This is a genomic window from Armatimonadota bacterium, from assembly GCA_039679645.1.
Lineage (GTDB): Bacteria > Armatimonadota > UBA5829 > UBA5829 > UBA5829 > UBA5829.
Genome location: JBDKUO010000033.1, coordinates 1 through 57,671, shown reverse-complemented (window position 1 = coordinate 57,671; position 57,671 = coordinate 1). Strand labels below are relative to the sequence as shown.

Here is a 57,671-nt window from a genome sequence, read left to right as displayed (position 1 = left end):
ACTGCTAAATGAGATGGGCATGCCCGCCACTGAAGTGGCTGAAGTCATCGCAGCCATCGGCAACCATGAGGAAGAACTTGGCGCTCCGGTGAGCGCAATAAGCGCCGCGCTGATACTGGCTGATAAGTCGGATGTGCACAATTCCCGCGTGCAAAACCAGAACCCGCTCACATTCGATATCCATGACCGCGTCAACTTCTCGGTGCAAAAGTCGAATATGCGCGTCGATCAGGAGAACAAGAGCATCAATCTTGAACTGACGACCGATGACCAGTCAGCTTCGGTGATGGAGTATTTTGAGATATTCCTGAGCCGCATGCTCATGTGTCGCCGTGCAGCCGATTTCTTTGGATATAAATTTAAGCTCATAATCAACGGAGTGGATATGTAAGTAGTTGCGAGTTATGAGTTGTGGGTTATGGGTTGGGGAACTCTATGCGATTACATCTGCTGATAATTTCTCTTTTTTTGTTATTGTCGAATCAGGCATTTGCCGCTCAAGTCGGTGAGACAAGCGTTGTCTTGTATAACCGGCCTCACTTCAGCGTGGAGGTCCCGAGTTCATCCGAAAAGCATGCGCTGATACCCACTGTTGATGAGGAAGTACACGATGTCTATATTGCGGACGGCTGCGCTTATGTGATCAGAGTCATCAAAGTGTCTGATGACCTTCCCGCTTCGACTGCAATCGAGAAGATTATTCAGGAGCAGATTAAGTCAAGCTCAAAGCTCGGTTCCATAAACAGATGGGAGATGGACTCTCGCGACAAAGTCCTCTTCAAAGGCTGCACACGGTCTGTCGATGTAAATGAGGCTTTTCTCAATAGTCTCTTTGGCGGGAGCAGATGCGTTGAATGTGTCGCCATGGCTGCGCTGGGAGATGAGTTTTCGCCAATAGTCTCAGTAGGTGTGATTGGTCGAGCCGATCAATCGGATGATATCGAGAGCCTGGCTAAGTATCTTGCATTCACTGTCAGCATAATACCCGATAAGCCTGCATTATCAGCGTCCCCTGGAAAGCACATACTGCGCCCGGCGCCTAATCTTCGTAGCGCAACCTCCAGACCCGGATATTCTTCTAAATCCAAACCTGTTGCACCCACCGTCCAGAAGCCTCGAAAGCTCAAAAAAGGCGAGATTGAACTGGCTGGAACGGTGGAATCCCTCAGTATGGATAGCAAGAGTCTGGTTATGCAGGTCAGTCAGATAACTATGCCCGGCTCGAAACCGATAAAGCTGGATCCGCAAAGGTCCAAGGCAGTCCTCTACAAAAAACTCCCCTTAGGAATTGCGGCAGGGAGCCGGATCGTGGTGATAGGCAAAAATGAAGGAATCGGAAAGCCGATAAGAGCCGGCATCTTGGCAATACATTAGTCCTCATATGCTCGAATGGAAGGATTCACCGCGCCCTCCGATGAAGTCTTCATCGGCAAAACAACAGGCAGTTGACTGAGCAGCAACAGTTCTGTCTCCGCTCTCAGCTATTTCCTAGGAAAAACAATGAACTTATACATCGGCGCAACACGGCAAAATGACGGCAAGACCATCACCTGTCTAGGGCTTATCTCCGCGCTTAAAAAGCGTTTTGCGAAGGTGGGGTATATCAAACCCGTCGGCCAGAGATATGTCGAAATAAATGGTCATAAAGTAGACGAGGATGCCCTGCTTGTAAAGCAGGTATTTGGGCTTGAAGGCGACATTGAGGATATGTCTCCGATTGCCGTTCCGCGCCATTTTACTGAAGACTACATTGACAATCCCAATCGCACCGATTTGGTAGATAGAGCTAAAACCGCCTTTGCACGTGTTTCCATGAGCAAGGATATCGTAGTCGTGGAGGGTACGGGCCATGCAGGAGTAGGGTCGGTCTTTGATATGTCCAACGGCGATGTGGCGTCTATGTTGGGCTGCAAGGCCGTGATTGTCTCCTCAGGTGGGATCGGGCGTCCTATAGATGAGATCATGCTCAATAAGGCTATGTTTGACGCGTCTGGTGTTGAGATACTTGGTGCGATAGTCAATAAAGTCGAGGAAGAGAAATACGAAAAGGTAAAATCCTACGTCACGCGGGGGCTCGAGAGAAAAGGGCTCGACGTGTTGGGTGTGATGCCTTATCGGCCTATGCTCTCCAACCCCACTGTTGAGCAGCTCCTTGAAGATATTGACGGCGAACTGGTAAGCGGCGAGCAGGGGCTTCACAATATAGTCGGGAAGATGGTGATCGGGGCAATGCCTCCGCATCAGGCCATTGAATATATGTGTGATGACGCCCTTCTGATCACTCCCGGCACGCGCGATGATATAATCCTCGCGGCTATGAGTTCGTGCATGCTCGGAGACTCGCCCGGCGTGGCGGGTATGATTCTTACCGGAGGAAACACACCTCAGCCGTCTATAATGGACCTTGTAGCTAAGACAAATATCCCGGTGATCCTTGTCCGGGACGATACATACTCCGTCGCTTCAAAGATAGCCAAGCTGATAGTGAAGATCAGGCCGGGTGATTTGGAGAAGATATCGGCAGCGGAGGCACTGGTGGATGAGTTCGTGGATGTGGACCGTATTATCGAGAAGCTGCGATAGAGAGGTGTAGATACTTTGGAACCTTACATCCCTGAAAGACTTCCGTTGAAAGAGGGGCTGATTGACTGGGCTGCTCACGTCACGCTGATTGGAAAAGCCAACGCGGCATTGGCGCGTTATGACGGAATACTGCAAGGCATTGTTAACCCACAAGTTCTGCTATCGCCTCTTATGACCCAGGAAGCGGTGGTTTCATCGAAGATCGAGGGAACAATCACATCCATGGAAGAGGTTCTTGAGTTTGAGGCCAGCCCTAACATCAAGGTCAGCCAGGAAAAACGTGACGACCTTCAGGAAGTTCTCAATTACAGGCGCGCTATGGGAACCGCAGTCAATGATATGGGAAAGAGGCCGATTTGCATCAACCTTATACTAGATTTGCATCGCATATTACTCTCTGGTGTCATTCGCAGTGAAGATAAAATACCTGGCAGCGTGCGAACCACTCAAAACTATATCGCTGCTTATGGCACACCGATAGAACGAGCCACATTTGTTCCACCCATGCCGCAAAATGTTATGCCCGCTTTTCAGAACTGGGAAGCATATGTCCATGCCGAGGAGAAAGACCCTCTGGTGCAACTGGCGGTGTTGAAAGCGCAGTTCGAATTGATTCACCCATTCCGTGACGGCAATGGCAGGATTGGGCGTATACTTGTTCCGCTCATCTTGTATGGCAAAGAATTGCTCTCAAGCCCAATGTTTTATATAAGTGGATATCTTGATCGGAACCATGAAATATACTACAATCGACTCAACGCCATATCTAGGAAGGGTGATTGGAATGGCTGGATATCTTTCTTCTTGCAAGCTATTTTGGAACAGGCGGAGGAAAACAACCGCAAGGCCAGAGCGATTATAGACCTCTATAACCAGATGAAGCAGGAAATCCCTGAGGTGACGCATTCGCAGTACTCGCTGCAAATTTTGGATACCATATTCGACAGACCTATTTTCAACAGCAACTATTTCATATCACGTTCCTGTTTACGGCGAAGCACTGCACAGCGTGCTCTAAAGTCGCTAATAGACAACGGCGTACTTCTTACAATACGCAGGCAGTCGGGGCGTTCTCCTGCGTGGTTATGTTTTAGGCAACTACTAAAAATAGCAGAGGATATTTAGTTTGTGCCTCACTATTGAGACACAAACTATTTTGTGACCCACAAAAGACTGCGTAATGAGACACAAATGTTCTAGTGTCTCATTTGTGAGACGCAATTTTTCTTTTGTTTCACAAAACCCAGTTTCATGCAACACTAGGCAAAAATATCGGATGGTTTAATGAGCGAAAACCTTACATACGACCAGGCGCTCGACTACATGAACGGGCTCCTGAAATTTGGAATAAAGTTCGGCCTGGACAGAATCAGAACCCTTTCGGAAGCCTTAGGCAGTCCTCACAAACAGCTCAGGGTTATACATGTCGCCGGGACAAACGGCAAAGGCTCTACCGCCGCGTTCATTCAGGCGATCCTCAGCGAGGCGGGATATCGGACGGCGCTCTATATGTCCCCTTATGTCCGGGATATGCGCGAAAGAATACAGATTGACGGGCGAATGATCGGCAGAGAAGAGTTTGCCGAGATCATCAGCGAGATCAAGCCGGTCGCCGATAAGTTCAGTGAAACTGATCTGGGACCCGTGACAGAGTTTGAGGTCAAAACAATGGCCGCATATCTCTATTTCGCACGGCAGCGAGTCGATTTTGCCGTGCTGGAAGTGGGTATGGGCGGCAGGTTCGACGCCACCAACATAGTAGAGCCTTACGTGGCGGTTATCACGAACGTCAGTCTGGATCATATGGAACGCCTGGGCAATACGGTAGGCAAAATTGCGTTTGAGAAAGCTGGGATTATCAAGACCGGCAGCCTGCTTGTGACTGCGGTTGATGACGAAGAGGCTTGGCGGGTGATACTGGACCGTGCAAGGCAGGAAGGCGCTGAGGTCTGGAGAGTAATAAGTTCGCATGCCAGAAAATCGGGTTCTCCATCCGCTGATGTCCAGTTCAAATATACGAGCAAAGATGACAATTTTTCGATTCGCGGCCCGCAGATGCAGATGATCGGTCTGAAACCCGGACTGATAGGCCAGTTTCAGCATATCAATGCGGCTACGGCGATTGCTACCGTGCTTGCCCTGGAAAAGTACGAAGTCCGAATACCGCAGCAGGCTATTCGCGCGGGAATATCTTATGCTTATATCCCCGGGCGGCTGGAAGTGATGCGAGACAACCCCAAGCTGATAGTGGATGGCGCGCATAACCCCGCTGCAGCCAGGAGTCTGGCCAGAGCCGTACGCGAAAACTTCAAATACGAAAAACTTATACTCGTTATTGGGATGCTGAGCACTCACCCATGCGAAGGCGTGCTTGCGAGGCTTGCGCCCATGGCGTCGGATGTAATCGCTACGCAGTCCAAGTGGAAAAAGGCTCTGCCCGCTGAGAAACTTGCGGTCGAAGCCAGAAAGCACTGTGATAACGTCGAGATTGCCGGAAATGTGCCGGATGCTGTGAGCCGGGCGCTTGAGATTGCAGACAAGAATGATCTGATATTGGTGACGGGGTCATTTTACACAATAGGCGAAGTGAAGATTTAGGGAAGTGCGCACCGATCACGGAAGCATGGGCTCTCCACTCTCAGCTATATAAAAAAGGACGTGTGGTTATGGTGAAAGACACATTGCAGCTCCGGCAGGAGATCATAAAAGCCTGCCTGTATCTATCCGATATTGGACATTTCATAGGCACATGGGGCAATATCTCAGTGAGAGTGGATGAAGGCTTTCTTATTACTCCCTCGGCTGTGGACTATGCTGCGATGAGCCCTGAAGACTTCGTTGTCGTCTCTATGGAGGGCAAGAAAGTCAGCGGCCAAAGAGTCCCTTCGTCTGAGACAGAGCTTCACAGGCGGCTGCTGGCCATGAGACCGGATCTGGATGCATTTGTGCATACACATGCCCCTTATGCGACGTGTATGGCGTGTGCGCATAAATCGCTTCCGGTGATTGTTGAAGATATGGCTCAGATAATAGGCGGTGAGGTGCGATGTACAGGATACGCCTCAGGCGGCAGGAGCAAAGACCTCTCGGAAGAGGCTTGTGCAGCGATTGGAGATGACTCAGCGGCGGTTCTGCTGGCCAATCATGGAGCGGTTGCAGGCGGGCGCACACTTAGTGAGGCTGTTGCAGCCTGCCGTGTGCTGGAGAAAGCGGCCTTTATCTATATCAACGCTGCCGCGATTGGAGGAGCGCACACGATACCTGACGAGTGTATAAGCGAAGAGCGCAACAGGCTGCTTTACCGATACGGTGTAGAGGATGTTACTAATCAATAAAAAAACAGGGAGAGCCGAGACGCTCTCCCTGTTTTTGTTATATTGTTATGCCCCTTAAAGGGCTGCCGCAGGCTCTCTTATCTCAAACTTGTAGCCAACGCCCCAGATAGTTGTAATCCTGCACGGGCTGCCGTTGATCTCGATTTTTCTGCGGAGCCTCTTGATGTGCTGATCTACTGTTCTCTCGTCTCCATAGAACTCCTGGTATGCCCACACCTGCTCCAGGAGCTGCTCGCGGGTAAACACGCGGTTTCGATTCGAGGCAAGGTACCATAGAAGGTCGAACTCTTTCGGGGTCAGATCAATGCGCTGTTCACCTACTATGACTTCTCTTGAAATCCTGCTTACGGAGAGGCCTGGCATATTAAGAACTTGCTGCTCATCCGGGCTGGGCACATAGGCGGCTCTTCGCAGAACTGCTTTTACGCGAGCCAGCAGTTCTCTCGGTGAGAACGGCTTGGTTACATAATCATCCGCGCCTATTTCCAGTCCAAGGACCCGGTCGACCTCGTCCACTCTTGCGCTGAGCATAATGAGAGGAACATTGCTTGTCTTTCGGATTTCCTTGCAGACGTCAAGCCCATCGATTCCAGGAAGCATAAGGTCAAGAATCACGAGATCCGGTTTTTGGGTTCGGACCATGTCCACACCCTCGTTGCCCTCGCCGGTGCAAATGACCTCATAACCCGCTTTTTCGAAATAAAGGGTGATAAGCTCACAAACGTTCTCCTCGTCGTCTATCACCAGCACCCGGGGCTTACCTGCTCCGGTCTCATCCTTCTTGAGCACGTTTTCCATATCCTATACTTACCTCGTTTATGTATTTGCCTTCCGGCAGTAACTCATCTGGGCTTAGTATAATCGCTTCTACCCGTCATGTCAATAGTAAAACAAAAAACAAGCAAAAAAAGTTATTCTCATCACACAATAGCGCCGACTATGGCATCAAAAACACGGCGGCGCAGTTTTCTGAACTCCAATCCATCGTCACCAAGGCAGACTCTATTGGTCAGCAAGATCACAAACAGCTCATAAGCAGGGTCGATTACTATTCCCGTACCCGTGAACCCGGAGTGACCAATGGCAAAATTAGACACAAAGTCCCCGGCAGGGAGCATGTTATTGCCTTTCATGAACCAGCCTATGCTCTGACTGCCGATGCTGTCGGGCAAAGCATTTTGGAACATAAGCTTAAGAACAGCATTATTTAGTGGTATATTTTCGCACGATTGCTCCTGAATTGTGATGCGCCTGCAAAATGCTGCCAGGTCTTGGATATTCGAAAAAAGCCCTGCGTTTCCGGCAGCGCCGCCCAGTGCGAAGGCGTTATCGTCGTGGACCTCACCGTTGAGCATTCGATCTCTTGTCTGCGAATGGTCTGTTGCGGCAAATGCATATTTATGCGGACCTCTGATCATGGCTGGGCTGAACAATGTATTGGGCATGTCCATAGGCTCGAAGAGATGCCTGCGCGCAAACCGGTCAAGACTCTCACCACTCGCCTTTTCTATAACAAGGCCGAGCAGGATGTATCCCAGGCAGCTATATGCATAGACCGTCCCCGGCTCATACTCGGGTTCGATTGTAAACAGTTCATCGATAGCCTGCTCACGTGTATGGCCGTCCGAATATAGAGCGCGCCACGGCGGCAGACCCGACGAATGAGTGAGCAGATGGCGCAGTGTTACGTTTTCAAGATGGGGCAAGTTTCTTTCGGGGAAGAACTCTGTGACGCTTTGGTCGAGGCTGATCGAGCCTTTCTGAGACAGCAGCAGCACAGCCGGAGCAGTTGCTATTGGCTTTGTAAGAGATGCCAGGTCGAAAAGTGTATTCTCGTCAACTCTCTTCTCTCGCATAAAGCTCGTGTGGCCTTCGCATACCTGCATAACCACAACATTTTTTTGCGACACCAGCATAGCTCCGCCGGGATATAACTGCCTATTGATCCCTTCTTCAAAAAGCTGTTGTGCCGCTGCCAGTTTCTCACGGTCGAACGCCATCTCTGTCATAATGCCAAACCCCAGCTATGTTTTCTTTTCTCCATCAGTTATAGAATACAACGCTGCGCTCGCAAATGCATCATGGTCGCGTATGAAATCGACAGTATCGTTTTGTGTTTTCAAATGGAGGGTACAAGCGTATTAAGATACTTTAAGGAGCGGATTGCCATGGCAAACAAAAAGGCCAAGCAGAAGAAACCCAAACAAAACAAAGTGTCCGGACAAAAGGGCGGATCATTCGAGGAATTCGGATCGCCCCAGCCTGCAAAAAAGAAAAAGAACAAAACCCAATAGTCGCAATATTTGAATCGGCAGTACGAAGTCTCTGCTGAGCAAAGCACGTTTTGCCGGGTGGGGGCTTCGTGCTCTATTCTCTGTATCTGTTCGTAATAGGCAGTCTTCTGTCCCTCCCGAATGCCTTGGGTGTGATCTTGATTCCCGGCGCGGCCTGGCGGCGTTTGTATTCGTTTCTGTCGATCATCTTTACCACACGCCGAACGGTGTCTTCGTCAAAGCCGAGGGCTACTATCTCTTTGATGCTGCGGTCTTCCTGCACATATGCTGAAATTATCGGGTCCAGGATTTCGTACGGCGGCAGTGTATCCTGGTCTTTCTGATCGGGTTTGAGCTCGGCTGACGGCGGGCGGGTAATAATCGTCTCGGGGATCACCGGCGAGACTGAGTTTCTATATTCGGCGAGCTTATAAACGAGTGTCTTCGGCACGTCTTTGATAACTGCGAACCCGCCGGCCATATCGCCGTAGAGAGTGGAGTAACCGCAAGCCATCTCGCTCTTATTTCCGGTCGTGAGCACCAGCAGGCCGAACTTGTTGGACAGTGCCATCAGCAAATTGCCTCGAATACGCGCCTGGAGGTTCTCTTCGGCTGTTCCCGGCTCGGTGCCCTCAAACACATTCGCGAGCGCATCTTTGTATGAGCCCATAATCTCGGAGATAGCGATCCAGTCGTATTTGATCTCCAGGTTCTTTGAGATAATCTCGGCGTCGGACTGTGTCTCGTTCGATGAATACATGGAGGGCATTATCAGTGTCCTGACCCTGTCTTTGCCGAGAGCATCCACGGCGATACAGGCCGTCAGGGCCGAGTCTATACCTCCGCTCATGCCCAGCACCACATTTTCAAAGCCGTTCTTGTTTACATAGTCTCGAGTGCCGACAACCAGCGCCTTATAAACTTCTTCGACTTTACCGGGGGGGCATGCAGACTCGGACACACCGCCGTTGCGCTCGACCTTTTGCGCGCTTTCCAGCACGACCTCCGGCACGCATACCTCTGATGATCCTTTGAGCTTTGCCTTGCGCCTGCGCGGGTCGACCAGCCTCTGATGCTCTACCAGTGAGAGGTCCAGATCGACTATAGCGAGCTGCTCCTCAAAGGCCTTACACCTGAACACCACGTCGCCGGTCGGCCCGACTACCAGCGAGTGGCCGTCAAAGACCAGTTCGTCCTGTCCGCCGACCGCATTCAGATATACAAATGCGCAGGTGTTGTCGCTGGCGCGGGTGCACAACATCCTCTCGCGGGAACGCCACTTGCCGTGATGGAACGGCGAGGAGTTGATGTCGATAATGAGCTGCGCTCCGCCGACCAGAGCCTCTATGGTGTGAGGACCTCCGGCATACCATGCGTCCTCGCAGATTTCCACACCGAAGGTCACCTGGTTCAGAGTATAGACCTGTGCCTTTGTGCCCGACTGAAAATAACGGTCCTCGTCAAAGACGCCATAGTTGGGCAAAAAGAATTTGTGCTGGATGCCGACTATCTCGGCGTTATGGATAACTGCGGCGGCGTTGTAGATATCTTTAGCCACATCCACAAACCCGACAATCGCGGTTATATCCTTTGCAGCAGCGGCAATCTCTTTGACGGCAGCGGCGTTGTCTTCCACGAAGCCCTGCTTCAAGAGCAAATCCTCGGGCGGATAACCTGTCACAGCCAGTTCCGGAAAGACAACCAGATCAGCGCCGCGCTCCCTTGCCTGAGCGATATTGTCTATGATTTTGCGCGTATTGCCTTCAATATCTCCCACTGTCTGGTTTATCTGAGCAAGAGCAATACGCAGGCTGTGCGAAAGGCCATCTTTCACTTCATTTCTCCTATAATTCAGCGCAAGTTCTCAAGTCAGGGCGCAATTACGCCGATATATCTCATAGGGCTGACAGCCCAAGTCCTGACAAGGATGGTGTAGCAAAGTGCCACAACTAAAGACAAAAGTCCCGACCACTCGACAAGTCAAATCCGCAGCTTCCGGTTCGTCGTATAAAAAACCGAGCGCTGCGCAGGCTCGTGACCTCATCAACAAGATGATGGAATATGAAGCCGCCGCTACCCAGCGGGGTGTCAATTCCGCGCATGGCAGATTTGAAATGCTTACTGCCTCGGAGCGCCAGTTCTACAGAGCCGAACTTATTGCCGATTACATCAGGCTCAGCGCCGGCAATATGGGCAACACTAAGGGCTATTACGATGCCGCGTTTGGCGTCTTTTGCTCAAAAATCTGCGAGATGAGCATACCTTCGCACGAACTAATCGGCACATATCTTGCCTCTGTCGACATTGTAAACAAGGAAAAAGACCTTGCCGACGTGCCCAGCTTGGCCGATGCCGTCCGCCGGACGATGCTAGACGTGCTTACCGGCTGTGTGGCCAAGCTCAAAGAGCAGGCCGATATCGATATGGCAGCAATGAAAACCGCCAACTGAGCCTTATAGCGCCGGTTCGAGCACAACTATCTGTTGCGAACTGGGCAGGCTGCCTGCCGTCACTTCCAGGACGGAGCCTGCAGGCTTAAGCACGTTCGGCTTGCCGTCTATAAACTCATCTACTCCTGTTATGTTGAACGAGCACTTCGCCGTGCGATAGTGCATCGGTATTATAATCTTTGCCTCGACCTGATTCGCAACCTTCGCGGCCTGCGAAGCATCGATAGTGAAGAACCCGCCGGCCGGGATCAGCGCTACGTCTACAGCTCCGATCTCAGCCGCCTGATCCGACGTCAGAATGTGTCCCAAGTCCCCCATATGCGCGAGCCTGAGTCCGTCCGCGCTCATAACAAACACTGTATTTTTGCCGCGCCTGGTGCCTTTGACGTCATCGTGATATGTTCCGACTCCAAAGAAATCCACCTCCTCGGCGCCAAATTTGCCGCTGCCGCGGATTATCACAGGGCTGCCTTTTACCAGATGCGCGGCGTTGTGGTCTTTATGGTCATGACTGATTGTAACTATATCCACCGGCTCGTTAAAGATATCATAAGCCAATGTCCCCGGATATGCGCCTGGATCATAAGGATCGGTGAGAACCCGCGTGCCGGCAGCAGTCGTTATCAGAAATGATGAATGTCCCAGAAATCGGATTTTCATATTTTTGGCGTCATCCTCTCTGCCGGCAGCATTATAAATCGAAGCCGGGTTGCTGTCAACGAGAATTCATAGCTGAACTATGTCATATAAGAGGTTGATCTTGAAGGCGCGCAGGCAGTTTAGTGATGGCATCCGCAAGAGCCGCAATGACCCGAGGCGCATCCCGCGCAACTGTCGGAATGCGCAGAAGAACCGCCGACATGTGACGCAAACATAGACATGAGCCGCTTAATGTCGGCGGAGCCGCAGGCCGGGCACCTGACCTCATTTACACGGCTCAGGCTGGTCAATATTTCAAAGCTTTCGCCGCAGTGTTTGCATCTAAACTCGTATATCGGCACTTAGGAACTCTCCTCCGGCGTTTCGGGACGGTTGTGATTGGAAGCCTCGCCATTATTGCCTCTTGAAGGGTGATTCCTGTGATTCTTATTCTTGCGTCGCGAGTTATCATGGCCGTTGCCGCCATTGTTGTTGCCGTTGTGTTCATCGGGCGCGTGCTTATTCTCATTATGGCCCGCATCTCGATGCGGCACGCGGAACGTCACTCCGCCGGATTTTGGCGCAGATGAAGTCGCATCATCCAAAAGATCGGCTGCCTCAGTGTTCTGCTCGGTCTCATCCTCGATCTCCTCGTCCAGGTCGTCTTCTATATCGGCAGCGGATTCGACCGAGTCGTCAGCGAGCAGGCACTGGCAGTTTTTTTCGGTCATGTTGCATGCCACGCCATGACGTCTGCACAATCCTTCGAGTTTAAGCTGGCTGGCGTGGATGTGGAGTTGGACTTCCTGCTCGGTCTCGACTGTGATCATGTTGTTTATCACGTTTACATCGATCACCTTCGCCCTGCCGTCGTCCAGTTGCAGGATTGCGCCCACGGCGGGCAGCCGTTTCTGAGCGTATTTATAATGCTCGTGCTCATATCGCAGACAGCACATCAGCTTTCCGCAGACGCCCGAGAACTTGGTGGGGTTGAGAAACAGGCTCTGGTCCTTAGCCATTTTCATGGAGATAGGTTCAAAGTTGCTCAGAAAAGTAGCACAGCACAGTGACCGCCCGCAGCCTCCGTAGCCTCCGATCAGTTTGGCCTCATCACGAACGCCGATCTGATGGAGTTGGACTTTGGTCTTAAGCGCGCCCGCCACATCCTTGACCAGTTCGCGAAAGTCGATCCTGCCGTCTGCAGAGAAGGAGAACGTAACCTGTGAGCCGTCAAAAGCGCACTCGGCTTCAAGGAGCTTCATCGGAAGACCATGCTCAGCGATCTTGCGCTCACAGACTTCAAAAGCGTGCTTTTCTTTTTCTCGGTTTGATGCTTCGCGCTGCAAGTCATCGCCAGTGGCGACGCGCACGACAGCTTTGAGTGGGGCTACTAGTTCCTCTTCGGATACCTCGCGCGGTTCAAGAACGACTTCGCCGAACTCTACTCCGCGTGCGGTCTCGGCTATAACAAAATCACCCTCGTTGAGCGCAAGCTCACCCGGGTCGAAATAGTAGACTTTGCCCACCCTTCTAAAAGAGACACCCACAACAAGTGGCATATATAAATCCTCTTACTTTAAGAAGGGAAGATGAGGTGCAAAATATTGCATTCATCTTTTCGATTATAAGTCAATTCTAACATAACGCTGCCGGAGGCGGCAAATGCTATCCAAGCCACTGCCTCAGAAACAGCACCACATAATAGTACATTGCCGGTCCGGCAAAGAGCATGCTGTCGAAACGGTCGAGAATGCCGCCGTGTCCGGGCATTACATTGCCGAAGTCTTTAATTCCTATCTCACGTTTGATGCCCGATTCCGATAGGTCGCCGAGTTGGCTGAGCACACCAAAGATCATGCCAAGCGCCAGCCCGTGATACCATGGCAAATGAATGATCATTCCAACGCCTACCGACAAAACCACCGCTCCCACAAATCCGCCTATTGAGCCTTCGACAGTCTTGTTGGGGCTTAAGGTCGGCGCGATTTTTGTCTTGCCGAGAAATTTACCTACAAAGTATGCACTTGTGTCGGACGCCCAGGTTGCCAGGAATGTGAACATAACCAGCCATGCCCCTGCTTCCTTGGTATACCCTCCGACCGTGATCGTCCCCTCGATCCCCCTGAGCACGACCAGGTGCATTATCAGCCAGCCTACATATATAGCGCCGAAAACGGTTGCGCCCACATTGGCAAGAGGCGCGTGCTTGTGACGGATTATCTCCACACAGAATGAAAGGATCAGTAAAAGAGTGAGGACTGCGGGGAAGATTGAGCCGATTGTGCTTGGGCCATAGGTGCGCGCCGAGACGACAAAAAGCGCCACAGCCGCAAGCCCCGCCCATTCCACTGGCTGCGTCCCAAGTTTGCGAACGCCGCTGTAGAACTCATGCGCACCGAGGATTGAGACCAGGCCAATCGCGACTGCAAACGGCAGGCCCTTCGGGTAGAATATTAAGATAACGGCGAATGGAATACAAACTAACGCCGAAATAATTCTTTTCAGCACGACTTGTCTTGCACTCCTTTTAATAGCCGAGAGCGGAGAATAGGGGGCTAAGAGCCCGGAACTATTGTCGCACGGTTTTCTAGGGCATTATAGCATTCGGACGATTCTATCGCAACAACGTTTGACAGGTCTTCTTAGTTGTGCTATTATCACTCTCCGTGCCCTATAAAGCCTCACAGGACATATTTTGAGTGTAAATCCCCGGCCGTTTGGCAACAAACCCTGCAGGGAATCATATTGCAAGAAAGACAAAAGGTAAGACAATAGATGTCCAAATCATTGATCATAGTCGAGTCTCCGGCCAAGACCAAGACTCTTAAAAATTTTCTTGGTCCGGACTATACAATCGAAGCGAGTATGGGCCACGTTCGCGATCTGCCCAAAAGTAAGCTCGGCGTGGATGTAGAGAACAAATTCGAGCCTCAATACGTTTCGATTCCCGAGAGGCGAGACGTGCTCAAAAAAATTAAAGCAGCCGCCAGCAAAGCCGACATCGTATATCTCGCTTCGGACCCTGATCGCGAAGGGGAAGCGATTGCCTGGCATCTGCAGGAGTCCTTGAAGCTCAAAGACGCCAAGAGAATCCAGTTCAATGAGATCACCAAGACCGCCGTTACGGAAGCTCTGCAAAGTGCGCATGAGATAAATATCGACCTGGTAAATGCGCAGCAGGCTCGCCGCGTGCTGGACCGTCTGGTTGGCTACAAGCTCAGCCCTCTACTCTGGCGCAAAATTAAGCGAAACCTGAGCGCGGGTAGGGTGCAGTCGGTAGCCGTGCGGCTTATATGTGATCGCGAGCGAGAAATACTTGCTTTCGTGCCGGTGGAGTACTGGTCCATTACAGCCTCGCTTACTCCCAAAGAAAAAGAGCATCTTTTCAACGCGAAACTGGCGCTCAAAGACGGCGAGAAGCTGGAAATTCACAACCAGCGGGAAGCCGACGATCTGCTCAAGGCTCTTGAAGGCGCTGATTATGTAGTAAAAGGCATTAAAAAGAGCGAGCGCAAGCGCAACCCCGCGCCTCCCTTTATCACCAGCACACTGCAGCAGGAGGCTTCTCGTAAACTCGGCTATGGCGCCCGGCGCACAATGATGATCGCTCAGCAGCTCTATGAGGGTATCGAGCTGGGCGAGCATGGAGCCGTAGGGCTTATCACCTACATGAGAACGGACTCCACACGAGTAGCCAAAGAAGCGCAGGAAGAGGCGCGCGATTATATAGCCAAGACATACGGCCAGACGTATATGCCCGAAAAACCCAGGCAGGTCTCTCGAAAAGGCGCGCAGGATGCGCACGAAGCGATCCGCCCTACTTCAGTAATGCGCCACCCTGACGAGATCAGACACTTCTTAAATAACGACCAATACAAGCTCTACCGGCTGATCTGGCAGCGCTTCATGGCCAGCCAGATGTCTCCGGCTGTGTTCGATGTGGTATCCGTGGATATAGAGGCTGCTGGAATGACTTTCCGCGCGACAGGCTCTACAATCAAGTTCCAGGGGTTCATGAAGGTATATACCGAGGGCAAGGACGATGACAAGGTCGTCGCCGACGAGGAGCAGCCACCTCTGCCGCCTATGGTGGAGGGTCAGATACTCGACCTGCGCGAACTGCTGCCGGAGCAGCATTTTACCGAGCCGCCGCCTCGCTATACCGAAGCCACCCTAGTGAAAACTCTCGAAGAGAAGGGCATCGGCAGGCCGAGCACCTACGCAAGCATCATATCTACAATTCAAGACCGCAAATATGTCGAGCTGAAGGAGAAGAAGTTTTTCCCGACAGAGCTGGGCTTCATCGTAACCGATCAGCTCGTGAAGCATTTTCCCGCGATCATGGACGTGGAGTTCACCGCCGGTGTCGAGACCAAACTCGATAATGTCGAGGAAGGCCGGCTTGACTGGGTGCAGCTCTTGAGTGAGTTCTACGGTCCGTTTGAGAAGGACCTGGAAGAGGCTCAAGAAAATATGGAGCGGGTTAAGATTCAGCCTAAAGAAAGCGATCAGGTCTGCCCCAACTGCGGTAAGAAGATGCTGATCCGCGAGGGCCGGTTTGGCGAGTTCCTGGGATGCGCGGGCTATCCCGAATGCAAGACCACCGCGCCGCTTACAAAGCCTGTGGACGTTAAGTGCCCGGCCTGCGGCGAGGGCGAAATTTTAGAGAAGAAGTCTAAAAAGGGCAAGATTTTCTACGGCTGCAATCGTTATCCGGAGTGCTCATGGGTCTCCTGGGACAAACCTACCAACAAGAAATGTCCCCAGTGCGGCAGTCTTTTGGGCGAGCGGCGGTATAGAGGCCGATTGACAGGCTATCGCTGCACAAACCAGGAGTGCGACTATCAAAAGGCGCGCGGCAAAGAAGGCGCTTCAGAAGAAGAGACCAAGGACGGCGAAGGCCAAACGACGGACTAACCCATAATCACCAGTTCTTCTAGTGTTTTACGCTGCTTTTCTCTGGGCGCATCTGCCGGATATCCCAGCGGGGTGAATATGACCGGAACCAGATTATCGGGTATATTCAAGACCTCGCGAGCGGCGTCAGGGTCGAATGCTGCTATCGGGCATGTGCCCAGACCAAGGTCTGTGGCGGCGAGTATCAGATGGTCCATGGCGATTGCAAGATCGATATCGGCATGGTTCTTGTTGTCATATTTGCGGACCCATGCTTGCGATGGAACTGTGCATCCGCAGATAATTAACGGCGCATGAACGAACCAGTCGGCTTTATATATTCTTCGAAGCTCGTTTTCTCTGCCACGCGTTTTGACCACAATCAGCTTGAACGGCTGGATATTGCATGCCGATGGAGCCAGCCGCGCCGCATCAAGCACCTTTTGCAGCTTATCGTCTTCGACAGGCTCAGGCCTATACATGCGCACGCTGTATCGCTTTACAATAAGCTCGCTAAACTCCATAATCCGCCTCCCGCCAAATACACATCAAATACTAAATCTCAAATACTAAATACTGAATTTCACAGTTGTTCTTGGTGCCGGAGGTTGTCTCTGACTTCCTGCGCTTCGGCGCTGTCGGGCGCTATTGCAAGGATTTTGTTCCAGACTTCTTCGGCTTTGGAATGTTCTTCGTGTTCGTTATACATATACCCAAGCGAAAGCAGTGCAGTCAGATCGTTTGGGGCCAGTTCCAGAGTCTTTGAGTATTCGGCAAAAGCAGTATCGTCTTCGTCCTTTTCATCGTAAGCTACTGCCAGGTTGCAGTGATATGAGGCGTTGCCCGGCTCCAGTTCGACTGCCGTTTTGAACTCACGCACTGCCTGCTCCAACTCGCCGTCTTCAAAGAACTTGAGACCGCGTTTGTTGTAATCTTCTGCAACCATTTGTGAGGCTGCCGGTTCGGGTTCCGGCGCAGGTGGTGGTGTGGGTTTTGCCGTTTGTGATTCCGAATCGCGAAGCTCCTGAAGCCTGCGCTGAGCATTCATTGCTGATCGGGGGTCGAGCCTGTCCGAACCGAGAAGCCTGCCGCAGTTTGCGCAGTGTGTCCATCCCGGTCGTATTGCAACTCCGCATGCCACGCACACTTGCTCCAGCATCGAGCCACAGTCGGCGCAATACCTCATCCATCCAAGTATTCGCGCGCCGCATTTTGGGCAGGTCGGGTTGAACGCGATAAGCTTGCGTCCGCAGTGGGAGCAATACTGTGCGCCTGCAGGGGATGAGGCCGAGCACTCGGCGCATATCTGCCTCAACTGCTCCCCACATGAGCCACAAAAGATGGAATATTCCTCAACTGCCGCTCCACACTTGGGGCATTTGTTGCCTGCTGCGCCGGTGAGAGTCGCTGCCGCAGTGGATGACGGTGTTTGCGCGGAGGATGCAGTCTTGTTGATATAATCGGCTGCAGTCTGAAAGATGGCGAGGTCGTAAGACGGAAAATAGACTCGCGCTTCTTCGGGGTCGGCGACCGGTTTGCGCAGCGCCAGTTCAATATATCCGCCTGTTCCCGATGATGCGACATCCACACTGGCGATATCGGGTATCAGATAGCTGAAGACCTTGCATTGGGCATTAAGACCCGTGTCGCAGTCCCTTATAACGAATACGCGCTTATCGGATGCTGCAAGCGCCTCTCCAAAACTTCCCGGCAATGATATGATGATATTCTCACCAGGGACCAACTGCGCGTTTAGCGCATCTTCCAGACCCATTGACAGGCTTTTTTTCAGGTCAGCGTCATTATCCATCCAATCACCTCGAAGTATTGAGTCAAAAAGTCATAATGTCAAAAAGTCAAAAAGTAACGGACAGCCTGCCTCAACTTTTTGACTTTCTAACTTTTTGACTTTCAACCATTACTAATTTGCCGCGGGCGCTTCTTCTCCGATGTTCTTCGGTCGCATTCCGGGCTGGTCACTTTTGGTCCCGCTATTGCCGTCGTTTTCCATCATCTCTTCGACAAACTGCGGCGGGCAAAGCGGCATCTCAAAGATGAACTGCGAGCCTACTCCGACTTCGCTTTCGACCCATATCTTGCCGCCGTGCGCCTCGACGAAGTGCTTGACCAGATAGAGGCCGATTCCAGTGCCGCCGACTTTGCGTGTGTCGCGGTTATCGACTCGGTGGAACCGGTCAAATACCTTGGGCAGGTGTTCCTTGGGAATGCCCATACCCTGGTCCTCAATGGACATACGGATCTTGCCGTCGAGTTTCCTGCCTTTAACGGTGACCGTGCCGCCGTTGGGCGAGTATTTGATAGCGTTATTGGTGAGGTTTGTAAGGATCTGGACGAACTTGTCCTGGTCAGCCACAATGGTCGGCATATCGTCGTCGAGATCCATCTCGATCTGATGCTTAGTGGTGTATGACCTTTGGACCGCGACTACTCTTTCGACCGCATCCGTAACGTTGACCGGCTCGGGGTTGAGGTCCAGAGCGCGTCCTGCTTCAATCCTGGAGACGTTGAGCAGGTCGCTGATAAGTCTTGTCAGACGGTCGCATTCCTGGTCGATAATTGTGTAGAATTCGTGGACCGTATCCTTATCATAGAATCCTTCAGTGTCCTGAAGCAGAGTGGATATGAAACCTTTGATGGAGGTGAGCGGTGTGCGCAGCTCGTGAGAGACTGTTGAGACAAATGCCGTCTTCATCCTCTCGATAGCGCGAATGTCGGTTATATCGTTAAAGATGGCGACTATCCCGATGTTAGACTGGTCCTCACTTTTTACGATGGCTGTCTGGACTTGATAAAAGCGTTCAGCTCCCTCTTCTTCGGAGTTGAAATCAGGAAGTGATATTTCCTCCTGTACCTCGCTGGTTTCTTCAAAGGCTTTGGTTATTACGTCTCGAATGATTTCGTTTTCAATTGCGGTCTTGTAATCGCCTGCGAGTTTTGTATCATCGTCAAGCCCCAGCATTTCTCGCGCCGATGGATTCACCTGCATCAGCCTGCCGCTGTTGTGGACCATTATGATACCGGCATATACGCTCTCGATTACGTGTTCGAGCTCTTCTTTCTCTTTGACGACCTCGCGATACATCTGCGCGCTCGCGATGACCGAAGCCGCGTTGCGCGAGAGCCTGTCGAGGAGGTTTACGTCTTCCTGGATGAAAACGTTGCCGTAGCGCTTGTTGAAGACCCACATGGTGCCGATAATCTTGCGTTCCAGGATCTTGTTGGTGTCTTCGTCGCGCTTTTCGATTACCAGGGGCACACAAACGCCGTTAGTTATTCCAAGCAGAGCTACGCTCTCTTTAACCGTGCGCGGATCGTTGATAGCATCATAGAGGATTATCGGTTTCTGCCCTCTGAACACCTCGCCTGAGACTCCATCCGTTGCGGAGACTTTGAAGAGTTTGATCTGTTCGTCGGAGATGCCGACACCGGGCTTTGCTGCCTGAAGCTCACCTGAATCCTTGTCAAAAAGCATGAAGACGCACTTTTCGGCCTGAAGGATCATGCTGATCCTGGTCACCAGGCGTTTAAGTGTCTCTTCAAGTTCTGTAAGGGGTGTCGGGCCGGATGCGCCCGCTTCATTTTCCTTAAGGCGTTCTTCAAGACGCTTGTTGGCCTGTTCAAGTGCGCCAATGGCTACATCTTTTTCCTTTAGCTGCCTTTCAAGCTCTTCTATTTGCGCTTGGTGGGATTTTGCATCGGCGTTCAAATCTATTACCTCGCTTTAGGGGCCTTCAAAGAAAATGGCGCGACATGCGCCGCTCCGCTGCGCTGAAAACAAGCCCATCGAACTTAACGCGATTATAACACAGCGCTACATTCGGGTCAAACTCATGCAGCTTTCTTTAGCTGAGGTCTATTTTCGCCAGTCAGTTGTCCCAGGGTAAGGCCCATGTTTTTCAATGCTTTTTCGAGCATGTCCTCGGCAGTGAATGCGTCCGCCGGATATTTTGCTATTCCCACGTTAGCAGAGCCGATCACTTTGGAGCCTTTTCGACCGGATTCCATTCCGGTAGATCCGACGATCCCGGAGATTCTGTCCGCCACATGCTGCGCGTGGGTAGCCGTGTGCGGAAGCAGGAATGCGAACGAGGTCTCACCAAAGCGGGCTACAAGATCCATCTTGCGCACTTGTTCACGCATAGCCTGCCCCAAGTTGTACAGGTAGTCATCCATCCGGACCATGCGCACACACCGGTCCAGATCATCAGGCAACTGAACATCCAGCAGCAGGATGGAGAGCTTATGGTTGTCGCGATAAGCCCGGCTGATCTCCTCGTTGAGTCTCTCCAGGAAATATTGGCGATTGTAGAGTCCTGTGGTGGAGTCGATCACGCTCATCGAATCGGCTGTATTTTCACCTGGTTTACGCTTGGATATATGCGTGCGCTGCATTTGCGCGTCTCGGATCTCGTCGGTCGCAAGGATCTTGCGAAGCTTCTTTGTGCCGTTGCGCAGAATGTGCGAGACGTAGTTGCAGCTTATGTCCAGCTTTTTCGCTATTTCGGTCTGATTAAGTCCCTTATAGAAATGATCAGCAATCACTTGCTGCTCGATATCCTTGAGCCGATCGAGTGCGGACTCCAAAACGATCTTATCTTCCAGCGGAAGTTGGAACGTGACCAGCTTCTGGTCCGAGACCTTCTCTTCCTCTTTAGGGCCTGAGCCTTCGTCTTTTTCACCGTCGAGCGAGGTCACCTTAAACACCTCACGCGTGGTCAGCATCTCGCGCACCGTGCTTTCCGGCATCTGCATCATCTCGGCAATCTCTTTTTCATTGGGCTGCCGATTGTGCTGCTGGTTCAACGATTCGATCACGCGAGTCATCTTCTGATTGAGTTCCTGCAGCCATGCGGGTTCTTTGATTATTTTACCCTTATCGCGCAGGTAGTGTTTGATCTGACCGACGATGAAGTGAGTCGCATATGTAGAGAATTTGACGCCCTTATCGCCGTCATATTTATCAACGGATGTGATCAGCCCAACATATCCTTCCTGGACCAAGTCTTCCAGAGGCTCGCAAGCGCCCATGAACCTCCGGCCAATGCTTTCGACCAGGTTGGCATATTGAAGGACTATCTCGTCCCTTATTTTAGAATCCGGATTCTGCGCATATTGGGTCAGGCGATCCTGGATTTCATCTTCGCTTAATTTTCGGCTGCTTCCCATCCGCATGTTTTTCCTCACAAGATGATTTTTTAGATTTAGGATTTAGTATTTGATATTTAGTATTTATTACAATTCTCACATCACGTTTCTTAACTTACCGAGCTGATCAGCTTGAATATAGGCGCCATGATAGAGATAGCGATAAAACCGACCAGGCCGCCCATCATAACGATCAGACAAGGCTCGATCATAGAGGTCAGGCCCTTGACGGCATTATCGACCTCCTGATCGTAAAAGTCGGAAACTTTGGCAAGCATCTCTGAGAGTCTGCCGGTCTCTTCTCCGATGTCGATCATATGCGTGACCATTGCCGGGAAAAGTCCGCTTACCGCCAACGGAGTGCTGATCTTCTGTCCTTCCCTGATCGCGTTTCTGGCGCTTTCTATCGTGTGTGCAATTACACGATTGCCCGATGTCTCTCCCACTATCTCCAGTGAACGCATCATCGGAACACCACTGGCAATCAGTGTAGCGAACGTGCGTGAGAAGCGCGAGATTGCCATTTTCTGCACGAGTTCGCCTATAACCGGAAACTTTAGCTTCAGCATGTCGATCTGCCATGCGCCGCTTTCTGTGCCCTTATACCACTTATAGGCAAATCCTCCGCCCACAATCAGGATCGGCGCCAAATACCAGAACTTCACCGCGATATCACTCAGGGCAAAGAGCATCTTGGTTGCAGCAGGCATCTCTACACCCATCGAGTCGAAGATTTCCTTAAACTTCGGCAGGACGAACAAAAAGAGCGCAATAACCATGATCACGGCGAAACTCAAGACCAATATCGGGTAGACCATAGCCGATTTGATCTTGCCGCGTATCTCCTGTTCGCTTTCAAGAAATCCCGAGAGCCTTTCGAGAATCTTGTCAAGAATACCGCCGGTCTCCGCTGCCTTGACCATGTTCACATACAATCGCGAGAACACGTTCGGGTGCTTGCCGAAGGCGTCTGTAAGGCTCAAGCCGCCCTTGACGTCTTTTTTGCACTGTGCGATTACGGGTTTCAGGACCGGGTCCTTGGTCTGACCCTCCAGGATATCCAGACACCTGACGATGGCTATACCTGCGTCGATCATAGTCGCGAACTGGCGGCTGAATATCACCATGTCATTGAGCTTGACTTTTCCTTTCGGAATCGTAGAGCTCGACACAGTCTTTGTGCGCGACTTCTCTTCATTGATCGAAAGTATATGATATCTCTGTTCATGAAGTTTGGAGAGCACTAACTGTTCGCTCTCTGCATCCACTTTTCCCTTGACGGTTTTACCGCTCGGGTCCAGAGCAGAATAGACAAAGGTTGACATATTTGCTTAACCTCCCTGGATCAATCTTTTCAGGTTTTCTCTGTCGATAGCGCGTGAAAGCGCTTCTTCCTGGGATATATAGCCCATCCGATGCATATCGGAGAGCTGTCTATCCATAGTCTGCATACCGAACTGCGCGCCTGTTTCCAGGGCGCTGTAAATCTGATAGGTCTTGCCTTCACGTATCAGGTTTCTGATAGCGCTGGTGGCAACCATAATCTCGATGGCCGCACATCTGCCTCCGCCGGTCCGCGGCAAAAGCTGCTGCGCCACGACAGATTCGATAGTGTTGGAGAGCTGCACCCTTATCTGGTCCTGCTGGTGCGGCGGAAAGACGTCGACAACACGGTCTATGGTCTGTGGCGCGCACCTTGTGTGCAGTGTGCCGAAAACAAGGTGGCCTGTCTCCGCAAGTGTCAGCGCGGCGGAAATGGTCTCAAGGTCGCGCATTTCTCCTATGAGGATCACGTCTGGGTCTTCGCGCAGCACGGCACGCAGTGCGTTACCGAATGCGTCAGTATCCTGACCGAGTTCGCGCTGGTTGACCATCCCTCTCTTGTGCCGGTGGAGATACTCTATCGGGTCCTCCATGGTCATAATATGCACCGGGTTCTCACTGTTGATGGTGTCGATCATGCATGCGATGGTGGTCGATTTGCCGCTTCCGGTCGGGCCTGTAACCAGAATCAACCCGCTGTGCTTCTTGGTCAGTTCCCTCAAGATCGGCGGAAGTCCGAGCTGCTCGAATGTGGGAATCTGATCCGGGATCGATCTCAACGCTGCCCCAACACTTCCTCGCTGCCTGTAGACATTCACACGAAACCTGCCTATGCCCTTCACACCATAGGAAAAGTCGAGTTCCTTTGTGCGCTCAAACTTCTCTACCTGCTCATTTGTAAGGATGTCATATACGATTCGCTGTGTGTCGCTAGGCCCCAATGGCTGATAGTTGGTGCGTACAAGCGAACCGTCCACGCGGAGTATCGGCGGCAGGCCGACTGTCAAGTGAAGGTCCGATGCTCCCCTTTCAGTTACATTGCGCAGCAGATCGTCGATGTGCATTTCCTCTATAGGAATAAGTGTCGATTCGTTCGGCTGCCCAATAACATCATCAAATGTTGTGTCCGGCTGCATGTTCAATCTCCCATTTCCCACGTCTCGCTTCTATCCCGCATAGATAACCCGCAGGCATTCCTCAAGTGTAGTTTGTCCCAGTAAAATTTTCGCTATTGCGTCATCTCGCAGGCTCTTCATTCCCGTTTCGACCGCTGCCTCACGAATCAAGTGCGCCGATGATTTCTGCAGCACAAGGTCTCGAATGCGGTCGTTGACGTGCATAAGCTCATAAACTCCGAGTCTGCCTTTGTATCCATTGCCGTGGCAGTGATCGCATCCCTTGCCCCGGTAAAAACTCACTCGCGTGTCGCCGTCTACATCTATCCCGAGCCTCTTAATAGCATCGCGCGGCGGCTGATATTGTTCCTTGCATTTAGGGCAGACCACTCGCACGAGCCTTTGAGCCAGCACGCCGATCACGCTCGAAGCGATAAGAAAAGGCTCAATTCCCATATCGACCATTCGAGTAAGCGCGCCCGGCGCATCGTTTGTGTGCAGAGTCGAGAGTACCAGGTGGCCTGTCAATGCCGCCTCTGTCGCGATTGTCGCCGTTTCCGCGTCTCGAATTTCACCGATCATCGCTATATCTGGGTCCTGCCTGAGCATTGTTCTCAGACCCGATGCAAATGTCAGCCCGGCGCGCGTATTTATCTGCACCTGCGTAATACCCGCCACTTCATATTCGACAGGGTCCTCGATTGTCAGAATATTCTTCTCGCCCGAGTTCAATTTTGATAGAACTGAATATAAAGTCGTGGACTTTCCGCTTCCGGTTGGTCCCGTCACCAGTATGATTCCGTAAGTCCTTGAGATAAGGCTCTCGAACCTTTCAAGTGTCTCCGGCAAGAGTCCCAGCTTATGAAGCCCGATAGAGATCGAGCTCTTGTCCAGGATTCTCAGAACTATCTTTTCTCCGAAAACCGAAGGCAATGTTGAAACACGAAAATCGAACTGCTTTCCGTCGATAACCGCCGATATTCTGCCGTCCTGCGGGGTGCGCTTGGTCGCGATGTCCATCTCGGCCATTATCTTTACTCTTGAAGTAAGCGATGCCTGAACTTTCTTCGGCACCTGCATTGCCTCGTGTAATATGCCGTCGACTCTAAGCCGCACTCGAACCGCTTCTTTGCCCGGTTCGATATGAATGTCGCTTGCTCCCTCGCTGACGCCGCGACTTATAATCAGATTGGCCAGCTTAATGACCGGAGCCTCTTCCGAAAGCTCCCGGAGTTGCTCGATGGAGATATCCTCTTCGTCATCTGCGTGCTCGCCGCCTGTGAAATCTATATCGGCGGAGTCAAACTCCTTGATAACATCGCTCACCTGCTCTGAAGCGGTTGCGCCGGACCGATATAGCCGTCCGATGGCGTTTATGATATCCTCTTCAGGAGCAATCGCGGGTTCCACGTCCGCGCCCGTCATCATTCGTATTTCATCAATGGCGAAGATATCCAGCGGGTTCTTCATTGCCAGGGTGAGCTTGCCGTTTTTCTTGGCAATAGGCAGAACTTTGAGCTTTCGCGCCACGTTCTGAGCCACCAGTTTTACGATAGTCGGCTCAACCTCAAGCTCGGAAACATCTACGAAAGGCACGCCCCATTGTTCGCCAAGCGCCCTGACCCGGTCTTTTTCCGAGATCAGGCCCATACTCACAAGAACATCGCCCAGGGAGTCCTGTCGTTTGAGCAGCTTTTGCTTTTCCAGCGCCTGGTCAAGCTGCTGCCTCGAGACGATCCCCAGCTTCAAGAATATCTCGCCAATTGCTTCAGTCTTCTGCATACAATCCTCTACACTCCACGAAGCGTCTCTTGCACGCTTCGAGGATGCATGCCATCAATTCATAGTCAAAAAAATGAGAGCTGCAAAAGAGCCAGCGTCTCAATTAAATTATCGGTCAAAGTGCCGTTATGTTAAGTGTTATCATCGCCGCCCCACCGGATATTTCCGGTGGGGCAGCACCAGGCGGAAGCTATAAGCGCTCGCCCTGGATAGCTAATCCTTGATCGTGGAAGCAGTAATAAACATTACCACTTCGGTGTGATCGTTGGATGTCTCTTTATGCCTGAAGAGCTTGCCAAAGAACGGCAGATCACCCAGCAGCGGCACCTTGCTCATGGAGTATACGTCATCGTCCCTGATCAGTCCGCCGATTACTATGGTCGCTCCGTCCTTGACGCGAACAACATGGTCCGTAAAACGCCTGTTAACCAACGGCAGAGTCACGTCACCTTCGGTTGAAAGCGTTATTGTGCTGACCTCGGGATGCAGGTTAAGCGTAATATATCCATCCGGGCTTACACTTCCCACAACGCGAAGCTGAACACCGGCCTGCTTTGTATCCGTCTGGTAGGTTTTTTCACCGCTTGAGGAAGCGCTGACGGAACTGACATATGTCACTTCGTCGCCGACAAAGAATACGCCGGGTTTTCCATCCATACATACAAGGTTCGGTGAAGCCAAAACCTTGGCATTGCCTTTTTGAATCAGAGCATCAAGTGTCGCGGTAAAATCAAAAGGCTTTCTGAACCAGCGCTTTAGAGGCCTGTTTACACTGACGTTCTCGGATATCGCGACGTCGGTGTCCAGTACCGGGTCATTTACTACCAAAGGCGCGCTGAAGTCTTCAACGAAAGATATGTCGCTCCAGTCCCATTTTAAGCCGAGCTGTTCTTCGCCGTTTTTATTGATGCTGGTGATCTTTGCCTCAATGTTTATCTGAGGAGATTTTACGTCCAGCTCATTAGCCAGGCTCAACGCCTTCTCCACATCCGATTCTCGTCCGGTTATAACAATTGCAAGTGGTCTGGTGCGTGTTTCAATGCTGACCACTTTGGAGCTTGTGCCCGCCTGGCTGCCGATAGTGCCCATTAGGCCGATCTGGTCGCTTGCCGACTGGGACGCATTCTGTTCTTTTTGAACCTTATTAGAATCATCTTGAGATACTGCCGAGCCGGATTCGTCTACTTTTATGCTCTTGGGACCGGCCAAGTCGAAACCCTCGGTAGGAGCGAACGTAATCCCGATGCCGGGGATCAGAGTGGCAATGGTATTGGCCAGTTCCTTGGCGCTGACATGCTTGACTCTATAGATAGCTCTCTTGCTCTCAACCACTTGTATCTTCAGAGTATCTTCGAACCGCCCGATGAGGTCCTTTGCTGCTTCAACTTCACTCTCCGTTCCAGTCAAAACAAGCAGATTGTTGCGCAAAGCTATGGAAGAGTCGCCCGCATTGTTCGATAATCCGACTCTGGCTGTCCGCTCGACACCGATCTTGCTGATCTGCAGATTGGGATATCTGTTTTTCACCAGGTCAATTACATCATCTGCCATTGCATAGCTGAGTTTGATGACTTCGGTCTTCGGGTCGCCGATCTCTCCGCGCGTCAGAGTCTTGAGTGAATCCTTTGAAGCGACAAGATAAGTGTCGCCCTCTCTCGTGTAAGAATAGCCACTGAGCTTTGCAATATAATCGAGAGCGGAATCCACGCTGACGTCCGACAGGCTCACGGTGACATTTCCGGTTACGTCCTTGCTGGCTACGATATTGTGGCCGCTCTGCACTGAAAGCGCCTTGAGCACGTCGTTAATATCGGCTCCCAGGAAATTGAGCGAGACCTTTCTTTCGGAAGCCGAAGCGGACCGACCCATGCCGGTATCGGCGCGGGCTACTTTCTTCGGCTCGTCGCTAAACCTCGGGCGAAAGTCTTCCGGTATTTCCGATACGGGTATCGACACCGATACGCTGGGCGTCGCTGCAACTTCGGTCAGTCCCAGGACTTTTGCAATGGGCAAGGCGGGTCTGGCCGATGGAATGGGCATTGCCTTGGTGCTTGCGCTGGCGTATAGCATGGGCATGTCGGCACGGATTCCAGCCGTGGACTTTACACTGGAGACGCTCACGCAGGATGAAATAGCTGAACAACATGTTGTGCCTTTAGTAATTGCGGCACTTGCCGCTTTAGGCACGCCGTTCTTCCATATTGTAATCTCAACCCGGCTCTTGTCATCAGACCAAGAGGTCGAATACTGCACATGACTGCGTGTATTTGCAACCACGCGTGTCACCGGCGGGTTCGGGGTGAAATTCGAATATCTGATGTTATAGATTCTGCCCGAGCGGATTCCGACGAGTCCTCCCTTTGCAATAAGCTTGCACGGGAACTGGAACCCGACGTATCTGCCGCTGGGCGATACCAGGGGTGTCATTTTCAGGGCTCTGTTGCCCTGGACACTGATGATTACGCGGTCCGGCTTGTTTGTTACGTTTATTCCGGTTATCGCCTTGTCTGCGAAGGCTGCGCTGGAGATCAGACAGACAAGGACCAGCACGAAGGCGATGAGTTTAGCTCGCATTCTTGACTCCTCCTAATTTCACGTGAATACGACGACCTTTGTAGACCAGCGTTGCGCAGTCGTCGGAGACGGATTCAACTTTGTAGCGCCCATCGATGAGCTGGCCTTGCTTAACGATATAACGCCCGCTTTCTCCCGATCGGATTATGGCTACGTTGCGATCACCGCGGATAACGCCGGTAAGCGCAAATTCCGGCTCTTGTTCCTGAACTTGGATCTGTTCGGAATGAATCGGTTTTGTGTTTGATTGCCTGAACGGATTAAACGGATTTGCTTCGATCTTCGGCACTCTTACTGCCGGGTAAGACACTGTGCGAACCCTGGGTGTCGAAGGCCTGGTTGTTTCGACAGGTTTAGCTGCTGTGACTTTTTCAATGTTCAGCGATGCAATCGGAGCAAACGGGTCTCTTCTTGGTGGAGTGACCATCAGGTTCGGAAATGTCCCTTCCGGGAGAGCCGATACCTGGGCATCAGCGCTTTCACCCGTCGCAGAATTTTTATCGGCGTCATGATTGACTTTGCTTACCGGTGCGGGCGGCGGCTTCGTGCCCGGCGACATCACCTTAAATGACACATAGCCTATGCAAATCAAAACAAGGACTCCCAGCACAATAAGTTGAGGAACTTGCTGCTTATCCAGCTTCATTGCCGCCCCTCCCTTCACTGCTCGGATTTTTACCGGTGACTGCGCCTGCCGGAATATTTGGCGCCACAACCGGAGCGTCATCTTTTAGGACATACGCCGTAATGCTCATTTTTATGTTCAATATCGGTGAACTGATATCTTGCTCATTGCCGGCCGGATCCATCTGCACGCTCTTGACAGCGATGATCTTCGGGAAGCTGGTGAGTTTATACAAGAAGTCGAGCGCGTTCATATATTTGCCCTCGACCTCAATGTCGACATTGAGTTCATCATAAGGAGCAGACTGTTTTGCCGCTACCGGGCTGCCGGGCTGCGTCTTTTGTTCGGATGCAGCTTCAACATTTCCGTTAGCAGCTTGAGCGCCGCTCGAGAGCTTTCTTGCTCCCGGTTGTTCCTTGGGCATCTGAGGGCGGACCCCGATCACATTGAGATTGACCGACTTGCCGAGATATTCAAGCTGCTTGAGAAGTGTAGGGACATAGGCGGAAGTCGTAACCGACGACTCCAAAAAGCGAATTTGGCTTCTGGCGTCCAGGTAGTCGAGTTTCGATTCCTCAAGCTTCTGTGCAATCTCCTTGCTCTGAGCCACTTTCTTTCCCTTTGCCTGCATCTCTGCCGCCGTGCTTCTAAGCTTTCCCGCAACTGCAAGATATGCCAGGGCGCAGCCGAAGAAGATTACAACCGCGATGATTATGAGCGCCGTAACCCCTTTTGAACTGGGTCTAAGACTTACTTGCGCCATCGCTGCTCACTCCTTTCGACGACTTACCGTCTTTCATAATCGCCCCGATCTCAAACTCAAATCCGTTCTGAGAGTTGCTTGTCATCTTTCTTGTGAAGTGGAGGTCAACTTTCTCAAAGTCGGGTATGGTTTGCAGTCGGAGTATCGTTTCGCCGACACGTTCTTGGCTGCCGGAAATTCCAGCCAGGCTGACAGTTGACTGAGTGTCCTTGCTCGAAGAATCTGTCGCAGTCGATATGCGTGTCAGATAGGTCGACGACGCGAGACTCTGAGTTAGTTTATCGAGCGAGTTATACCAGCGCATGGTGCCCTCTTTCGCGTTTGCGAGCAGGTCCATCCTGGGGGTCAATTCTTTGGTTGCACTTTCGTATTGCTCGATCTCCTTGACCACCGGTTGAAGCTTGGCAATTTGCGCGTCCAGGCGGTTGATGCTCATGCGCATGGTATATGCCTTTGTGCAGGCCCATCCGCCCAGACCCACGGCAATGATCAGCTCCGCCAAAATCACAAGAACCAGTCTGCGCATGTCTCTTTCCAAACGCTGCTTTTCCGCGCGTCTGGGAGCAATCATATTTATGGAAGGCATCAGGTACTCCTTTCCAATTTAGTATTTAGTATTTGAGATTTGATATTTATTATTTGGCTGCCGGCTTTAGGCTGCGGCCTTTTTGGCGTCGGGAATCAGGTCCTTCAAAGCGAGTCCTGTGCCTACCGCAAGAATCGGGCCATGCTCGCTTATGAAACTCTCAGGAACTCGATTGGTGCTTATGGCTGTCTGCTTAAACACCTCTGAGATAACCGTGGGTATGCTCAGTTTTGCGGACATATAAGCGTCCATGCCCGGCATACGGGCAGTTCCGCCGGTGAGGACGATCTTGCCGACCATCGTGTCGGCGCTGCCTTCCGGGAACTGTGACTGATAAAAGTGGATTGATCGCCGAATCTCTCGAATCAGCTCATCAAGCAGCGGCTGTACTACCTTCCAGTTCCGATTTTCATCATCCATTGCGCTTATCTGGTCCAGCGGATATCCCTTTGCCATCTCTATCTTCATGCACTCCGCGTCATCAAAAGATGCGCCGGTAAGTGACTTGATGGCATTGGTGAAGCTGTTGCCGGCTATCGGAATATTGCGGGTAAGGGCGAAATCGCCTTTGCTGACTATGTTGACATCTGTGTGGCTTGCGCCCATATCGATTAGTGCAACCGATTTGTGGAGGTATTCGTCCGATGCGCTGAACTCGACGAGCGATCTGATGAGAGCAAACGCTTCAATATCAACCATCCGCGGTTCGAGTCCCGCGGACTCCATAACCTTGACGCGAGAATCAACCATCTCGCTCGGCGCAGCCACCAGCATTACATTCATCTCATTAGAATCGGGCACGTCCGAGAGTATTTCGAACTCGACTACACTGTCTTCCATTGATGACGATATATGCTTGCTGGCCTCATATTTGATCGACTTCCGAAGAATTGCTTCGGGCATCTTCGGAAATTGCACCTGGCGCACTATTACTTGGGAACCGGAGATAGCGCAGATGGCTCCAGTGGCGTGTATGCCGGCTTCTTTGAGCAGGCTGCGCACTTCCTGAGCAACATCCAAAATGTTGACGACAACACCTTCCTTGACTGCATCAGCCGGTGTAGGCGTGACCGCTGCGTTAGCCAGTTCCCATCCGCGTGCGGTCGGCTCGATTTCCACTGCTTTAATGCAGCTCGAGCCAATGTCGATTCCAACGGTAGTCTCTTTAGAAAAGAGTGAGTTTAGCACTATTTGCCGCGACCTCCAATTTCCTTGCACGCCTGTCCTTATCGGACAAGACAGACTCACATAGGCAGCGCACTGCCGCCGACGTGACTATAGGGAGTGCTACGGGTACGCTCCCTACATGTTGGATTATCGTCATTTTTTGGCTCAACTGTAGATGTGTATCAAAGAACAGGGAATCTTGACAGGTGATGGGTGTCAGGGATCGTAGCTTCTTCCGGGGTGAGAATGGTTGGGTGAGGACGTAAGCCTATCACTTTTATAAAGTTGCAGTAAAAGCTGCCATGAGGGTCAAAAATGGTCTCCATGGGGGTCATATTTGACCCGGATCATGTAATAAGGAATTTAAAGAATTCTTTCTCAAAATACATGAAAGAATTTATAAGAATTCTTCCTTCACTTCGTTCGATCAGAAGAACTCTCAAATCTGCGTTCGGAAGGATTCTAAGGTCCTGCTGTCGGAGTATGGATTGGCAGCAGTGGTTTCGGGCTCTTCGCTCTCCACTCTCAGCCCTCAGCTATTTTGAAGGAGCAGGAATTGAAAAAGACCCCAAGTCCAGGAAACAGCATATCCATAAGGTTAAGATATCCCAACAGCATCGGCAAGCTATCCGAATTGACGTCGGCTATTGCGCAGGCAGGCGGCAGCGTTGGGTCGATCAGCGTCGTGTCGTCAGACCGCACCCATATAGTTCGCGACATAGTAATCGATACTATCGGCGACGAGCACGCCGAAAGTATAGTTAATGCCGTCAAATCAGTCCCTGATGTGGAGGTGCAGGATGTTTATGACTGCACTTTCAAGCTCCATGAGGGCGGCAAGCTCGATGTTGTCTCCAAGTCGCCTCTCAAAGACTATGTAGACCTCTCGATGGCATATACGCCCGGGGTCGCGCGTGTCTGCCAGGCGATAGCAAAAAATCGCTCAGCCGCTCGTGACTATACTATAAGGCGCAATACGGTAGCCGTAATAACCGACGGCTCCGCTGTGCTCGGCCTGGGCAATATCGGCGCTCTGGCTTCACTGCCGGTTATGGAGGGCAAAGCAGTGCTCTTCAAAGAGTTCGGAGGTGTAAACTCGTTCCCTGTGTGTGTCGACACCACAGATACCGAGGTCCTCGTGCAAACCGCAATCGCCGTGTCAGCGACCTTCGGCGGCATCAATCTCGAGGACATAGCCGCCCCCAGATGCTTTGAAGTGGAGCGGCGTGTGACCGAGGCTGTAGACATCCCCGTCTTTCACGACGACCAGCACGGCACAGCCGTAGTTGTCGGCGCTGCGTTCATAAATGCAGTGAAGGTGACTGGAAAGAACCCTGCCGATATGCACGCTGTTGTGGTCGGCGCTGGCGCTGCAGGGTGCGCGTGCAGCCGGGCGCTTATGGACCTGGGGATAGGCGATATTATAGTCTGCGATAGAAAAGGCGCTATCTACGAGGGCAGGGGCGAGGAAGTCCCGTCCAAGGCTTGGCTTGCCCGTGTTACAAATAAAGATAATAAGCGCGGATCACTAAAGGACGTGCTCGCCGGTGCAGATTTGTTCCTGGGTCTTTCGGGCCCTAATTTGCTCAGCGGTGATGACATGCGCGTAATGGCCAAAGATCCGATAATATTCGCCCTCTCCAACCCGGTCCCTGAGGTTCCTCCGGAGGAAGTGGCAGATTTCGCGGCGGTAGTGGCGACTGGCCGCTCGGACTATCCCAACCAGATCAACAATGTCCTGTGCTTCCCGGGCCTTTTTAAGGGCCTGCTCGATTCCGGTGTAAAGCGAGTCACACGCGAGATGCTCACAGCCGCGTCAAAGGCGATTGCGTCGGTTATAGAGCCGACTGAACTTCGGTCCGACTATGTGATCCCAAGCGCGTTTAACGATAAAGTATCCGCACGGGTTACTAAGGCTGTCATGGATGTAGCATCCGATCCGAAGACGTCTCAAACACCGGTCTACTTTGAGTTTTAACGTATGTTACGTATATGCCAGCCATATCCTATAATGCTCATCTGAATGGGTATAACACCATATCCTGACAGATAGTGATCTCTTATTACCATATCCCTCCAGGTATCCTACCTGGAGGGCAAAGGAAATCTTCTAATCTATGAAAAACACTCTGTCCCTAAACGGCTCCTGGCAGCTTTGCCAAAGTGACAAGAGCTCAGATACTATAATCGCTCAGCTTCCCGGTGAGGTAGAGGAAGACTTAGTGCAAGCAGGGAAGATTCCCGAACCGCATTTCGGGATGAACGCCGAGCAGACCCGATGGGTCGGCGAGAAGCTTTGGTTATACAGGCGCAAATTCATTGCGGATGAAGATTTTCTTCAAAGGCAAACATATCTGGAGTTTGACGGCCTGAGCGCGCCCGCCGCAGTCACCCTCAACGGCCATGAAGTCGGGCAGGCCCAGGGCGGGTTAATCCCGCGCAAACTGGATGTCACAGACGCCATAAAAGTCGGTAATAACACTATAGAAATCCTCTTTGAGCCCGGCACGGGAATATGCCGTGATATAAGGCTTGTCTCCTGCGATCTTGTCTCTATTGATAACATCCACATCGAGACAGAGATCGAAGGCTGCCGGGCAAATGCCTGGATTTATATTGAAGTAGCAAACCACACTCAGGAGGATGTTCATGTTGCGGCCTCAGTTGTAGTCTCCAAAGGGGAAAACCGCGAGAATATAGAGGTCGATGACTACATATCGCCCTTTGGCGGGGTTATCGAGGCTGTGATTCGTATAGAAGAGCCGGAGCCTTGGTGGCCTAACGGAATGGGTGAGGCATCCCTTTATAATTGTATGGTTGGCATTGCCTGTGATGGTGAGGTGCAGGATGTTACCCAGACCACATTTGGTGTGCGCGATATTAGCTTTGTCGGGCCTGGCGGTGGGCAGTTCCCGACCCTGCTGGCAAACGGCGAAAAGGTGTTTGCCAAGGGGGCGGATTGGACAAACGTGACGCATTCATCGGGCGAGTGCTATCGTGAGCTTGCCTTGCTTGCAAAAGACGCGAATATCAACCTGCTTATGATTGGCGATAATGAAATGGAGGGTTCGGCGTTTTATCAGGCATGCGATGAGACGGGCATTATGATCTGCCAGAGCCTGCCTTCGGCTGATAAAGGCGAAGATATAAAAGTCGTTCTGAAATCTCTGCGCAACCATCCGTCAGTTGTGGCATGGGTTTGCGATGAAAATGCCGCCAATCAAAAAGTTCTCAGCAAATTCGACCATGCCCGGCCAGTCATATCAAACTTAACCTTTGTCGATAATATCCAGGTTTCCGGCCCGCCGGAAATGGATTCCCTGCGCAAGTTCATCCCGGAAGACCAGCTTTTCCCGCCGGACAGCGAGACTATGATATATCACGGCTCCTCGACAGACATGATCGAGCTTACAAGGCAAAAGATGGGTGAGTTCAAGAGTCCCGAGCAGTTTACTGCGTACGCGGGCATTCTTCAGGGCGAAATGTTAAAGGCAGATATTGAGTGCCGCAGGCGCGAGAAATCGGAAAGCACTTCCGCTCTCCTGGGTGTTTTTAATGATTCTCGTCCGGAGATCAGTAATAGCCTTGTCGATAGCTATCTGCGCCCCAAACCGGCGTATTATTACGTCAAGCGGGCATTTGAGAGTGTGATCATATCGTTTAGGCAAGTAGATGATCGAGTCCAAATATACGTGACCACTGATGACAGATTGCACGGGATAGACGGCAACTTGAAACTTGGCGTAATGACATTTGATGCATGCGGGCTGGATACATGGGAAGTGCCGGTGAAGATTGAGGCCAACTCGTCGGCTGTAGTCTGGCAGAGTGACCTGCTTGATAAGATTTTCACTGATGCCGCTAAGCAATGCCTAGTTGCCATGCTCGAAGTCAGCGAAGACATAATTGCGCGCGACGTGTATTTTGCGCGTCCATGGTCTCAAATTAACTTTCCGCTGCCGAAGCTCCTGGTCCACAGGGAGCAGCTCTCAGAGACAACTCATGAGCTGGTTATATCCGTTGATTCCTTTGCGCGCAATATTGCCGTCTCTAATCTGCCGCCTCAGGCTCGTCCCTCGGACAATTACTTCGACGTTCTTCCGGGTGAGCAAAAGACTGTCATAATCAGAAATATAGCAGTCGAGCAGGCAAATGATATTAAGCTCAATGTCTGGGGCAGATAGAAGAATTGCGCAAAATCCGATGTTCATAACAGAGGGTCAAACGAGAATATATGGAAGTAGTACATAGAGGTTAATCGCCGCTTGTATCGAAAGGCAGGGGAGTAAGATGCCGAAATACATCGAAGAACTGGTAAGTCAGCAAGTCAGCAGATCAGAGCTTGCTCGCCGCAGAATGCAGGAGTCTGGCGCGCAATGCCATCATCCGGTAATCACAATCTCTCGGGGCATGGGCAGCGGAGCCAGAATAATAGCGGGCAAACTTGCGCATGATCTCGGCTGGAGCCTTTGGGACAAAGAACTGCTTGATGCAATGGCTCAAGACGCCTCAGTTTCGCGTAGGGTGGTCGAAGAGTTTGATGAGCACACCATGTCTGAGATCGAGCTTCTGACCCGCGCAGCTCTGGGCGATGGTGAGGCGGGCGGATTTATATACGTCAAGCACCTCGCTCATGCAGTGCTGGCAATCGCCAAACTTGGAAATGCCGTTATCCTTGGCCGGGGCGCGAATTTTTTGCTGCCGAAAGCGCTCAATATTCGAATCGACGCCTCATATGACCGCCGGATCGCGAACATGATGACCTATGAGGACCTTACCCGCGAGCAGGCCGAAGCTAAGATAAGGCAGTCCGACAAGGACCGCGAGCATTTTCTGATAAAAGCGTTCGGTAGAGAGAAAGTCGAATCTGTGCACTACGATCTAACGATATTTATGGACGAGTTCACAAACGATGATGCAGTGGAAATTATCAAGGCCGCAATCAAAGCCAGATGCCCAAAGCCTTAACTATCCTGGGTCAGGATTTCCGAATCCTGACCCTTTAGCCCTTTACCCCTGATATAACAACACCCTGAATAAAGTATTTCTGCCCCACAAAGAAGAGTATCAATAGAGGCAGCATAACTACAGCCGAGGCAGCCATCAGATAGTTCCAGTCAGTCGAATATTGTCCCTGGAAAGCGTAAAGACCAAGTGCAAGGGTTCGCTTGGCGGGGCTGGAGAGATAAATAAGCGGCCCGAGAAAATCATTCCAGTGACTCATAAATGAGAAAATCGCCACTGTGGCAAGCGCCGGCTTCACTTGTGGCAGAAGCACTTTGAAGTATACCTGCCATGTGTTTGCGCCGTCCATACGAGCAGCCTCGTCCATCTCATGCGGCACGGTCATATAATACTGCCTAAGCAGAAATATAAAGAACGCCGAGCCGAAAAAGGACGGCACCGTAAGCGGCAAGATCGTGTCATACCAGCCGAGTGTGGCGAATATCTTAAAGACAGGTATCATAGTGACCTGCGCAGGCAGCATCATTGTCGCCAGCAGCACCACAAACAGCACGTTTCGCCCAGGAAATCGCATTCTCGCAAAACCAAACGCTACCAGTGAGCATGAGAGCATCTGGCCGATCATACATATTGCCGTTATCCTGACTGTATTAAATGTATATAGAGCAAACGGCATCTTTGAGAATGCTTTGCTGTAATTGCTCCAAAGCCATGGTTTCGGCCATATCTGCGGCGGGTCCAAAAATACGTTGGCCGGGTCCTTAAACGATGTTCCCAGCATCCAAAGGAATGGCACGAGAGAGACAATCGAGCCTAATATAAGGGCCGCGTAAGCTATGGACATCCACATTTTTTTATTAGCCGTGCCCGGCCTAGCAGTCTTGCTCATCTTTTCAATTCCGCCTCATAATAAACCCACCTGCGTGAGGTGCTCATAACAAACAGAGTCAGCGCCAATATTACCGCAAATAATATCCATGCCAGCGCGCAAGCGTAGCCCATTTGCAAATATTTGAACGCCTTTAGGTAGAGATATAAAACATAAAACAGCGACGCGTTAGCCGGGCCGCCTCCGGTCATAATAAATGAACTGGTGAATACCTGAAAACTGCCGATTATTCCCATGATCAGGTTAAAAAATAAAGTGGGTGAGATCATAGGCAGTGTCACATTGCGAAACTTTTGCCAACTACCTGCTCCGTCGATCTCGGCAGCCTCATAAAGCTGAGTAGGCACACTCTGCAGCCCGGCGAGGTAGATGATCATACCTCCACCCACGCTCCAAAGGCTCATTATTACAAATGATCTGAGAACCCAGTCCGGGCTGGTGAGCCATGGGATCGGGACAAAAGACATATGCAGCAGGTGAGCGACGCTGCCGATGATTGCGTTAAAGATGCCGTCGGACTGCGGCCTCAGAACCATCTGCCAGACCATAGCGACCGCCGCTCCAGGCAGAATAGCAGGAATGTAGAATATCGATCTGAAAAACTGCATCCCCTTGACCTTGAGATTGAGCAGCATTGCCAAAGCCAGCGAACATGCCACGCCAAGGGGCACAGCGCAGATCGCGTAGATTATGGTCACCTTTAGTGATTGCCGGAACCGGTCATCGTCTGCAAATATGGTGGCATAGTTTGCCAGGCCGATCATCTTTGGCGGATTGATCATGTCCCACCTGCATAGACTCATTATAAGTGAAAAGATCACCGGCCCGAGGGTGAGGCAGATAAAGCCAATGATCCACGGGGAAATACAGAGATATCCTTCTAGTGCCTCTCTTCGCTGGAGCCTTGTTTTTTTTCTTTTTTGCATATTCACTCGCTTATCAATCACTGTGCCTGAGCAACTGGTCTATTGTTGGCTTTATCTTAGCGCAGGCATCTCTAGCCGACTTTCTGCCGAGTCGAACAAGGTCCAGCTCGTTTTGGATAATTTGATCCATTTCCGGCCCGCAAGACACCCTTGGTATGGTTTGACCATAACTGATCATCTCGATAAATGCTCTTTTGTTCTTGGGTTCGCTCTTCTGATACAAATATGCGCCCGATTCCGCTACCGATTGCCTGCTCGGGATGATCTGCGACTGCAGAGCTTGAGCTTTCTGATATTCTTTGCCGGTCATCCACTTAACCAGTTCCCAGGCTTCATTTTTGTGCTTGGATCGGGCGAGCATTCCATAGGCCGCGCCGCAGACGGATGCCACTCTCACCTGCGGACCCTTCGGCAGCACAGCAACATCGTATTTGAATGTTTTGATCTCTTTCTTGAATACGAGCGCAGGCGTGCATGGCCCGGCAATATACGTAGCAATTTTCCCGGTGGTGAAAAGCTTGCTTGTCCCGAGATTAGCGGCTTCCTCGGCATTGGGCGCTACATGATACTTATGTATAAGGTCGGCCATAAACTGAAGACCTTCGTATGCCGCCTTCTGATCCAGAATACACGTCTTGCGGTCGGGGCTGAGTATTCTTCCTCCGTTGGCATATACGTAGTTCTGCCAGCGATAATCGGTCGTGGTGCCCCACTGGTCCAATTGGCCGTCTCCGTTGAAGTCCTTGCAGAATTTCTTTGAGACCTCAACATATTTTTTCCAGTCCCATGACGCGTCGGGATAAGGGACATGATACTTGTCAAACATATCCTTATTATAATAAAGGCAGAATACTTCTATATCCGTGGGGATTTCGTATAAGATTCCCTTGTATCTTCCCCAGCCTTCGATCGTCTTCGGGTAAAAGTCGTTCAAATCGTAGTGGTCGCGCTTCACGTATGGCTCAAGCGGCTCCAGGAGCCCCTTTGCTTGCAGCGGCGCGGACCACTCGGAGCTGACGCGTGTCACGTCCGGCGGCCTTCCCCCGGCGCTGGATATCATAAGCTTATCGAACACGCGCGCCCAGGGCATAACCTCCAGATCGACCTTGATGTTGGGGTGTCTTTTTTCGAATTCGGCGACCAGGGTCCTGATGTTTACTTCCTCTACATCGTTCCCCCAGCAGCTAAAACGAATAGTCGTGACATTAGCGGGCTGCTTTTTTTCGCATCCGGTGATGACGGCGCTCATAAGCGCAATTAAAACAAGCGCCGCCACAAGACGAGCAAGTAGTTTAGAGTTCATTCAGCTAATCCTGATCATAATGCTTTTGCCTACAAGTTATATATACGCCCCTCATTATCCTTCCGTTTCCACGCATACTTGCATGCGCAATCGCGTAATGCAAGCAGACATTAATCGTCAAGGTGTCCATGATGAAGGTAATACAAAAAAGTCCAAAATACCCGTTGACAGCTCAGCAATCTGGTGATACATTACATTTGTAAGTGTTGGTTGTTTCCAATCCTCTTTTGGGTTGGGTCAAGTGCAATTAGGTATAATTACCTGATTTATCTAACAAGGGTTGACAACCCGGCATTCCGATGATAAACTGCCAACACAGCACTATGTTAACACTGTTTAGTATAGAGCTTCTCGTTAAGAAGAGGCCGCAGCAGTGCTTATGTGAAAGGAAGGATGGATTCCCCGCCCGCATCTACACGGCGCGGACCCCAAGCCTTACGACAGACGCCTGGGAGGCATTTTAACCTATCGCGACTCGTCAAAATACTGGTTTTAAGGCTTGTGCTCTAATTCCCCTTGTGGTGCACCGCTGAGTTAGCCGAATTGGCACGAAATTTGCAACATATGCAAGTGAGTGAGAATTCCGCAGAGTTCAGATGAGCTAGAAAGGGGGAAACAGTTGTTGAGCACAGGGATACGCGACAATCGCATAATATCAGTCGCATCTTCTAATTGGAGAGGAGGAGGTGAAACAATGAAAAAAATTATGGTTTTGGCAATCGTTGCAATGATGGTGATGGTGTTTGCTGCAAGCGCTAATGCTTACCTTATTAGGGCGCAGGGCGCAAATGCAACTGGCGGTGCTTCTAGCGTTGCCGGCTCACTTGGAGGATCTGAGGCAACGGCAGCTTTTACTCCACTTGGAGCAGCAGTCAGTGCAGAGGCCACCTACGCAGTGTTCTCGAACAATGATCCAGTCAATGGAACTCTTGGTCATACACTGAAGTTCACCACATCACCGGTGGCTTGGTACGGCACAGTTGTCGGTCGTGGTGGCTATACAGGCGACATTTATCTGAGGTTCTTCTCGACCACTACAGCAAGCAAGCTTGCTGGTGGAACATGGTATCTCTATAAGGGTATCCAGACGGTAGTTGATGGTAAAGTCAAGGCAGAAGCGCTTGATTCAGGCAAGTTCGCAACTACGGAGTCTAGCTGGGCTACTTCGACATTTGGTTCAAAATTCCAGAGTGGCGACAATTGGACATTGACTCAGGGTATACCTGATGTTCCTGAGCCGGGCAGCATGCTCGCTATGATGAGTGGACTTGTAGGTCTCGTTGGTTTCGGCATTCGCCGCAGAAAGTAAACACTAGCCAAGTAAATTCTTGGTGCACCAATTATGCCGCCGGTCAAACGGCCGGCGGCAGTCTTCCCCTTCAAAAGGGATATTAATGAGCAACAAGAGCCGCTGCTAACTAAATAGCAGGGCCACTATCAAGAATTATCTTCGGTGGTTTTCATCGAAACCCATCTGGGAAAACATGTTTTGAGACTCGCACTTATCCAGTAATATTACCAGGTTGACAGGCCTTAGAGCGCATGCTATATTGCAGGCGGGGAGGTCTGGAAAGATTGACTCAGTTTAATCAATCTGAAAGGGGGAGGTGGATAGTTATGTTTACTCTTAATTCAAAACTCAACATATTGAAAGGAGGTGAAAAGATGAGAACATTAGGTTTAGTGCTTGCAGGTGTATTGATCTTCGGAGGTGCAGCATTCGCCACAGACGTTACGTTCGATATGTATTCCGGCGGATACGAGACAGTTTCATGTCCAGTAGTTGCTATTAATCCTGAGCCGAGTGCCGTATTTAATGGCCTTGACTTCGAGAATGGTAGTCCTTCTCTGTCTAGGTTTGATGCTGTTACAAAGGGTATGGTAACGTACGATTACTGGTCACAGCCTGATGCCGCTTTCGGTGGAATTCTGCTTGGTGATGGTTATCAGGTATGGAATGACGGTGCTGGCAGTGGTACAAACACTATCTCGGACTATATCGCTGATGGTGTTCCCAGTGCTGGGCTGAAGACAGATATGTGGATATCATTGCCTAAAGCTGGTTGGTCTCTGATTGGCGTGCCGTATAACACACCGGTTGTTATTGAGCAGGAGACAGGCGAACCGATCTATTTCACAGACGGTAAGCAGATGCTCCGCTGGGATGCTGCTGTAGGAGCAGGTTGGCTTGGTGACAATATTCAGCGCTTTAATGGTGCTGGTTGGACATTGTCTGGCTTCCAGTATGTTGATGAAGACCAGCTCACTCCTGGCAAGGGATATTACATTTACACGAATATCGATAACCTTGCAATGGTCATCAAGGCTCAGAACTAATTTAGCTTAGGTGATTAGTAAAGTAGTTTTCAACTAGTAATTTAATCCGGCCACTATGAATTTAAGGGGGTTTCCCCCATAGGGGTGGCTGCATGGAGTTTCTCCAGGCAGCCACCCTCTTTTATTGCTTACATGAGTTTAGTGCTGAAACATGATGGGAAAACAAACTCTGTAATTTCGCCAGTCATTCTGAACGAACAAAACAACCGTTCAATTAGCGTCTTAAAACTTGCCTGCCGCACTTGTCAAATGGCAGTTTTTGAGGTATAAACAAATAGGTGTAAAAAATCGAGGTGACCTGATGAAGCTGTTTACATTGATTGTAGCTGTTTGCCTGGTCTTTCTACTTTCTGCCGCGCTATGCGCTGATGAAGTGCAGCCTATTGCAATGAATAATCGGGCCATTGGCGGCGGAGCGCTCAATGCGTACACTCCCGGCGTCCAAAATGGCGCAGGCGCCAACAACATCGGCCTCTTGATCAAGACCTGGGGCAAAGTGACCTGGGTAGACACCTCAAACGAATATTTCTACATTGATGACGGTTCCGCCCTCAAGGATGGGTCAACACACATAGACAACGGCGTCGAAAAAGACAATGTGGGTGTTCGCGTCAGTTACAGCAACCTGGCAACAGGCAATACGATTAGTGTTTTGCCCGGCATTGGAGACAATGTGACGGTAATCTGTATTTCCAGCACTGTTATGATCGACACAAAAGTGCAGCCTAATCTCAGACTAAGGCGGCAGTCCGATATCTCATAGCTTCAGACAATATTTTTGGCAGGAGTTTTTCTAATCTCAAACTTTTATACGGGGGACCGGTGGCGAGCAATGTCAATGACTAAGGTTTTCATTATTAGCCTTGCGTTGACGTTCGTCATCCTGAGTCCTGCTTTTTGCGTGGACAATCCTGTCACAAACCCCAGCTTCGAATCCGGCTTGACCGGATGGACGGCATACGCGGCGAGCACGAACGGCGCGTTGCCGGTTGTGGGATGCATCGGCAGCTCACCATGTGTTTTCGATATCTTCTCATCGACGAGCGCGCCCGACGGCAGTAATGTCTGCGGCTTGCAATCGTTATATCCCGCAGGTCCTCCAAAAAATGGCGGTGTGTATCAAGTTTTCACTTGGAGTTACGGCGGCGCCGAGGTCACAATAAGCGGCAGAGCATATTCGGAAGGCTATGGCGCCTATTCAACTTGGGGACCCCTTATCGACGGCTGCAGTGTCAGCGTAGGTCTTGCGGATTTGTCCACATCAGATAGAAACGATGCTTCACAGTGGTCGTCCATTTCTTGGGGTAATCCTGACCCATGGAGCACCGCGACGGTTTTTATAAACGGCCCCGGCACATATACGCTGTTCATCGAGAACAATCAGCTTGTGGATGCGGCTACTATATCGACTTTATGGGACAAAGTTAGCGTAAAGGCCTACATTGGGATTACCGGCGGACCCACGGCAAACGTGGGTGATGACCCCAACCGGCCCGACACGACTGCTCGCATCGAATGGACGACAGACACTCCATCTACATCCCGTGTGGACTATGGGCTGACAACCGACTATGGTCAGCATGTTCAGGACGCGGCCCTGACAACCAGTCATTCCATTTTGTTGGAAAATATTAGCCCGTCTAGTCATTATCATTTCAAGGTGACAAGCGATGCCCCTAATGCATACGGTCTGGATTCCGGTGACAATACATTTGATGTTCCTATACGATTTTCCAACATATCCGTCTCTACTGAAGGGCTTGATACTATCATAACCTGGAATACCGACATCGCAACGACATCCCAAGTCGAATACGGCAAGACGCCCGCTTATGGCAGTATGAGCGTTTTGAATACCGAACTCACCACTAGTCATGAAGTGCGGCTGACCGGCCTCGACGAGGATTCGGACTATCATTTTCGCGTTTGGGCGAGCAAACTGTTATATACAACCGTTCATTCCGATGACCAGACCTTCCATACATATCCTGCCCCCAGATCGTCTCTTGAAAATGCAAGCTTTGAGAGCGGTATTTTTCCATGGGTGCTGTATCAATCTTCGATTACCGGCAATACCCCAATCGACGGTCGGGTGGGACCATATCCGGTTTCCGGTACACAGACGTGGTCCGCGGCGAATATAAAGGCATACGATGGCTCATACTTTATCGGTGCGGAAACGACATCGCAGTATAAAAACGGCGGTGTTTTCCAAAGGCTATATTGGCCCGCCGGCCAGATGTGCACGCTGTGCGCTCGTTTTGCCACACAGAACAACAGCACAAGCTTCTACGACACTGAGTTTAAGTTGGGCATAGACCCCAACGGCGGCGTCGATCCGACAGACAACGGCATTTACTGGTGGAAGGGGTTTTCACCGACAAATGACAACAAATGGTGTACTGGAGGAGTCACGGCTACTGCAGGTTCCGGCGGAATGGTGACTGTGTTTCTGGAGATTGTGCAGAAATATTCGGAGGACCATGTCGTGGCTATTGATGACGTCACCTTTGGCGCCCCGGTTGCCATGACTATCGGCAATCTAAAGCAGATGGAGGCGTGCACTGGCGCTGAGTTTCAAAATGCGCTGGTTACTGCCGCAGCAGCATCGGTTACGTATACAAGCACTTCATATCCGCGAAGATATATACAGTGTGATGATCATCTGTCAAGTATAGCTCCGACAGGTATGGCAGTATTATTCGATCCGTCCAGAGGCACGCCGCCTGATGTTGGAGACAGAGTAACGGTCAAAGGTGCGCTTGTGGTTGTGTGGAAAGAGGCGTCCTTGCTTGCCTACGATTGGACTACAACAAAAGGACCGCTTACGCTGCCTGATCCGCTCGGAATGTCTCAGAAGTGGATTGGCGGAAGCACTTGTAATCAAATTCCGCTCTATGCATCAAAGTATACTTGCAATGTCGGTTCGCGCGTGAGATTATGGGGAAAAGTCACGGATTCCTATTATGATTACAACGAGAACGCCTGGTTGTGCCAGATAGACGACGGGACAGGACTCATCGATCCTTCCGGCAATTCTATAAAGGGAGTCAGAGTCAATCTCGTTGGCGACGAGGAAGCGTCTGTTGCTACCGGCGACTATATAATGGCTACGGGTGTGCTTACCATTGAGCATATCGATCCATCTGCTCCTCTGGGCAGTTCCACCGGTGAATACGATGTGTACAAGCTGATTACCAATTCAACAGATGACTGGACCCATATTCCTGCTGTCGAGTAGGCTCACTACCCGCTAAATGCAATACAGCCCCGGTGATATTTCACCGGGGCTGTATTTACTGGAATAAAGTGTATTACTTGTTTAACTTGGCCGTTGTATTCATCATCTTGTCGAGAGTGCTTTTCGGCAGAAGCCCAAGCTTGACCTTGAGAACATCGACGGCTTTGGAAAGCTGCACATCATATTTTGGATCGCTTGGATCGTAGTTTTCTCTTTCCGCTTCGGGCAGTTTCTCCATTACCGCATCAATGTCCGGTTGTTCAACCACAATATCCGGTTTAATTCCCTTTTTATGGATATCTGTCCCATTTGGTGTAAGATATTTTGCGGTAGTTATCGCAACTGCGCTGCCATCCTGCAAAGGCATTATAGTTTGCACACGTCCCTTGCCGAACGTAGTGACACCTACCAGCGTGCCGGCTTTATCGTCCTTTATCGCTCCCGATACGATCTCGGATGCACTTGCGCTGCTCTTATCTACCAGCACAACCAGCGGGTAGCGCTTATGATTATGTTTGTCCTCTTCTACATACAGCGGATTTCTCTGCCCGCCGCGTTCCTGAATAATTACTACCGGCCCACTCTCGATAAACCTGCTCCCGATGTCTACTGCGACCTGCAGCAGGCCGCCAGGATTTCCTCTCAAATCGAATATCAGCCCCTTGAGATGCTTCTTCTCCAGATCGTATAGTGCCTTATCGAACTGCTCGTCACTCTTTTCGTTGAACTGATAGAGCCGAATATAGCCTATGCCGTTCTTCTGATCGACCATTCTCGACCTTACCTTCTGAAATTGGACCACTTGCCGCATAATCACGAAATCAAGCGTTTTTGCGCGTCCCGGCCTGCGAATAGTAAGTTTGACCTTCGTGCCTTCCTTGCCCCGGATCAACTTAACAACATCCTCGATATCCATACCCTTGATCGATTTGCCGTCAACATGTGTGATCACGTCATTGCTTTTGATACCGGCTCTTTCGGCAGGGGTGTCTGGAAGGGGTTCTTTAATATAGACTTCGCTCTTTTTATTGGTGTCCAACTGCGCGCCTATGCCGGTAAATGTGCCTTCATTATCTTCGCGCATGCTCTTGTATTCGTCAGGGTCCATAAACCGCGTGAAGGGATCACCCAGGGCGACCAGTGTTCCCCTGATTGCGCTGTATGTCAGTTCTCTTTCATCGACCTTTCCGCCGTAATAGTCGGCTTTGAGCCGGTCCATTACAGACGAATATGTGTCGATGAGGGGCAGCGCTTTTGAATCGGAAAGTGTACTGCCGCCGTCTCTTGCATTTTCCAGCCTCTGCGGCAGTAGTTCGAGTGATGCCACCAGCTTGGATATGTTTAATCCGCTTGCTCTTACATCCTGCGCCACAAAACCCAGTCCGAAAGCAATAAACAGCAGGAATATGATCAGCACAATCTGCGCGATCTGTATTTTTTTCATCAAGCTAACTCCTGTCTCCACTGCCGGCAAGCAGCTTGACGGCTTCATTTAACTGCGCATCTTGACTGCCGGATGCGACGTCTACTGATATCCCTTTGCCTGTAAAGTCTATGCCCTTGCTTGTTAGTAGCTTACCCGTCGTCATAAGGACGGCGGAGCCATCCTTCTGTTCAATAAGCGTCACATATGCGCTGTCGCCGTAAGTTTTCTCACCCACCAGTTTCGCCACACCATTTTCTTTGAGTGAGGCTGCCAACATCTCCGAAGTCCGAGCCGTGCCTGCGTTTACCAATACCACAACAGGCTTGCTCCACAGTGCATTATGCATCTCCGGTATATCGATTGCAGACTTCCTGCCTCTGGACTTCTCAAGCACCCCCAGTTTTTTTCCTGGCTCAAGAAGCCTTCCGATCGCTTCAGCCGAGGCAACCTCACCGCTTGCTGTATCCCGCAGGTCCAGCACCAGTCCGCCTACCTCTTTTGACTTGAAATCAGTTATTGCGGAGGCAAACTCATTACTTGTGGTCTTACAAAGGCAATTTACCTTTACATAACCCAGGTGACCGTTGTCGATTATCGAGCTATCTACCGGCGCGACAGTGAATTTGCGTTCTTTGAGCTTAATTGTCATCTCTTTTGGCGAGCCCTGGCGCATAACGACCAGCTCGACAGGCTTGTCGTCCTCCGATTGCAACATATCCCGGGCTTCCATTATCGCTATGCCGTTATCGATTCGTTTCTGTTCGGATTCAAGCTGCTTGCGCAGTTCAATACGGTCGGTTTTGCCGTTTCTATTATCTTTAATAAATTTGTTTGCCCTCAAATATGGGTCAAACGGCAGCACGATCTTTCCGTTTACCTTAATAATGTCGTCTCCTGCCTGCAATCCCGCTTGCGCAGCAGGACCCGATGCAATCGGAGCAACTATAATGAGGTGTTCTTCGGTCAGATCGCCGGACTTGATCCGTTTTATGCCAAGCATAGCGCCGATTCCATGAAACTTGCCTTCTTCTGCATCCGAGATCAACTTTCGCTGTGTCGGGTCCACAAACCTTGTGTTGGGGTCTTCAAGTGATGAGAGCATAGCACGCATTGCATCATACGTCATCAGCCCCTCTTCTTTTGATGTAAGCTGCTCGACATAGTGCTCGCGCAGGTTTTGCACCACTACATACAGAGTCTGTATTGGCTGGAAGTTAATGTCTGCGCCTTGTAAATTAGCTGCGGCGATACGCGTTCCGGGTATCAGCGCAGGCGCCTTTTGTTCGAGAAGTGCAACATTTTCTCTAGCGGTGATGCCCAGTCTTGCTGTGTATCCGGCTATGAAAAACAGCCCTACGAGCAAGCCTATCCCTATCCTGTGAATCGTTCGCATAGCTCCCTCATTTACAAAAAATACCGGGATTGACGCCCCGGCGCAATCAATCTAATACTATTTCGTGCCTTGATTATACCACGCCGGGTTAAGGTGTCAATTCTCCTTGCCTGTCATAAGCATGACGAAGAACACTGTGTAAAAGTTCTCCATACCGGTTCATACCCGGCAAATCAGGTTGCAAAAGGTTCAAATTTGCCGGCAAAGTCATTTTTCGATACACAATGATTGTTTTTAGGTAGTGTGCATTTGGTTTCTGAGCTAATATACAAATAATTACTGCGAAATGGCCTTCTTGCCCTTGACAAACAGTAGAAACCAACACATAATGTGTGTATAGGTAATTCTGGGCAGCAATAAAAACATAGTCAAACATTATTGCTTCCTGCAATCGGTTCTAGTAGCTGGCAGGCTAAACAGGGACGGGCACATTTCGATGATCTGAGGGGGTTTTCAATTATGAGAAGAGGGTTTACGTTAATAGAGTTGTTGGTTGTAATTGCTATTATAGCAATTCTGGCTGCTATTCTGTTTCCTGTTTTTACAACCGCCAAGAAGCAGGCGAGCTATACTGCCTGCAGTTCAAATCTCAAGCAGATAGGCAATGCCTATACCATGTATGTGGATGAGTATAATGGATGGTATCCTGCAGCTGAACGAAATTTGCAATCAGGTGAGAAAAAGATATATCCACAGCAGCAGCAAAATGGAACATGCACATGGGATATTGCAATTTTAAAGTATCTCAAAACTCCGGCTGTTTTTAAGTGCCCCGCAGATTATGTTCGCTCTCCCTGGAACGGCATCTCAAATCCTCTTGCTAGAAGTTATGCTGTAAATGACCAGAAAGCGGTTGAATTCGGCGCCTACCTCCCCTGGAGTGTTAGCGAGATGAAACCCATGTTCTCTCGTTATATCCTTCTACTCGAAGTGCATGGTATCAAAGGCAGCCTCGAGAATAATTTTGGTTCATGGACATATTGTTCTCAGGCAAGCGGCGCTTTATCCCAAAAAGGCGCGCACATGAACGATATAAACAATTACCTCTTCTTCGATGGTCATGTCAAGGGTATGAACTACAAAACTGCTAACGCTGATTCGAAGAGGCTATGGGGTTACCTTCCCCGCATAGGTGATGACAAATACTAGCCTTGGATGCATAATATTCAACTGCTATAATATAAGTGATGGCCGTAAGTACTTCGGCCATCACTTAGTGTAATTCCCCGAAAAATGGCATTCGGAGGTCTTTGATGCACAAGATTTTTACCTGCCTCGTATTGCTGTGTCTCTTTTGCTTATTATCCCCAAGCGCATTTGCTCTAACTATTACGTCGGGTTCACCGGGAAACATATTTGCGGCGGCAAGTCCGGTCAAGTTTACTATCCATGATCCTCAAGGCACACTCAGCTATGCGATCACCGACTATTTCGGCAAACTAGTTGCAAGCGGCACCGCGACGGCGAATATAGATCTGCCGGGCATGGCGCCGGGCTGGTATGAGCTGAAGTGCAAGGATTCGGCATCAGAAGTAACGACCTCAATAGGTATTGTGATCAGCCATAAAAAATCGGTTCTGCCCGAGGACGGGCGAATCTGCACGGATGTAGCAGCCGCCTGGCTGGTAGATGCCGACAAATATAAAGATGTGGCGCGTATAATGCGCCTTGCGGGTATCCCCTGGGCGCGCGAGAGGTTTAGTTGGGGAGCCACCGAGCCGGAGAAAGGCAAGCTCGACTGGAACAAGTATCAGGCCGTTGCCGATGCTTATGCCTCCGAAGGTGTTCACCTATATGAGTTGTGGCACGATTCACCCCAGTGGAGTCATCCGGCCACCAATGCCAGCGTGTGCCCGGATGATCTGCGCGATGTCTATAACTATGCCCGCACTGCCTCCAAGCACTTTACAGGCAAGGTCAAAGCCTGGGAGGTATGGAACGAGCCGGATATCGAGTTTTGGCCCCAGCTCAGTGATCGCTACTCGGGCTATCTCAAAGCAACCTATTTTGGGCTAAAAGACGGCAACCCTAAGGCCTTCGTGCTGCAAGGCTCTTTATTGGAGGGCGTAAGCAGCTTCGCCTGCGGGCTGTATGACTGCGGCACACCCGGCTACTTCGATATATTCAATTGGCACATCTACGATAAGCCGTCTACTTATATAGGCGCGTTGAAGTCTCATCTGGAACTGCTGGGTCAGTATTGCTCCACCGACATGCCCATCTGGCTGACGGAATCAGGCATTCGTCTAGAGGGCACCGAGGGTCCTAAAAAGGAGCTGCTGAGCAGCCCGAACCAGCATCTTCAGTGCCGGTTTATTCCTCGCAACGCAGTTATGTCATTTGCGGCGGGCACGGATAAAGACTTTTTCTTTGTAATGCCCTCATATCTTGAGCGAGGAAAGCAGTACGGCTCTCTGCATCCGGACCTCACTCCCTATCCGTCATTTGTGGCGCTCTCCGCCGCTGCCAATATCATCGGCCGGTCGACCTATAAAGGCGAATATAAGACGGGCAACGATTCAATAGTTGCCCAGCTCTTCTCGACCCCCAGGGGCAATGTGCTGGTTGCATGGTCGGATAAACAGGCACGGATGCAGGTCCCGACCGACAAAAAGAGAGTCCGATTGGCGGATATCTTCGGCCGGGAGAGCAGCATGGCGGCGGAAAAAGGCGAATTGAATGTGCAGGTCGGCCCGGATGCCATATATCTCATCGACCTCGGCAAACCTATTGAGAAGGATCTGACCGGCACTCCACGTCCGCGAGGCAAGATGCCCAAGCTCAGCCCATCGCGCGTGATTGTTATGGGCCACGCCAACCTGCCTGTAGTCAAGCACGAGGATTTCTATAAGCTCACCAGCCGTGATGCTTTCGATTACAGCGTCGAGGTCTACAACTTTAGCGATAAGAATGAGGCCAAAGGCGCGGTTGAGTTGATTGCACCTGATGGTTGGGATATAGACAATCCCAAACGCGAAGTGACGCTCGAACCTATGGGCCGACAGATACTTACATTCCAGGTGAAGCCTGGTGTGCTGTCTGAAAATAGGTTCAAGCTTATCAGCCGGGCGAAATTCGCCGATGAAAAGGTAGTCGATTGTGTAAGCTCATTAAAATTCGATCTGGCGGCTATTACTCCGGTGGAGCGTAAACCTCTGGGTTGGGCAAAAAACGCAAGTCAATGGCTCCCTCTGGCGTCGAATAACTGCGCGCTGGTAGTCGATAATCCCGAGTCGGGCGTGCTCCGTATAAACACGAAGTTTGTTGACGACGGAGCCGATGAGTGGGCCTATCCGACTCTTGATTTTGCAAAGCCCCTTGATATGTCCGGCTTTGACGGAATAGCCTTCGACCTCAATATTCCAGACGACAGCTATTCTTCAATGATCCGGCTGGTCATTCTGGAGCCGGGCGGCGCGGGTTATATGGGCGCTACAAAGTCTCTGGGCACCAAGCATCGTGTTGTGCTGCTGTTTCGCGATATGAAGCCGTTTGACGCCAAATCGCCAGACCCGGATGGGCATCTCGATCTGAATACAATATCTAAAGTGAAATTCGGCTGCACATGTGGGCGTGACCGCCTGGTCTTTGAAGCATCCGACTTCGAGCTGGTGAAGTTCGATTAGTATGCCGTCATTGATCGGGCGCGATATCCGATCGCGCCCGAAACAGAAGAACGCAATGCACTGTCCCGTAATAACGTAGGAGTGAGATTAAATGCATAAGACGATATCGTCTCTGGCCATGCTGTTTGCGCTTTGCGGCCCTGTCTCGGCTCTGAGCATAACATCCAATGCCCCTTGCAATATATTCAAAGCCGGAAGCAGTGTAAGGCTTGAAATCAAGGACTCTCAGGGAGCCGTCAGCTATCAGCTTTCCGATTACTTCGGCAACAAGATAGCCGCCGGGTCAACAGATGTAATTGATCTAGCCGGTCTGAATCCAGGCTGGTACGAAGTCAAGTGCAAAGACTTGGTTGCGGAGACTTCCACGTCTATCGGTGTAGTAATTGACAGGGGCAATGCTCCGCTTCCCAAAGACGGCCGAGTATGCACCGATGTAGCCGGAGCATGGCTTGTGAAGGGCGAATCGTTCAAATCGCTGGCTCAGATGATCCGCCTGGCGGGCATTCCCTGGGTTCGCGAGAGACTGAGCTGGGGCGGCACCGAATCTGAGCGCGGCAAGATAGATTGGAACAGGTATCAGACTCTTGCCGATTTGTACAAGTCCGAGGGTGTCCATATATGCCAGCATTGGGCCGAATTTCCTGAGTGGACTGAGCTTGGTATCAAAGATAATACATACCACGGTGATCTGCGTGATTATTACCGCTACGCCCGAGCAGCGGCGAGCAACTTTTCCGGTCAGATAGAGGCCTGGGAGATATGGAATGAACCTGATGGCGGCTTTCCCTATGATTATTACGCGGCAATGGTCAAAGTGGCGTATCTCGGGCTAAAGGACGGCAACCCAAAAGCAAATGTCCTGCTGGGCTCTATCTGCAGGGGGATGTCCAACTTTACAAGCGGAATATACGATTCCGGCGTCACCGACTACTTCGACACGTTCAATTGGCATATTTACAGCAAGCCCGATATATATCCGGGCGCTCTTGCTTCTCACCTGGACCAGTTAAAGAAGTATGGCGCGTCCACTCGTCCGGTGTGGGTCACGGAGTCGGGAGTCGTAGTAAAAGGCACCGAGGGGCCAAGCAAAAAAGAACTGAACTCCGAAAGCCGGCGCACACAATGCCGGTTCATGCCACGCAGCGCCGCCATGTCACTAGCGGCGGGAAACGATAAGAACTTCTTCTTCGTTCTTCCTAGTTACATGGAAGAAGATACTCAGTGGGGCGCTCTATATCCTGATCTGACTCCCTATCCCTCTTTTGTGGCTCTTTCGGCTGCGGCCAATATTATAGGTGAGTCTACCTACAAGGGTGAATACAAATCCGGCAATGACGATGTGACTGCTCAGGTGTTTTCTACTTCCAGAGGCAATGTAGTGGTCGCCTGGTCTGATAAAGAATCCGAGATTATCGTTCCTACCGAGAAGCAGACGCTTCACCAGGCCAATATATTCGGTTCTGAGAGCACTCTAACATGCTCAAGCGGTTATGCCAGGCTTAAAGTGGGCCCGGATGCAGTATACCTGCTCGATGTCGGCAAGTCCATCGAGGGTAAACTGACGGGCAAGCCGCGCCCATTGGGCAAGCTGCCAAAGCTACATCCGTCGCGAGTCGTTCTTGTCGGCCGCTCAAACTTTCCTTTTATGAAAGAGGCAGGGGCTTATAAACTTGCCGATCAAGGCGAATTTGACTATACTGTCGACGTCTACAATTTTAGCGACAAGACTCCCGCTGGTGGCACAGTGAATTTGACCGCGCCTAGTGGATGGATCGTCAAAGATGCACAGCGCCATGTCGAGCTTGAATCTATGGGCCGGCAACAGCTTACATTCAAAGTGAAGCCCGGCTCGCCCAGAGTTGAGTCGCTCAGGCTTATAGCGAACGGCGTATTCAATAATAAAAAGGCGGCGCCATGCGTCAGCTCATTTTTCTTTGATCCAACTATAGTCGAGCCTTCCGAGCGCAAACCGCTGGACTGGACCAACTCGACACAATGGGTGACTGAGGCTTCACCCAACGGGACCGTTGTCCTGAGTAATCCAAAAGATGATACTCTGCATTTCGACCTTAGCTTTAGCGGCAAAGGCGATAGATGGGCCTACCCGATATTGCACTTCCAGAAGCCGATTGATATATCCGGCTATGACGGCCTAGCTTTTGACCTGAGTGTCCCGGAGGATATCGGCGCGACGACAATGCGCATGATGTTTGTGGAGAGCAGCGGCGCTCATTATATTTTCTCGGCTACCCCAACGGTCGGCAAGCGTCGTATAGTCTTTCTTTTCCAGAATATCGAACGCCTGGATTTCATGGGCAAAGACCCGAATGGACACTTCGATCCGAATTCGATATCATCAATAAAGCTCGGATGCAATGCAGGGTTGGAGCATATCTCATTCGATGTGTCCGGCTTCAAACTGGTGAAATTCAACAATCTTTAGGAGCAATATTCAATGATCAGAACCTTATCACTTGCGGTGTTGTTATGTATTATGAACATGCCTAACGCGTCTGCTCTCACTATCACATCCGACGCGCCCGGCAATACAATCAAAGCTGGCAGCGCTATAACACTTCAAATAAAGGACGCTCAGGGTGATGTCAGTTGTGAACTGACCGACTACTTCGGCAAAAACGTCGCAAGCGGTAAGGGGTCGACAATCAAGCTTTCCGGCTTGAACCCGGGGTGGTATCTTCTCAAGTGCAAGGATGCGTCGACGGAAGGATCAACCTCAATAGGTGTCGTAATTGACCGCAGCAATGCTCCACTTCCCAAGGATGGCCGAGTCTGCACGGATGTGGCGGGAGCGTGGCTGGTCAAACAGGAGGATCATGCGGCAATGGCGCGTATGATCAGGCTTGCTGGGATCAGTTGGGTGCGAGAACGACTCGGGTGGAATGAGACCGAGAAAGAGCGCGGAGTTTTCGACTGGGGTAAATACCAAACATTAGCGGACATATACGCCAAAGAGGGAGTTAATATCTGCCAGATGTGGCATGACAGCCCCAAGTGGTCGCACCCGGCCAGTGATAATAATATCTGTCCTGATGATCTTCGTGACATCTATAACTTCGCCCGCGCGGCGGCAAGCCACTTCTCGAATAGAATCAATGTCTGGGAAATATGGAATGAGCCTGATACCGGTCTCTTGCTGGATGCGGCTGATCGCTACTCCGGGATGGTCAAGGCTATCTATTTGGGCTACAAAGACGGCAATCCGCACGCGATAGTGCTGCAGGGGGCGCTGCTCAAAGGTGTCACCCCGATGGCGAGATGCATGTATGAGTCAGGCACAACCGATTACTTCGACATGTTCAACTGGCATATTTATAACAAGCCGTCCGTATATCCCGACGCTTTGGCGGCTCACATAGAGCTGTTGAGCAAGTATGGCGCAGCCGATCGTCCTATCTGGCTTACGGAGGCGGGTATTGCCCTCAAAGGCTCGGAAGGCCCGGACAAAAAGATACTGAGCTTTGAAAACCAGCGCCTACAATGCCGGTTCATACCTCGTTTTGAAGCTATGTCGATGGCGGCGGGTTCGGACAAGAGCTTCTTCTTTGTCTTGCCCAATTATACGGAGGGTCCGGTCCAGTGGGCAGCCCTGCAGCCTGATTTAACGCCGTATCCGTCTTTCCTGGCTCTTTCGGCAGCGGCAAATATTATCGGTGAGTCTGCCTATAAGGGTGAGTACAAGTCCGGCAATGATGCCGTCACGGCCCAGATGTTTTCTACCGCCAAGGGCAACGTGCTCGTCGCCTGGTCCGAGAAAGACTCTGAGATAATTGTCCCGACAGATAAAAAGACTTTGCGCCTGGCCAATATTTTCGGCAATGAGAGCGCGGTCGCTTGCGAAAACGGCTATGTAAGGCTGAAGACGGGTCCCGAGGCCGTATATCTGCTTGATATCGGCAAGCCCATCGAAAGCAAGCTGACCGGCACGCCGCGCAAGTCCGGCAAACTGTCCAAGCTTAAGCCGTCGCGAATCGTAGTCATAGGGCATGCGAATATGAATGTCTCAAAGGTCGAAAACGCATATAAGATGGCTGACCGAAGCGCGTTCGACTACACTGTGGAAGCATACAACTTCAACAAGAAGACCGGAGCCAAAGGCGCTGTTGAAGTGAGCGTGCCGGATGGCTGGAGCGTTGAAAACCCGAAACGCGATGTCACACTGGAACCGATGGGCCGCCGGGTGTTTACATTTCGAGTTCAGCCTGCCGGAAAGGTGGGCGATAACCAGTTCAGGGTCGTAGTGCACAGCAAATTTGACAATGAGAAGCCTGCTCAATGTGTAAGCCTGTTCAGCTACGATCTGCTTGTTATAGCACCCTATGAGCGCAAAGCGCTGGGTTGGACAAAGAGCGCCGATCAGTGGGCTTCTGATGCTTCGGACAATTGCACACTAAAGGTCAATAATCCTGAGCCTAACGTGCTGCGTATAGATACTAAATTCGAGGGCGCGGGTGATCAGTGGGCGTATCCGGTACTGCGCTTCGAAAAGCCTATAGATATGTCCGGCTATGACGGCGTGGCGTTCGATCTGGATGTCCCGGAAGAAAGCTACAGCTCTAAGATAAACATTGTCTTTGTGCAGCCGGATGGTAGCGCATATGCAGCTACGATCGTGCCTATCGATCCAGGCAAGCATCATATGCTTTATAGATTCTCAGATCTGCAGCCATACGGCAAAGACGCCGCGAACGCCGGAGGGCATTTGGATCCGAGCGCGATAGCCGAAATAAAACTAGGCTGCGATGTAGGCAGGGGATATTTTGTATTCGATACCACAAACTTTGAACTGATAAAATTCGACAAGCCGTAATATCCGCTTGAAAATGGTAGAATATACCAGACTATGGATGCAAGCGCGATATATGCAATAGCCGGAGGAGCCGCTGCGGCAGGCCTCGGCATATACATGACATTTGAGCAGTTTAACCTGCAGGTGCGGGAGTTGGAGTTGGCGTTTTCAGACCTGCCTCCCGCATTTGACGGCTACAGGATACTGCACATTTCAGACCTGCACCTTACCAAGCTTGGGCTGCTGGAAAAACGCACGATGGAGATCATCGGTAAGACCGAGGTCGATACGTGCATGGTTACCGGCGACATCACATCCGAGCCGCGCGCTTCCGATATATTCCGGCGAGTGTGCTCGACAATAAAACATCGTGATCCTCTCTTTGCCGTGCTGGGCAACTCAGAGCACAAGCCATGGGTCAGTACTCAGATCATCAGGGAAGCGTTGACATTTGACGGCCTCGATATGCTGGTCAACTCTTCGAGCAGGGTCACCAGGGATGGTCAAAGCGTCACGATAGTCGGTGTCGATGACCCGTATTCATGCAGCGCGGACATAGATGCCGCTTTTTCCGGGGTCGATCCGAAAGATTTTATAATATTTCTCACGCACTGCCCGTCAGCAGCTCCGGATGGAATTGCCAGGGGCGCAGATATGATTCTATCGGGCCACACGCATGGTGGCCAGGTGCGCGTTCCGGGCATTAGTTGGTTCTGGACGCATATGCGCGCCAACTGCAAGCTCAACGATGGACTCTACACACCCGATATGCTCATGCGTCTGCTGAAAGACGATGTCGGCGAGAGCGCTCTCTTCGTCAATCGAGGGATCGGTACCAGTCGCCTGCACATTCGTTTATTCTGTTCTCCTGAGATTGTGTACGTTACACTACGTAGAAAATAGTATTAAGGCAAATCGTTATTTGGCCGATATGTTGTTCAGAAGAATGCAAGAAGTTGTTTTCTCGGGAATCATGCTGATGTTCACTCACGTATAAGAGTTTGTCAGGCGGATAGGCAATCGGCAAGCGGGTGTATGTCAAATTTGCGGAAAAGAGTTGTTTCGGGAGACCCTTCTCCCGAAACGCCCCTGGTGCAGCAAGGTATCGGGACAGGGGTGTCCCGATACAACGGGGTTTATTCCGTAGATATGACACGCACCCGACAAGGGAGGCAATTGCGATAGACGAATATTGCGTTCATTTTAGGCGCAGAATCGCTGCAAATAACTGATATCTCGCTTGTAGCAGTATGCCTCTACTGTAAACAGTCCTCAAAAATCCGATTCTCAGCTTTCTGCTTACCAATCAGACGCAATAATCCCTGAGAATCAGGCACTTTTCAATAAACCAGGACTTTAAGCAGCAAGCGCGACTACTCGCCTCAAATTGACCAACTTCCTATTTCTGGCCATCGCAAGCGCTCCGCCTACCATCACCAAGAGGCTCAAACCACCATTTGCCGTCGTTTTTGCCAGCCCTC

General features: G+C 50.9%; 46 protein-coding genes (1 of these 46 running past the window's edge). 21 read left to right on the top strand and 25 right to left on the bottom strand.

The genetic code is table 11. The features are described from left to right. The 6 genes from ABFD83_06920 to ABFD83_06895 all read left to right on the top strand — a co-directional run. On the top strand, nucleotides 1-391 hold the 3' portion of the coding sequence (locus tag ABFD83_06920; GenBank protein ID MEN6356801.1) for an HD domain-containing protein. Its footprint begins 278 nt before the window's first position; only the last 391 of its 669 coding nucleotides appear in the window; the start codon falls outside the window, past its left edge; it ends in the stop codon at nucleotides 389-391. 44 nt (nucleotides 392-435) lie between these two features. Further along, nucleotides 436-1,374: a hypothetical protein gene (locus ABFD83_06915; protein ID MEN6356800.1), complete on the top strand. Its 939-nt coding sequence runs from the start codon at nucleotides 436-438 to the stop codon at nucleotides 1,372-1,374. Nucleotides 1,375-1,500: 126 nt separating this feature from the next. Continuing rightward, entirely contained in the window at nucleotides 1,501-2,583 is a 1,083-nt protein-coding gene (locus tag ABFD83_06910) for an AAA family ATPase (protein ID MEN6356799.1), read from the top strand. 15 nt (nucleotides 2,584-2,598) lie between these two features. Further along, a complete protein-coding gene (locus tag ABFD83_06905; protein ID MEN6356798.1) occupies nucleotides 2,599-3,708 on the top strand; it encodes a Fic/DOC family N-terminal domain-containing protein in 1,110 nt (369 codons plus the stop codon). 159 nt (nucleotides 3,709-3,867) lie between these two features. After that, the gene (locus ABFD83_06900) at nucleotides 3,868-5,181 is read left to right on the top strand and encodes a folylpolyglutamate synthase/dihydrofolate synthase family protein (GenBank protein MEN6356797.1); all 1,314 of its coding nucleotides are present in this window, start codon (nucleotides 3,868-3,870) and stop codon (nucleotides 5,179-5,181) included. Nucleotides 5,182-5,249: 68 nt separating this feature from the next. Further along, a complete protein-coding gene (locus ABFD83_06895; GenBank protein ID MEN6356796.1) occupies nucleotides 5,250-5,918 on the top strand; it encodes a class II aldolase/adducin family protein in 669 nt (222 codons plus the stop codon). Nucleotides 5,919-5,972: 54 nt separating this feature from the next. Here the strand turns inward: ABFD83_06895 and ABFD83_06890 are convergent, their stop codons facing one another. Both ABFD83_06890 and ABFD83_06885 read right to left on the bottom strand, forming a co-directional pair. After that, nucleotides 5,973-6,716 carry a response regulator transcription factor gene (locus ABFD83_06890; GenBank protein ID MEN6356795.1) on the bottom strand — a complete coding sequence of 248 codons (744 nt, stop codon included), beginning with the start codon at nucleotides 6,714-6,716 and terminating at the stop codon, nucleotides 5,973-5,975. 122 nt (nucleotides 6,717-6,838) lie between these two features. Further along, a complete protein-coding gene (locus ABFD83_06885; GenBank protein ID MEN6356794.1) occupies nucleotides 6,839-7,927 on the bottom strand; it encodes a serine hydrolase domain-containing protein in 1,089 nt (362 codons plus the stop codon). 159 nt (nucleotides 7,928-8,086) lie between these two features. Here ABFD83_06885 and ABFD83_06880 point away from each other — a divergent pair, with 159 nt between their 5' ends. After that, entirely contained in the window at nucleotides 8,087-8,212 is a 126-nt protein-coding gene (locus tag ABFD83_06880; protein ID MEN6356793.1) for a hypothetical protein, read from the top strand. Nucleotides 8,213-8,285: 73 nt separating this feature from the next. On the opposite strand, the gene ABFD83_06875 is transcribed toward ABFD83_06880, so the two are convergent. Beyond that, complete coding sequence (locus ABFD83_06875; GenBank protein MEN6356792.1) at nucleotides 8,286-10,025, bottom strand: NAD+ synthase; 1,740 nt, start codon at nucleotides 10,023-10,025, stop codon at nucleotides 8,286-8,288. A gap of 106 nt (nucleotides 10,026-10,131) precedes the next feature. On the opposite strand from ABFD83_06875, the gene ABFD83_06870 reads away from it, so the two are divergent. Beyond that, a complete protein-coding gene (locus tag ABFD83_06870; protein MEN6356791.1) occupies nucleotides 10,132-10,641 on the top strand; it encodes a hypothetical protein in 510 nt (169 codons plus the stop codon). Between the two features lie 3 nt (nucleotides 10,642-10,644). Here the strand turns inward: ABFD83_06870 and ABFD83_06865 are convergent, their stop codons facing one another. The 4 genes from ABFD83_06865 to ABFD83_06850 form a co-directional block, all read right to left on the bottom strand. Next, complete coding sequence (locus ABFD83_06865; protein ID MEN6356790.1) at nucleotides 10,645-11,301, bottom strand: MBL fold metallo-hydrolase; 657 nt, start codon at nucleotides 11,299-11,301, stop codon at nucleotides 10,645-10,647. A 119-nt stretch (nucleotides 11,302-11,420) separates the two neighbouring features. Further along, nucleotides 11,421-11,642 carry a zinc ribbon domain-containing protein gene (locus tag ABFD83_06860; GenBank protein MEN6356789.1) on the bottom strand — a complete coding sequence of 74 codons (222 nt, stop codon included), beginning with the start codon at nucleotides 11,640-11,642 and terminating at the stop codon, nucleotides 11,421-11,423. Further along, nucleotides 11,643-12,839 carry a stage 0 sporulation family protein gene (locus tag ABFD83_06855; GenBank protein ID MEN6356788.1) on the bottom strand — a complete coding sequence of 399 codons (1,197 nt, stop codon included), beginning with the start codon at nucleotides 12,837-12,839 and terminating at the stop codon, nucleotides 11,643-11,645. Nucleotides 12,840-12,945: 106 nt separating this feature from the next. Then, a complete protein-coding gene (locus tag ABFD83_06850) occupies nucleotides 12,946-13,788 on the bottom strand; it encodes a phosphatidate cytidylyltransferase (protein MEN6356787.1) in 843 nt (280 codons plus the stop codon). Nucleotides 13,789-14,055: 267 nt separating this feature from the next. On the opposite strand from ABFD83_06850, the gene topA reads away from it, so the two are divergent. Beyond that, entirely contained in the window at nucleotides 14,056-16,197 is a 2,142-nt protein-coding gene (topA, locus tag ABFD83_06845; GenBank protein ID MEN6356786.1) for a type I DNA topoisomerase, read from the top strand. Here the strand turns inward: topA and ABFD83_06840 are convergent. The 12 genes from ABFD83_06840 to pilM form a co-directional block, all read right to left on the bottom strand. After that, a complete protein-coding gene (locus ABFD83_06840; protein ID MEN6356785.1) occupies nucleotides 16,194-16,700 on the bottom strand; it encodes a nitroreductase family protein in 507 nt (168 codons plus the stop codon). The two genes, topA and ABFD83_06840, sit on opposite strands and share 4 nt — an antisense overlap. Before the next feature lie 59 nt (nucleotides 16,701-16,759). Beyond that, entirely contained in the window at nucleotides 16,760-17,986 is a 1,227-nt protein-coding gene (locus ABFD83_06835; protein MEN6356784.1) for a zinc ribbon domain-containing protein, read from the bottom strand. A 111-nt stretch (nucleotides 17,987-18,097) separates the two neighbouring features. Beyond that, a complete protein-coding gene (locus ABFD83_06830; GenBank protein ID MEN6356783.1) occupies nucleotides 18,098-19,903 on the bottom strand; it encodes an ATP-binding protein in 1,806 nt (601 codons plus the stop codon). A 122-nt stretch (nucleotides 19,904-20,025) separates the two neighbouring features. Further along, the gene (locus tag ABFD83_06825) at nucleotides 20,026-21,369 is read right to left on the bottom strand and encodes a sigma-70 family RNA polymerase sigma factor (protein MEN6356782.1); all 1,344 of its coding nucleotides are present in this window, start codon (nucleotides 21,367-21,369) and stop codon (nucleotides 20,026-20,028) included. A gap of 83 nt (nucleotides 21,370-21,452) precedes the next feature. Continuing rightward, entirely contained in the window at nucleotides 21,453-22,667 is a 1,215-nt protein-coding gene (locus ABFD83_06820; protein MEN6356781.1) for a type II secretion system F family protein, read from the bottom strand. Between the two features lie 6 nt (nucleotides 22,668-22,673). Next, nucleotides 22,674-23,729: a type IV pilus twitching motility protein PilT gene (locus ABFD83_06815; GenBank protein ID MEN6356780.1), complete on the bottom strand. Its 1,056-nt coding sequence runs from the start codon at nucleotides 23,727-23,729 to the stop codon at nucleotides 22,674-22,676. Between the two features lie 102 nt (nucleotides 23,730-23,831). After that, nucleotides 23,832-25,562, bottom strand: coding sequence for a type II secretion system ATPase GspE (gene gspE / locus ABFD83_06810; protein MEN6356779.1), 1,731 nt, complete (start codon nucleotides 25,560-25,562; stop codon nucleotides 23,832-23,834). Nucleotides 25,563-25,775: 213 nt separating this feature from the next. Next, nucleotides 25,776-28,136, bottom strand: a complete 2,361-nt coding sequence (locus ABFD83_06805; protein ID MEN6356778.1) for a secretin and TonB N-terminal domain-containing protein — start codon at nucleotides 28,134-28,136, stop codon at nucleotides 25,776-25,778. Beyond that, entirely contained in the window at nucleotides 28,126-28,782 is a 657-nt protein-coding gene (locus ABFD83_06800; protein MEN6356777.1) for a hypothetical protein, read from the bottom strand. Before ABFD83_06800 ends, ABFD83_06805 begins: the two co-directional genes overlap by 11 nt. After that, entirely contained in the window at nucleotides 28,769-29,524 is a 756-nt protein-coding gene (pilO, locus tag ABFD83_06795; protein ID MEN6356776.1) for a type 4a pilus biogenesis protein PilO, read from the bottom strand. Before pilO ends, ABFD83_06800 begins: the two co-directional genes overlap by 14 nt. Further along, nucleotides 29,505-30,110, bottom strand: coding sequence for a PilN domain-containing protein (locus ABFD83_06790; protein ID MEN6356775.1), 606 nt, complete (start codon nucleotides 30,108-30,110; stop codon nucleotides 29,505-29,507). The genes pilO and ABFD83_06790 overlap by 20 nt, the downstream gene beginning before the upstream one ends. Before the next feature lie 66 nt (nucleotides 30,111-30,176). Then, complete coding sequence (gene pilM, locus ABFD83_06785; protein MEN6356774.1) at nucleotides 30,177-31,298, bottom strand: type IV pilus assembly protein PilM; 1,122 nt, start codon at nucleotides 31,296-31,298, stop codon at nucleotides 30,177-30,179. 535 nt (nucleotides 31,299-31,833) lie between these two features. Here pilM and ABFD83_06780 point away from each other — a divergent pair. The 3 genes from ABFD83_06780 to ABFD83_06770 all read left to right on the top strand — a co-directional run bounded on the left by ABFD83_06780 (nucleotide 31,834) and on the right by ABFD83_06770 (nucleotide 36,245). Beyond that, complete coding sequence (locus tag ABFD83_06780) at nucleotides 31,834-33,255, top strand: NAD-dependent malic enzyme (protein ID MEN6356773.1); 1,422 nt, start codon at nucleotides 31,834-31,836, stop codon at nucleotides 33,253-33,255. 139 nt (nucleotides 33,256-33,394) lie between these two features. After that, complete coding sequence (locus ABFD83_06775; protein ID MEN6356772.1) at nucleotides 33,395-35,461, top strand: sugar-binding domain-containing protein; 2,067 nt, start codon at nucleotides 33,395-33,397, stop codon at nucleotides 35,459-35,461. A gap of 106 nt (nucleotides 35,462-35,567) precedes the next feature. After that, nucleotides 35,568-36,245: a cytidylate kinase-like family protein gene (locus ABFD83_06770; GenBank protein MEN6356771.1), complete on the top strand. Its 678-nt coding sequence runs from the start codon at nucleotides 35,568-35,570 to the stop codon at nucleotides 36,243-36,245. Between the two features lie 34 nt (nucleotides 36,246-36,279). Here ABFD83_06770 and ABFD83_06765 read toward each other — a convergent pair whose 3' ends face one another. The 3 genes from ABFD83_06765 to ABFD83_06755 form a co-directional block, all read right to left on the bottom strand. Continuing rightward, nucleotides 36,280-37,131, bottom strand: a complete 852-nt coding sequence (locus ABFD83_06765; protein ID MEN6356770.1) for a carbohydrate ABC transporter permease — start codon at nucleotides 37,129-37,131, stop codon at nucleotides 36,280-36,282. After that, nucleotides 37,128-37,913: a sugar ABC transporter permease gene (locus ABFD83_06760; protein MEN6356769.1), complete on the bottom strand. Its 786-nt coding sequence runs from the start codon at nucleotides 37,911-37,913 to the stop codon at nucleotides 37,128-37,130. Before ABFD83_06760 ends, ABFD83_06765 begins: the two co-directional genes overlap by 4 nt. 157 nt (nucleotides 37,914-38,070) lie before the next feature. Then, complete coding sequence (locus ABFD83_06755) at nucleotides 38,071-39,360, bottom strand: sugar ABC transporter substrate-binding protein (protein MEN6356768.1); 1,290 nt, start codon at nucleotides 39,358-39,360, stop codon at nucleotides 38,071-38,073. A 694-nt stretch (nucleotides 39,361-40,054) separates the two neighbouring features. Here ABFD83_06755 and ABFD83_06750 point away from each other — a divergent pair. The 4 genes from ABFD83_06750 (at nucleotide 40,055) to ABFD83_06735 (ending at nucleotide 44,938) form a co-directional block, all read left to right on the top strand. After that, nucleotides 40,055-40,669 (top strand): PEP-CTERM sorting domain-containing protein, encoded by a 615-nt coding sequence (locus tag ABFD83_06750; GenBank protein ID MEN6356767.1) that lies wholly within the window; start codon nucleotides 40,055-40,057, stop codon nucleotides 40,667-40,669. 356 nt (nucleotides 40,670-41,025) lie between these two features. Further along, complete coding sequence (locus ABFD83_06745; protein MEN6356766.1) at nucleotides 41,026-41,697, top strand: hypothetical protein; 672 nt, start codon at nucleotides 41,026-41,028, stop codon at nucleotides 41,695-41,697. Nucleotides 41,698-41,998: 301 nt separating this feature from the next. Beyond that, a complete protein-coding gene (locus tag ABFD83_06740) occupies nucleotides 41,999-42,460 on the top strand; it encodes a hypothetical protein (GenBank protein MEN6356765.1) in 462 nt (153 codons plus the stop codon). A gap of 69 nt (nucleotides 42,461-42,529) precedes the next feature. Beyond that, nucleotides 42,530-44,938: a fibronectin type III domain-containing protein gene (locus tag ABFD83_06735; protein MEN6356764.1), complete on the top strand. Its 2,409-nt coding sequence runs from the start codon at nucleotides 42,530-42,532 to the stop codon at nucleotides 44,936-44,938. 73 nt (nucleotides 44,939-45,011) lie between these two features. Here ABFD83_06735 and ABFD83_06730 read toward each other — a convergent pair whose 3' ends face one another. From ABFD83_06730 to ABFD83_06720, 3 genes are all read right to left on the bottom strand, one after another. After that, complete coding sequence (locus ABFD83_06730) at nucleotides 45,012-46,382, bottom strand: S41 family peptidase (protein MEN6356763.1); 1,371 nt, start codon at nucleotides 46,380-46,382, stop codon at nucleotides 45,012-45,014. A 4-nt stretch (nucleotides 46,383-46,386) separates the two neighbouring features. After that, entirely contained in the window at nucleotides 46,387-47,757 is a 1,371-nt protein-coding gene (locus tag ABFD83_06725; GenBank protein MEN6356762.1) for a S41 family peptidase, read from the bottom strand. A gap of 88 nt (nucleotides 47,758-47,845) precedes the next feature. After that, entirely contained in the window at nucleotides 47,846-48,133 is a 288-nt protein-coding gene (locus ABFD83_06720) for a hypothetical protein (protein MEN6356761.1), read from the bottom strand. Between the two features lie 83 nt (nucleotides 48,134-48,216). On the opposite strand from ABFD83_06720, the gene ABFD83_06715 reads away from it, so the two are divergent. From ABFD83_06715 to ABFD83_06695, 5 genes are all read left to right on the top strand, one after another. Then, on the top strand, nucleotides 48,217-48,906 hold the full coding sequence (locus ABFD83_06715; protein MEN6356760.1) for a prepilin-type N-terminal cleavage/methylation domain-containing protein: 690 nt from the start codon (nucleotides 48,217-48,219) through the stop codon (nucleotides 48,904-48,906). 104 nt (nucleotides 48,907-49,010) lie between these two features. Further along, nucleotides 49,011-51,383 (top strand): endo-1,4-beta-xylanase, encoded by a 2,373-nt coding sequence (locus ABFD83_06710; GenBank protein MEN6356759.1) that lies wholly within the window; start codon nucleotides 49,011-49,013, stop codon nucleotides 51,381-51,383. 91 nt (nucleotides 51,384-51,474) lie between these two features. Next, a complete protein-coding gene (locus ABFD83_06705) occupies nucleotides 51,475-53,826 on the top strand; it encodes a hypothetical protein (GenBank protein ID MEN6356758.1) in 2,352 nt (783 codons plus the stop codon). 12 nt (nucleotides 53,827-53,838) lie between these two features. Next, complete coding sequence (locus ABFD83_06700) at nucleotides 53,839-56,211, top strand: hypothetical protein (protein MEN6356757.1); 2,373 nt, start codon at nucleotides 53,839-53,841, stop codon at nucleotides 56,209-56,211. Nucleotides 56,212-56,244: 33 nt separating this feature from the next. Next, nucleotides 56,245-57,093 carry a metallophosphoesterase gene (locus tag ABFD83_06695; protein ID MEN6356756.1) on the top strand — a complete coding sequence of 283 codons (849 nt, stop codon included), beginning with the start codon at nucleotides 56,245-56,247 and terminating at the stop codon, nucleotides 57,091-57,093. The last annotated feature ends 578 nt before the right edge of the window (nucleotides 57,094-57,671 follow it).

What these genes read in the sequence shown, in the direction of transcription:
- ABFD83_06915 (MEN6356800.1), top strand. Translation starts at nt 436, where the DNA reads ATGCGATTACATCTGCTGATAATTTCTCTTTTTTTGTTATTGTCGAAT.
- ABFD83_06910 (MEN6356799.1), top strand. Translation starts at nt 1,501, where the DNA reads ATGAACTTATACATCGGCGCAACACGGCAAAATGACGGCAAGACCATC.
- ABFD83_06900 (MEN6356797.1), top strand. Translation starts at nt 3,868, where the DNA reads ATGAGCGAAAACCTTACATACGACCAGGCGCTCGACTACATGAACGGG.
- ABFD83_06895 (MEN6356796.1), top strand. Translation starts at nt 5,250, where the DNA reads ATGGTGAAAGACACATTGCAGCTCCGGCAGGAGATCATAAAAGCCTGC.
- ABFD83_06890 (MEN6356795.1), bottom strand. Translation starts at nt 6,716, where the DNA reads ATGGAAAACGTGCTCAAGAAGGATGAGACCGGAGCAGGTAAGCCCCGG.
- ABFD83_06885 (MEN6356794.1), bottom strand. Translation starts at nt 7,927, where the DNA reads ATGACAGAGATGGCGTTCGACCGTGAGAAACTGGCAGCGGCACAACAG.
- ABFD83_06880 (MEN6356793.1), top strand. Translation starts at nt 8,087, where the DNA reads ATGGCAAACAAAAAGGCCAAGCAGAAGAAACCCAAACAAAACAAAGTG.
- ABFD83_06865 (MEN6356790.1), bottom strand. Translation starts at nt 11,301, where the DNA reads ATGAAAATCCGATTTCTGGGACATTCATCATTTCTGATAACGACTGCT.
- ABFD83_06855 (MEN6356788.1), bottom strand. Translation starts at nt 12,839, where the DNA reads ATGCCACTTGTTGTGGGTGTCTCTTTTAGAAGGGTGGGCAAAGTCTAC.
- topA (MEN6356786.1), top strand. Translation starts at nt 14,056, where the DNA reads ATGTCCAAATCATTGATCATAGTCGAGTCTCCGGCCAAGACCAAGACT.
- ABFD83_06840 (MEN6356785.1), bottom strand. Translation starts at nt 16,700, where the DNA reads ATGGAGTTTAGCGAGCTTATTGTAAAGCGATACAGCGTGCGCATGTAT.
- ABFD83_06835 (MEN6356784.1), bottom strand. Translation starts at nt 17,986, where the DNA reads ATGGATAATGACGCTGACCTGAAAAAAAGCCTGTCAATGGGTCTGGAA.
- ABFD83_06825 (MEN6356782.1), bottom strand. Translation starts at nt 21,369, where the DNA reads ATGCGGATGGGAAGCAGCCGAAAATTAAGCGAAGATGAAATCCAGGAT.
- ABFD83_06820 (MEN6356781.1), bottom strand. Translation starts at nt 22,667, where the DNA reads ATGTCAACCTTTGTCTATTCTGCTCTGGACCCGAGCGGTAAAACCGTC.
- ABFD83_06815 (MEN6356780.1), bottom strand. Translation starts at nt 23,729, where the DNA reads ATGCACATCGACGATCTGCTGCGCAATGTAACTGAAAGGGGAGCATCG.
- gspE (MEN6356779.1), bottom strand. Translation starts at nt 25,562, where the DNA reads ATGCAGAAGACTGAAGCAATTGGCGAGATATTCTTGAAGCTGGGGATC.
- ABFD83_06805 (MEN6356778.1), bottom strand. Translation starts at nt 28,136, where the DNA reads ATGCGAGCTAAACTCATCGCCTTCGTGCTGGTCCTTGTCTGTCTGATC.
- ABFD83_06800 (MEN6356777.1), bottom strand. Translation starts at nt 28,782, where the DNA reads ATGAAGCTGGATAAGCAGCAAGTTCCTCAACTTATTGTGCTGGGAGTC.
- pilO (MEN6356776.1), bottom strand. Translation starts at nt 29,524, where the DNA reads ATGGCGCAAGTAAGTCTTAGACCCAGTTCAAAAGGGGTTACGGCGCTC.
- ABFD83_06790 (MEN6356775.1), bottom strand. Translation starts at nt 30,110, where the DNA reads ATGCCTTCCATAAATATGATTGCTCCCAGACGCGCGGAAAAGCAGCGT.
- ABFD83_06775 (MEN6356772.1), top strand. Translation starts at nt 33,395, where the DNA reads ATGAAAAACACTCTGTCCCTAAACGGCTCCTGGCAGCTTTGCCAAAGT.
- ABFD83_06770 (MEN6356771.1), top strand. Translation starts at nt 35,568, where the DNA reads ATGCCGAAATACATCGAAGAACTGGTAAGTCAGCAAGTCAGCAGATCA.
- ABFD83_06765 (MEN6356770.1), bottom strand. Translation starts at nt 37,131, where the DNA reads ATGAGCAAGACTGCTAGGCCGGGCACGGCTAATAAAAAAATGTGGATG.
- ABFD83_06760 (MEN6356769.1), bottom strand. Translation starts at nt 37,913, where the DNA reads ATGATCAATCCGCCAAAGATGATCGGCCTGGCAAACTATGCCACCATA.
- ABFD83_06755 (MEN6356768.1), bottom strand. Translation starts at nt 39,360, where the DNA reads ATGAACTCTAAACTACTTGCTCGTCTTGTGGCGGCGCTTGTTTTAATT.
- ABFD83_06750 (MEN6356767.1), top strand. Translation starts at nt 40,055, where the DNA reads ATGAAAAAAATTATGGTTTTGGCAATCGTTGCAATGATGGTGATGGTG.
- ABFD83_06745 (MEN6356766.1), top strand. Translation starts at nt 41,026, where the DNA reads ATGAGAACATTAGGTTTAGTGCTTGCAGGTGTATTGATCTTCGGAGGT.
- ABFD83_06740 (MEN6356765.1), top strand. Translation starts at nt 41,999, where the DNA reads ATGAAGCTGTTTACATTGATTGTAGCTGTTTGCCTGGTCTTTCTACTT.
- ABFD83_06735 (MEN6356764.1), top strand. Translation starts at nt 42,530, where the DNA reads ATGTCAATGACTAAGGTTTTCATTATTAGCCTTGCGTTGACGTTCGTC.
- ABFD83_06730 (MEN6356763.1), bottom strand. Translation starts at nt 46,382, where the DNA reads ATGAAAAAAATACAGATCGCGCAGATTGTGCTGATCATATTCCTGCTG.
- ABFD83_06725 (MEN6356762.1), bottom strand. Translation starts at nt 47,757, where the DNA reads ATGCGAACGATTCACAGGATAGGGATAGGCTTGCTCGTAGGGCTGTTT.
- ABFD83_06720 (MEN6356761.1), bottom strand. Translation starts at nt 48,133, where the DNA reads ATGTTTGACTATGTTTTTATTGCTGCCCAGAATTACCTATACACACAT.
- ABFD83_06715 (MEN6356760.1), top strand. Translation starts at nt 48,217, where the DNA reads ATGAGAAGAGGGTTTACGTTAATAGAGTTGTTGGTTGTAATTGCTATT.
- ABFD83_06710 (MEN6356759.1), top strand. Translation starts at nt 49,011, where the DNA reads ATGCACAAGATTTTTACCTGCCTCGTATTGCTGTGTCTCTTTTGCTTA.
- ABFD83_06705 (MEN6356758.1), top strand. Translation starts at nt 51,475, where the DNA reads ATGCATAAGACGATATCGTCTCTGGCCATGCTGTTTGCGCTTTGCGGC.
- ABFD83_06700 (MEN6356757.1), top strand. Translation starts at nt 53,839, where the DNA reads ATGATCAGAACCTTATCACTTGCGGTGTTGTTATGTATTATGAACATG.
- ABFD83_06695 (MEN6356756.1), top strand. Translation starts at nt 56,245, where the DNA reads ATGGATGCAAGCGCGATATATGCAATAGCCGGAGGAGCCGCTGCGGCA.